Origin of the sequence: Streptomyces chlorus, assembly GCF_042655885.1 — a bacterium.
GTDB lineage: Bacteria > Actinomycetota > Actinomycetes > Streptomycetales > Streptomycetaceae > Streptomyces > Streptomyces chlorus.
In genome coordinates, this window is record NZ_JBHSOA010000075.1 from 1 (window position 1) to 57,671 (window position 57,671).

The 57,671-nt window shown below is 71.8% G+C and carries 45 protein-coding genes and 3 pseudogenes (1 of these 48 running past the window's edge); 27 read left to right on the plus strand and 21 right to left on the minus strand.

Translation table 11 applies throughout. The features are described from left to right. Window positions 1-664: 664 nt before the first annotated feature. Window positions 665-1,792, minus strand: a complete 1,128-nt coding sequence (locus ACFPZI_RS29875) for an IS4 family transposase (RefSeq protein ID WP_381369521.1) — start codon at window positions 1,790-1,792, stop codon at window positions 665-667. Between the two features lie 634 nt (window positions 1,793-2,426). Between ACFPZI_RS29875 and ACFPZI_RS29880 the strand changes: the two genes are divergently transcribed. The 17 genes and pseudogenes from ACFPZI_RS29880 to ACFPZI_RS29960 form a co-directional block, all read left to right on the plus strand. Beyond that, complete coding sequence (locus ACFPZI_RS29880) at window positions 2,427-3,683, plus strand: amidohydrolase (protein ID WP_381369524.1); 1,257 nt, start codon at window positions 2,427-2,429, stop codon at window positions 3,681-3,683. A gap of 870 nt (window positions 3,684-4,553) precedes the next feature. Further along, entirely contained in the window at window positions 4,554-5,441 is an 888-nt protein-coding gene (locus tag ACFPZI_RS29885) for an alkaline phosphatase family protein (RefSeq protein WP_381369527.1), read from the plus strand. 172 nt (window positions 5,442-5,613) lie between these two features. Then, window positions 5,614-5,976 (plus strand): annotated as a pseudogene (locus tag ACFPZI_RS29890) (RNA polymerase subunit sigma-24); the annotation flags it as partial. A 544-nt stretch (window positions 5,977-6,520) separates the two neighbouring features. Then, complete coding sequence (locus ACFPZI_RS29895; RefSeq protein ID WP_381369530.1) at window positions 6,521-7,729, plus strand: MFS transporter; 1,209 nt, start codon at window positions 6,521-6,523, stop codon at window positions 7,727-7,729. 72 nt (window positions 7,730-7,801) lie between these two features. Then, window positions 7,802-7,930: a hypothetical protein gene (locus ACFPZI_RS29900; protein WP_381369533.1), complete on the plus strand. Its 129-nt coding sequence runs from the start codon at window positions 7,802-7,804 to the stop codon at window positions 7,928-7,930. Window positions 7,931-8,017: 87 nt separating this feature from the next. Further along, a complete protein-coding gene (locus ACFPZI_RS29905) occupies window positions 8,018-8,818 on the plus strand; it encodes an ABC transporter ATP-binding protein (protein WP_381369687.1) in 801 nt (266 codons plus the stop codon). Window positions 8,819-9,149: 331 nt separating this feature from the next. Then, a complete protein-coding gene (locus ACFPZI_RS29910; RefSeq protein ID WP_381369536.1) occupies window positions 9,150-10,226 on the plus strand; it encodes a hypothetical protein in 1,077 nt (358 codons plus the stop codon). A gap of 3 nt (window positions 10,227-10,229) precedes the next feature. Beyond that, window positions 10,230-12,497, plus strand: a complete 2,268-nt coding sequence (locus ACFPZI_RS29915; RefSeq protein WP_381369539.1) for a caspase family protein — start codon at window positions 10,230-10,232, stop codon at window positions 12,495-12,497. 96 nt (window positions 12,498-12,593) lie between these two features. Then, a complete protein-coding gene (locus ACFPZI_RS29920) occupies window positions 12,594-13,778 on the plus strand; it encodes a MoxR family ATPase (protein WP_381369542.1) in 1,185 nt (394 codons plus the stop codon). Between the two features lie 4 nt (window positions 13,779-13,782). Beyond that, window positions 13,783-16,809, plus strand: coding sequence for an SAV_2336 N-terminal domain-related protein (locus ACFPZI_RS29925; RefSeq protein ID WP_381369545.1), 3,027 nt, complete (start codon window positions 13,783-13,785; stop codon window positions 16,807-16,809). 1 nt (window position 16,810) lies between these two features. After that, the gene (locus ACFPZI_RS29930; protein WP_381369548.1) at window positions 16,811-17,752 is read left to right on the plus strand and encodes a hypothetical protein; all 942 of its coding nucleotides are present in this window, start codon (window positions 16,811-16,813) and stop codon (window positions 17,750-17,752) included. Between the two features lie 12 nt (window positions 17,753-17,764). After that, the gene (locus tag ACFPZI_RS29935; protein ID WP_381369550.1) at window positions 17,765-19,885 is read left to right on the plus strand and encodes a protein kinase domain-containing protein; all 2,121 of its coding nucleotides are present in this window, start codon (window positions 17,765-17,767) and stop codon (window positions 19,883-19,885) included. Window positions 19,886-20,088: 203 nt separating this feature from the next. Beyond that, window positions 20,089-22,515 (plus strand): hypothetical protein, encoded by a 2,427-nt coding sequence (locus ACFPZI_RS29940; RefSeq protein WP_381369553.1) that lies wholly within the window; start codon window positions 20,089-20,091, stop codon window positions 22,513-22,515. Then, window positions 22,508-23,593, plus strand: coding sequence for a hypothetical protein (locus tag ACFPZI_RS29945; protein WP_381369556.1), 1,086 nt, complete (start codon window positions 22,508-22,510; stop codon window positions 23,591-23,593). The genes ACFPZI_RS29940 and ACFPZI_RS29945 overlap by 8 nt, the downstream gene beginning before the upstream one ends. Further along, window positions 23,590-26,673 carry a hypothetical protein gene (locus ACFPZI_RS29950; protein ID WP_381369559.1) on the plus strand — a complete coding sequence of 1,028 codons (3,084 nt, stop codon included), beginning with the start codon at window positions 23,590-23,592 and terminating at the stop codon, window positions 26,671-26,673. The genes ACFPZI_RS29945 and ACFPZI_RS29950 overlap by 4 nt, the downstream gene beginning before the upstream one ends. Then, the gene (locus ACFPZI_RS29955; RefSeq protein ID WP_381369562.1) at window positions 26,670-28,208 is read left to right on the plus strand and encodes a vWA domain-containing protein; all 1,539 of its coding nucleotides are present in this window, start codon (window positions 26,670-26,672) and stop codon (window positions 28,206-28,208) included. Before ACFPZI_RS29950 ends, ACFPZI_RS29955 begins: the two co-directional genes overlap by 4 nt. A 193-nt stretch (window positions 28,209-28,401) precedes the next feature. Then, window positions 28,402-28,632, plus strand: a pseudogene (locus ACFPZI_RS29960) (methyltransferase); the annotation flags it as partial. A 115-nt stretch (window positions 28,633-28,747) separates the two neighbouring features. On the opposite strand, the gene ACFPZI_RS29965 reads toward ACFPZI_RS29960, so the two are convergent. The 7 genes from ACFPZI_RS29965 to ACFPZI_RS29995 all read right to left on the minus strand — a co-directional run bounded on the left by ACFPZI_RS29965 (window position 28,748) and on the right by ACFPZI_RS29995 (window position 34,084). Continuing rightward, on the minus strand, window positions 28,748-29,083 hold the full coding sequence (locus tag ACFPZI_RS29965; RefSeq protein WP_381369564.1) for a TcmI family type II polyketide cyclase: 336 nt from the start codon (window positions 29,081-29,083) through the stop codon (window positions 28,748-28,750). Between the two features lie 28 nt (window positions 29,084-29,111). After that, on the minus strand, window positions 29,112-29,594 hold the full coding sequence (locus ACFPZI_RS29970; protein WP_381369567.1) for an SRPBCC family protein: 483 nt from the start codon (window positions 29,592-29,594) through the stop codon (window positions 29,112-29,114). Window positions 29,595-29,596: 2 nt separating this feature from the next. Further along, the gene (locus ACFPZI_RS29975; protein WP_381369570.1) at window positions 29,597-29,857 is read right to left on the minus strand and encodes an acyl carrier protein; all 261 of its coding nucleotides are present in this window, start codon (window positions 29,855-29,857) and stop codon (window positions 29,597-29,599) included. Between the two features lie 27 nt (window positions 29,858-29,884). Further along, a complete protein-coding gene (locus tag ACFPZI_RS29980; RefSeq protein ID WP_381369573.1) occupies window positions 29,885-31,132 on the minus strand; it encodes a ketosynthase chain-length factor in 1,248 nt (415 codons plus the stop codon). After that, window positions 31,129-32,397, minus strand: a complete 1,269-nt coding sequence (locus ACFPZI_RS29985) for a beta-ketoacyl-[acyl-carrier-protein] synthase family protein (protein ID WP_381369576.1) — start codon at window positions 32,395-32,397, stop codon at window positions 31,129-31,131. The genes ACFPZI_RS29980 and ACFPZI_RS29985 overlap by 4 nt, the downstream gene beginning before the upstream one ends. After that, window positions 32,394-32,876 (minus strand): cupin domain-containing protein, encoded by a 483-nt coding sequence (locus tag ACFPZI_RS29990; protein ID WP_381369578.1) that lies wholly within the window; start codon window positions 32,874-32,876, stop codon window positions 32,394-32,396. Before ACFPZI_RS29990 ends, ACFPZI_RS29985 begins: the two co-directional genes overlap by 4 nt. 68 nt (window positions 32,877-32,944) lie before the next feature. Continuing rightward, window positions 32,945-34,084 (minus strand): SchA/CurD-like domain-containing protein, encoded by a 1,140-nt coding sequence (locus ACFPZI_RS29995; RefSeq protein WP_381369580.1) that lies wholly within the window; start codon window positions 34,082-34,084, stop codon window positions 32,945-32,947. Between the two features lie 245 nt (window positions 34,085-34,329). Between ACFPZI_RS29995 and ACFPZI_RS30000 the strand changes: the two genes are divergently transcribed. Further along, window positions 34,330-35,991 (plus strand): FAD-dependent oxidoreductase, encoded by a 1,662-nt coding sequence (locus ACFPZI_RS30000; RefSeq protein ID WP_381369583.1) that lies wholly within the window; start codon window positions 34,330-34,332, stop codon window positions 35,989-35,991. Window positions 35,992-36,013: 22 nt separating this feature from the next. On the opposite strand, the gene ACFPZI_RS30005 is transcribed toward ACFPZI_RS30000, so the two are convergent. Both ACFPZI_RS30005 and ACFPZI_RS30010 read right to left on the minus strand, forming a co-directional pair. Continuing rightward, window positions 36,014-36,988 (minus strand): hypothetical protein, encoded by a 975-nt coding sequence (locus tag ACFPZI_RS30005; RefSeq protein WP_381369586.1) that lies wholly within the window; start codon window positions 36,986-36,988, stop codon window positions 36,014-36,016. 251 nt (window positions 36,989-37,239) lie between these two features. Further along, on the minus strand, window positions 37,240-38,685 hold the full coding sequence (locus ACFPZI_RS30010) for a glyceraldehyde-3-phosphate dehydrogenase (RefSeq protein WP_381369589.1): 1,446 nt from the start codon (window positions 38,683-38,685) through the stop codon (window positions 37,240-37,242). Between the two features lie 280 nt (window positions 38,686-38,965). On the opposite strand from ACFPZI_RS30010, the gene ACFPZI_RS30015 reads away from it, so the two are divergent. After that, window positions 38,966-39,367, plus strand: coding sequence for an SseB family protein (locus tag ACFPZI_RS30015; RefSeq protein ID WP_381369592.1), 402 nt, complete (start codon window positions 38,966-38,968; stop codon window positions 39,365-39,367). Between the two features lie 17 nt (window positions 39,368-39,384). On the opposite strand, the gene ACFPZI_RS30020 is transcribed toward ACFPZI_RS30015, so the two are convergent. From ACFPZI_RS30020 to ACFPZI_RS30040, 5 genes are all read right to left on the minus strand, one after another. Continuing rightward, the gene (locus ACFPZI_RS30020; protein ID WP_381369595.1) at window positions 39,385-39,774 is read right to left on the minus strand and encodes a MarR family winged helix-turn-helix transcriptional regulator; all 390 of its coding nucleotides are present in this window, start codon (window positions 39,772-39,774) and stop codon (window positions 39,385-39,387) included. Between the two features lie 102 nt (window positions 39,775-39,876). Beyond that, window positions 39,877-40,908 (minus strand): LacI family DNA-binding transcriptional regulator, encoded by a 1,032-nt coding sequence (locus ACFPZI_RS30025; RefSeq protein WP_381369598.1) that lies wholly within the window; start codon window positions 40,906-40,908, stop codon window positions 39,877-39,879. Beyond that, on the minus strand, window positions 40,905-41,810 hold the full coding sequence (locus ACFPZI_RS30030; protein ID WP_381369601.1) for a carbohydrate ABC transporter permease: 906 nt from the start codon (window positions 41,808-41,810) through the stop codon (window positions 40,905-40,907). The genes ACFPZI_RS30025 and ACFPZI_RS30030 overlap by 4 nt, the downstream gene beginning before the upstream one ends. Next, complete coding sequence (locus ACFPZI_RS30035; protein WP_381369604.1) at window positions 41,807-42,796, minus strand: carbohydrate ABC transporter permease; 990 nt, start codon at window positions 42,794-42,796, stop codon at window positions 41,807-41,809. The genes ACFPZI_RS30030 and ACFPZI_RS30035 overlap by 4 nt, the downstream gene beginning before the upstream one ends. After that, window positions 42,793-44,115 carry an ABC transporter substrate-binding protein gene (locus tag ACFPZI_RS30040; RefSeq protein WP_381369607.1) on the minus strand — a complete coding sequence of 441 codons (1,323 nt, stop codon included), beginning with the start codon at window positions 44,113-44,115 and terminating at the stop codon, window positions 42,793-42,795. The genes ACFPZI_RS30035 and ACFPZI_RS30040 overlap by 4 nt, the downstream gene beginning before the upstream one ends. Before the next feature lie 217 nt (window positions 44,116-44,332). Between ACFPZI_RS30040 and ACFPZI_RS30045 the strand changes: the two genes are divergently transcribed. From ACFPZI_RS30045 to crcB, 5 genes are all read left to right on the plus strand, one after another. Then, a complete protein-coding gene (locus tag ACFPZI_RS30045) occupies window positions 44,333-46,354 on the plus strand; it encodes a beta-galactosidase (RefSeq protein ID WP_381369610.1) in 2,022 nt (673 codons plus the stop codon). Between the two features lie 116 nt (window positions 46,355-46,470). Beyond that, on the plus strand, window positions 46,471-48,048 hold the full coding sequence (locus ACFPZI_RS30050; protein ID WP_381369613.1) for a glycoside hydrolase family 53 protein: 1,578 nt from the start codon (window positions 46,471-46,473) through the stop codon (window positions 48,046-48,048). A gap of 244 nt (window positions 48,049-48,292) precedes the next feature. Then, window positions 48,293-48,550 (plus strand): ArsR family transcriptional regulator, encoded by a 258-nt coding sequence (locus tag ACFPZI_RS30055; protein WP_381369616.1) that lies wholly within the window; start codon window positions 48,293-48,295, stop codon window positions 48,548-48,550. Window positions 48,551-48,733: 183 nt separating this feature from the next. Then, window positions 48,734-49,222 (plus strand): fluoride efflux transporter FluC, encoded by a 489-nt coding sequence (locus ACFPZI_RS30060; protein WP_381369619.1) that lies wholly within the window; start codon window positions 48,734-48,736, stop codon window positions 49,220-49,222. After that, entirely contained in the window at window positions 49,219-49,593 is a 375-nt protein-coding gene (crcB, locus tag ACFPZI_RS30065) for a fluoride efflux transporter CrcB (protein WP_381369622.1), read from the plus strand. The genes ACFPZI_RS30060 and crcB overlap by 4 nt, the downstream gene beginning before the upstream one ends. 40 nt (window positions 49,594-49,633) lie before the next feature. Here the strand turns inward: crcB and ACFPZI_RS30070 are convergent. Further along, window positions 49,634-49,738, minus strand: a pseudogene (locus tag ACFPZI_RS30070) (acyl-CoA desaturase); the annotation flags it as partial. Between the two features lie 214 nt (window positions 49,739-49,952). Between ACFPZI_RS30070 and ACFPZI_RS30075 the strand changes: the two are divergent. Continuing rightward, window positions 49,953-50,741 (plus strand): FadR/GntR family transcriptional regulator, encoded by a 789-nt coding sequence (locus ACFPZI_RS30075; RefSeq protein ID WP_381369625.1) that lies wholly within the window; start codon window positions 49,953-49,955, stop codon window positions 50,739-50,741. Then, window positions 50,738-51,757 carry an asparaginase gene (locus ACFPZI_RS30080; protein ID WP_381369628.1) on the plus strand — a complete coding sequence of 340 codons (1,020 nt, stop codon included), beginning with the start codon at window positions 50,738-50,740 and terminating at the stop codon, window positions 51,755-51,757. The genes ACFPZI_RS30075 and ACFPZI_RS30080 overlap by 4 nt, the downstream gene beginning before the upstream one ends. A gap of 69 nt (window positions 51,758-51,826) precedes the next feature. Here ACFPZI_RS30080 and ACFPZI_RS30085 read toward each other — a convergent pair whose 3' ends face one another. The 3 genes from ACFPZI_RS30085 to ACFPZI_RS30095 form a co-directional block, all read right to left on the minus strand. Next, window positions 51,827-53,041 carry a D-alanyl-D-alanine carboxypeptidase family protein gene (locus tag ACFPZI_RS30085; RefSeq protein ID WP_381369631.1) on the minus strand — a complete coding sequence of 405 codons (1,215 nt, stop codon included), beginning with the start codon at window positions 53,039-53,041 and terminating at the stop codon, window positions 51,827-51,829. 129 nt (window positions 53,042-53,170) lie between these two features. Further along, window positions 53,171-54,310, minus strand: coding sequence for a transcription termination factor Rho (gene rho, locus ACFPZI_RS30090; RefSeq protein WP_381369634.1), 1,140 nt, complete (start codon window positions 54,308-54,310; stop codon window positions 53,171-53,173). A 349-nt stretch (window positions 54,311-54,659) separates the two neighbouring features. Further along, window positions 54,660-55,058 carry a nuclear transport factor 2 family protein gene (locus tag ACFPZI_RS30095; protein WP_381369637.1) on the minus strand — a complete coding sequence of 133 codons (399 nt, stop codon included), beginning with the start codon at window positions 55,056-55,058 and terminating at the stop codon, window positions 54,660-54,662. 115 nt (window positions 55,059-55,173) lie between these two features. Here ACFPZI_RS30095 and ACFPZI_RS30100 point away from each other — a divergent pair, with 115 nt between their 5' ends. After that, window positions 55,174-55,956, plus strand: a complete 783-nt coding sequence (locus ACFPZI_RS30100; protein WP_381369640.1) for a class I SAM-dependent methyltransferase — start codon at window positions 55,174-55,176, stop codon at window positions 55,954-55,956. Here ACFPZI_RS30100 and ACFPZI_RS30105 read toward each other — a convergent pair. Then, window positions 55,934-56,725 carry a GntR family transcriptional regulator gene (locus tag ACFPZI_RS30105; RefSeq protein ID WP_381369643.1) on the minus strand — a complete coding sequence of 264 codons (792 nt, stop codon included), beginning with the start codon at window positions 56,723-56,725 and terminating at the stop codon, window positions 55,934-55,936. The two genes, ACFPZI_RS30100 and ACFPZI_RS30105, sit on opposite strands and share 23 nt — an antisense overlap. 252 nt (window positions 56,726-56,977) lie before the next feature. Further along, window positions 56,978-57,671, minus strand: partial view of an acetylxylan esterase gene (locus tag ACFPZI_RS30110; RefSeq protein WP_381369646.1) — the 3' portion only. The gene runs 275 nt beyond the window's last position; 694 of the gene's 969 nt are visible here — the last part of the coding sequence; its start codon lies off the right edge, out of view; it ends in the stop codon at window positions 56,978-56,980.

Consider the following 57,671-nt stretch of genomic DNA (forward strand, 5'->3'; position numbering starts at 1 on the left):
ATCGCGACAACGGGCGTGGTGGTTATGGCGATCACAACGACCACCGTGACAACGGGCGTGGTGGTTATGGCGATCACAACAACCACGACGACGAGTACTGATAACACACCGACGACAACGCGATGTGCGGCCCCCCCCCCGGGGGGGACCGCACATCGCGCCGCCCTGGCTTGAGTCAGCAGAGAAAGTCGTAACTCACAGGAGGGCTCCGTTCGGTTCGCTGTCTGAGAGTGCGGTAAGTGATGTTTCCTGCCGTTTCACACCGATGTGATGACATGCCATAACGGGGCGATTCCGGCGGTCGAATGATCAACATCGCCGCCCTGGCCGAGCGCACGGCTCCGGCTCCCCGGTTTGGCTCGACAGCCGAGGTCAGGGGCCTGCTACCCACTGGGACGAAGTGGTGCGAAATTAGCTAGACCATCACTTACCGCACTCTGAGACTGGTGTAGTCGCAATGGTCATGAGTTAGGCTGGCTCGGGTGTCAGCTGGTGGAGCACGATGGTGCGGGTGACGCGGCGGGTGCCGGGGTCGGTTGAGCTGCGGGTTTGGTAACTGAGGTGGGGGCGTTTCGTGGTGCGGGGCGCGGGGCGCGTGGGGCGGTCGCGGATCAGCATGTCGGGGAGGTCGGCTATGAGGAAGCGCAGGGCCTGAGCGAGGAGCTCAGGGGGAAAAAGCCGTCCGGACGGAGCTTTTGACGGCGTCCGGGACGGGCGGGAAGCTGATGCGGTCCGGTTCGACGCCCGCGATCACGGCGGTCTTCGTGATCAGCGTGCGCAGGGCCTGGTAGACGCAGAGCAGGGCCCACAACTCCTGGCGTACGCCCTCGGGTTTGCCTGAGCGCAGCACGCCGCCGCTGGTACGCAGGTCGACCTTGACCAGCTTGAACAGAACCTCCACCGACCAGCGCTCCGCGTAGTTGCGGGCCAGTTCCAGGGCAGGGGCCGCATCGGGGTCCAGTAACGTGGTGATCAGGCAGAACACCTCGCTGATCCCGTCGTCGTCGGCCACGCTGTACTCGATCACCCGCACCATCACCCGTTCCGCGCGCTTGTCGCCGCGCAGTTCGGACAGATACGTGCCATCGCTCAGGCGTTTTTTGACCGGCAGGGCGAAGGAGGCCGAGACGCGCCACAGCAACTCGGCTCCGGTCCTGGCGGCGGCCGCATACAGGTCGTACGAGGGGACGCCGCGGTCGGCCAGCAGCAGCATGCCGGGCCCCAGTCGGTCCAGCAGGCGCTCGCACAAGGCCCTCTCGCCGACCGCGATGGAGTCGAAGGCCGCCCCGGCCAGGGCGAGGGTGCCGCACTCGGCCAACACCACCAGGCGGGCCTGCGGACGGCTGCCGCCGGCCGGTACAGCGAAAGCGGTCTCGTTGGGCCGCCCGGAAGGCAGGTCGAAGACCGTGCCGTCCACCGCCATCAGCCGCAGCCCCCGCCAGAACGCATCCGGGCTCCGCTCATCGGCCACCGGGGCCGCGACCTCGTCGAACAGGTTGCGCAGCGGCGCCTCGCCCAGCCGGTAGCGGGCCAGGGAGATCGCCCCGTCACTGGGCGCCCGGTAGCCGTCCCAGCCACCCCGCGACCACCGCAGACCCTCCAACAAGCCCCGCAGCGTGCGCACATACCCCTTGCCCGGCTCCAGCCACAACGCCATCGCGAGGTACACCATCAGCTTCGACGGCAGCGAGCGCGTCCGCTCCTCACGTGCCCCGGCCTCATCCACCGCAGCCTGCACTGCTTCCTCCGGGAACACCGTCGCCAGCAGCCCGATCGACACGTCATCCGTCAACCGCCTCGCGGCCCCACCCTCAACTCGCTCCACCCGAAGATCATCACACACAGATCGTTAACTCATGATCATTGGGTCGCGATGCGAGTCGGCACCCTGCTGCTGTCCGTCACGCTTCGTATTCGTCCGGGTCGCCGGACGTGGGGCCATGGGTAGGCTCGGCCTATGGGCGCTACGTCCGTGATGCCGGCTTCGGCGATTGCGTTCCGAGAGGGTTATCGGGGTGCGTTACCTGGACCTCGCCACGTTTTCTTGTGCGTGCCGTTGGTCGCCGCCGTATTCCGCGCGGCCTGCCTGGACCTGTTCGGGTTCCTGGTGCTCGGCATCACCTCCGGCCTGAGCGGCAGCATGATCAGGGATGTGCTCCGCCGGGTACACCGGTCGCGCTGCCACTGTCGCCGGGGCGGTCGCCGGAGTCACGGGGGTCTGCTCGTACGTCGTGCCGGGGGCGGTGTCGGCCTGGGCATCGTTCCGGTGCCGGGTTTCCGGGCTTACCGCCGCGCACTACGGCTGGAATCCTCCCACGGCCCCACCGGCAGTCCCGGTCCAACGCGGCCTCGGCGGTGCGGCGCCGCACCGATCCCACGGTCCGAAACGGGGACGATGAGCAGCCCCGCCCACGCAAGGAGCCTCCATGACTGATCCTGCCCAAACCGTGCTGGCCGGTCTCGACGCCATCCGTTCCGACCTGGAGGACCTCTACCAGGATCTGCACCGGCATCCCGAACTCGGGCTGCGGGAACAGCGCACGGCGGGGAAGGGTGCCGAGGCCCTGCGCTCGTTCGGCTACGAGGTCACCGAAGGCATCGGCGGCACCGGCGTGATCGGGGTCCTGGCCAACGGGGACGGCCCGACCGTCATGGCCCGGGCGGACATGGACGCCCTGCCGGTACGCGAACGGACCGGCCTGCCCTACGCCTCCACCGCGACCGTGACCGGCCCGGACGGCACCGAGCAGCCTGTCATGCACGCCTGCGGACACGACGTGCACGTGACCTGCCTGATCGGCTGCGCGCGGCTGCTGGCCGGGAGCCGGGACGTCTGGCGGGGCACCTTTGTGGCGCTCCTCCAGCCCTCGGAGGAGAACGGGGAGGGCGCCGAGGCCATGATCGCCGACGGTCTCACCTCCACGTCGCCCCGGCCCGACGTGGTGCTCGCCCAGCACGTCCTGCCCTATCCGGCCGGCTACGTCGGTACCCGCACCGGGCCGTTCCTGTCGGCGGCGGACAGCCTGCGCATCACCGTCCACGGGCGCGGGGCGCACGGTGCCATGCCCCAGGCCGCGGTGGACCCCGTGGTGGCGGCCGCGATGATCGTCGTACGTCTGCAGACCATCGTCTCCCGGGAACTGGCCGCCACGACCCCCGCCGTCGTCACGGTCGGCAGCATCCACGCGGGTTCCGGCCCCAACGTCATCCCCGACAGCGCCGTCATCGAACTCAATGTGCGCACCTACGACGACGCCACCCGCACCCACGTCCTGGACGCGATCGGCCGGATCGTCCGTGCCGAGTGCGAGGCGTCCCGCTCGCCGAAGGAACCCACGATCGAGCGGATCGCGTCCTTCCCGCCCACCGTCAACGACGAGGGGCCGACCCGGCGCGTCGCGGATGCGTTCGCCGCGCACTTCGGCGACGACGCCCACACCGTCGAGCTCCAGACCGCCAGCGAGGACATGAGCGAGATTCCCCAGGCGTTCGGGGCGCCGTTCACGTACTGGGCGATCGGCGGCATCGATCCGGAGCGCTACGCCGAGGCCGCCAGGAACGGGACCGTCTCCCAGGACATCCCGGTCAACCACAGCGCCACATTCGCCCCTGCCATCCAGCCGACCCTGGACACCGGCGTCAGCGCCATGGCGGTGGCCGCCCTCGCCTGGCTCGGCAGCTGAGACAAGTCCGGCATCGCCTCGCCGGTTGCCTGGTCGTGGCCCATACAGCCAGGAACGTCAAGGCATCGGCGGTTGCGCGGGGTTTGGTAGCGTTCGGTGTACTCGGCTCGCTGCTCGGCGCCGCGGCGGACGATGCGGCGCAGGCAGCTTCGAGGAAGGCCAAACCAGTCATCGGTGCAGAGCCGGACGCGGCTTGTCGGCCATGGCGAACCCGCACCTGGTCAAGGGTTCTCTTCCGGGCGGGAGTGCGCGTGCGGGGCGGCGCACTTGGTCAAGGGGCAGGCACCGAGTGGGGCGGATCCTACGCAACCCACGCTCCTACGCTCCGGGCCGGTCCCGGCCCCGTCATGCTTCCGCCGAGATGACGGTAAGGACGATCAGGCTGATAAACGGGACGAGGACGTCGCGGGTCGACTCCCTCTCCAGGTACACCAGGGCGAGTCCCGTGAGGTTCGCCGCCACTCCGGTGGCGATCCGTCCCGCAGGGAGAGGACCGGCGCGGCCGCGAGCATGGGGAACACGTTGACGCTCCCCGGGATGGAGAGGTCGAGGACGAACGCGCCGACAACCACCGCGGCGGGCAGCCGGCGGAGCCACTGACTCGTCTGTGTATCTTCTCTGCGGCCGTTGGGGTCTGCACGAACTCCTGGGCATGCCGACCGACGACCCGGCCCTGAACGTCACCCGAAGCCGGCTCGGACGCCTCACCCGCCAAGGCTTCCTCACCCAACCCGGACGAGGCATCTACCAGAAACGGTCTTAACGACCTCTCGGTGCTGGCTGAGCCGCGGCCTCGGGCGCGAGAACGACCGAAAACATGAAGAATAAAAACTGACATATCTTCCGGCGCTGCTGTGACCGGAGGCCCCCGTGATCGCATCGTCCCGAACACGAACCCGGAGTGCCGTCCGTCTGCTCGCTTACGCCCTCGGCCTCGCCGCAGCGGCGGCCGCGCCGTGGACGGGAGCCGCAGGAACCGAGCACAGGGCCGGACATGGCCCCACGCCCGACCACGTGGTCGTCGTCGTCATGGAGAACCACGCGTACGACCAGATCATCGGCAGCCCCAACGCTCCATACATCAACTCATTGGGCAGCCGCGGCGCCGTCCTGACCAGCTCATACGCCATCGCCCACCCCAGCCAGCCCAACTACTTCGCACTCTTCTCCGGCGCGACGCAGGGCATCACTGACGACAGCTGTTACATCCCCGGCTTCAGCTCCGCCGCCAACCTCGCCTCCGAACTGACCGCCGTCGGAAAGACCTGGGCCAGCTACAGTGAGTCGCTGCCCAGCCAAGGTTCGACCACCTGCGACAGCGGACGCTACACGCGCACGCACAACCCGTGGTTCGGGTTCGGCAACGTACCCCGATCCAGCGCCAAGACGTTCGCGCAGTTCCCGACCGTCTACGCCAGGCTGCCCACGGTCTCCTTCGTCATTCCGAATCTGTGCAGTGACATGCATGACTGCCCGGTCTCCACCGGTGACACCTGGCTGGAGACGCACCTCGGCGCCTATGCGGCCTGGGCCAAGACCCACAACAGCCTCCTCGCCGTGACCTTCGACGAGGACGACAAGCACAGCAAGAACAAGATTGCCACGGTGCTGTACGGTCAGCCGGTGGCTGCAGGCAGCAGGTCAGCGACCAGGTACGACCATGACGACGTGCTGCGCACCATCGAGGACATGTACGGCACATCGCACGCCGGGCACGCCGCCACCGCGTCGGACATCACCGGCGTCTGGGCGAGCTGAGCGCGGGTACGTCTGCGGACCGCCGCAGCGCCGGCACCCCGCAGCATGCCCTCCGGGCTCGGGCCTGTGAGACACCTCCTGGGCGCGTTCAACCGGTGTCCGGTCACGCTATCGATCTACTTTGGCAGAGAGGGGTGCGCACGGGGGTCGTACCGAACTGGTCAGTGACGGCGCCCAGGCCGCCATCGCGGCACTCCACGCCGACGCGGCCACGGCCGGGGAGACCGACCGGGTGCAGATCGTCGAGTGGTACGACGAGCTCGCGCGCCTGACCGACAGCCCGGTCGTCCGGCTCAACCGCGCGGTGGCCGTCGGCGAGGCCGACGGACCGCGCGCCGGCCTGGCGGCGCTCGCGGTACTGGACGACTCACTGCTCCGCCACACCGCGGTGGCGGCGTACCTCCACGAACGCGACGGCGACCTGGCGACGGCGGCACGCCTGTACGCCGAGGCGGCCCGGAAGGCGCCCAACCTAGCCGAACGCGACCACCTGACACGCCAGGCCGCCCGGCTCGACGCCCGTCGGGGACACTGACGGGTCACGCTCGGACGAGGGGGGGACCGCACGCGGGGTTCTTCTCCCCCTCCCCATCGAATCGATAGATAGATCGAATCGATGTTACGGTCCTGGGTGGCCGCCTCACCGTCGAGGCCCGCGCCTCCTCAGCTCGTCCCCGCAGGTTCGCCCCGTCTCGGGCGGTCGCCGCACTCTCCGAGAGTCACGAACCATGGAACTCCGTACGTCCTCCGCCGCGTCCTTGTCAGCTTCGGCTGTCTCGCGCGACGAGACGGTGCCGGCACGGCGCGGCCCGGCCGGGAGACGCTGCGTCGGTCACCGGAACAGAACCCCGTAGCGGGGCTCGTACGGCCGTGTCCCTCACGCTTCCCACTCCGCGCGGTCACGCCGACCGTCCGCGAAGCCGGTCCAGCCGGCCGTCCAGAGACGCACGGCCGGCGCTCGACGCAACCGGCCCGCCGCTGTTCGGTCCACCGGGCCGGCGACACCACTCGTGGTCGGGCCCGACATCGTCCCCCCTCCCCGGCTCCCGGACCGTTGTCTTCGAAAGGTTTCTTGCACCATGCCGCTGGCTCTGCTGGCCCTGGCTGTCGTCGCGTTCGGCATCGGCACGACCGAGTTCGCCACGATGGGGCTGCTGCCCCAGATCGCCGACGGGGTCGGCGTGTCCGTGCCGCACGCCGGCCACCTCGTCTCCGCCTACGCGCTCGGTGTCGTCGTCGGTGCGCCCCTGCTGACGGGCATCGGCGCGCGCATACCCCACAAGCGGCTGCTCCTGCTCCTGTCGGGGCTGTTCGTGGTCGGCAACGCCGCGTCCGCGCTCGCGCCCGACTTCGGCCTGCTCTTCGCCGCGCGGTTCCTGGCGGGTCTGCCGCACGGGGCGCTGTTCGGCGTGGGCGCCGTCGTCGCCTCACGACTGGTCGCCCCGGGGCGCGCGGCACGTGCCGTTTCGAAGGTGTTCCTCGGCCTCACCGTCGCCAACATCGTCGGAGTCCCGGCCAGCACGGCCCTCGGGCAGCAGTTGGGCTGGCGGTCCGCCTACTGGGCGGTCACCGCCATCGGACTCGTCGCCCTCCTCATGCTGGCCTGCTTCGTCCCCCACCAGCCACGGGGCCGGCAGTCCGGCGTCCGGACCGAGCTGCGGGCCATGGGCAACAGGCAGGTCGCGATCGGCATGGCCGTCGCCGTGGTCGGGTTCGGCGGGTTCTTCGCCGTCTACAGCTACCTGGTGCCCATGCTGACGAATCTGACGGGCATATCCGACTCCTCGACCACTCTCGTCCTCGCGCTCTACGGCGTCGGCATGACGCTCGGCACGCTGATCGCCGGCCCGCTCACGGACCGTGCCCTGCGGCCGACGCTGTATGCGGGCCTGGCTGTGCTCGCCGCGGCACTGGTGACGTTCTACTTCACCGTCCACAGCATCGTGCCCGCCCTGGTGACGATCACCGTCATCGGTGCGATGGGCTCTCTCATCACCACGCCCGTCCAGATGCTGCTCATGGCCAAGGCCAAGAACGCTCCGACGATGGCGGCGGCCTCCAACCACTCCGCGTTCAACCTGGCCAACGCGGGCGGGGCCTGGATCGGCGGCCTGGTCATCTCGGCAGGCTGGGGCTGGGCCGCGCCCAGCCTGGCCGGTGCGGCTCTTGCTCTGGCCGGCCTCGGCCTGGCCTTCACGGGCGGCCTGATGGACCGGGGCGGCCGACACTCAGAGGTGATCATGGAAGGCTCGGCCGTGGCCGATCAGGAGACGCGTACGGTCACGTGACGACCGGCATCAGCCCTGAAGGATGAGTGCCTCACCGCCCGAGCGGCCCTCACCCTCGGCGACCGGGACAGCATGCGACGCGCCCACACCGCGCTCAATCCCGCAGCCGGCGAACTGGCTGGCGCGGGCAGCGGGCTCCTCACCCTCGGCCCGGTGTCGGAGCACCTGGCCGACCTCGCGGCCGCCCTCGGCCAGGCCTGACAGTTCTCCACCGGCGGGCAGACGGCCGAGCCGGTTCGGGAGCTTGCCCGCGGATGCCGGTGAGGGAGGCGAGGCGGTACTCACCCCATCGGCGTGGCCGTCGCGCCCGCCGCCGCCCGGCATCGGCACCGTCCACGACCTCAAGCGGCCCACTCCCTGGGCATCCGCTCCGTCGGGAAGTCGACGCTGCTGCGCCTGCTGGCCGGCGTCCTCGCCCCCTCCGCCGGCGTCGTCCTCGCCCCCTCCGTCGGCGTCGTCCGGCTCGACGGACGGCCCCTGCCCGAGGTCGGCCGCCGGGCCGTCGCGCGCCGCGTCGCCACCGTCGAACAGCACGCGCACACGCAGACCGACCTGACCGTCCGCGACGTCGTCGCTCTCGGCCGCATCCCGCACCGCCGCGCCTGGAGCCCGGCGTCCGTCGCCGACGAACGGGCCGTCACCGCCGCCCTGGAACGCACCGGCCTGACCGACCGGGCCACCCAGTCGTGGCACACCCTCTCCGGCGGCGAACGCCAACGGGCCCAGATCGCCCGCGCCCTCGCCCAGGAACCGCGCGAACTGCTGTTGGACGAGCCGACCAACCACCTCGACATCCAGCACCAGCTGGACCTGCTCGACCTGATCGCCGGCCTGCCGGTCACCACGGTGATCGCGCTGCACGACCTCAACCTCGCCGCGATGTACTGCGACCGGCCCCTCGTCCTGCGCGACGGCCGCGCCTTCGCCGAGGGCCATCCCGCCGACGTGCTCACCCCCGCCCTCATCAAGGAGGGCTACGGTGTCCGCGCCGAGGTGACGCGGCATCCCGGCCACCCGGTCATCCGCTTCCTGCGCGGGCCCGGAACCACGACGGCTGCCCGGCCCGGCCGGCCATCGGCTCAGGCCTGACCGAGCCCTGGCAACACCCTTCCTCTGCGGAACCGACACCGAGAGCGCCACCCTGTCTGTTCCTGATCGATTGAGCTCCATCGTCTTTCCGAAAAAGTGAATCATCGCTCGGGTGAGGCGAATTCAAGGAATGTGCGGAGATGATTCCTTGTGTCGCGCTACCGTTGGCGGCCGTCGCGGTGTTCATGGTCGCGGCATCGGGGCGGGGGGACATGTGCGAAGAAGTATGAAGACGGTTCTGTTCGTTCACGGAACGGGCGTTCGGTCGAAGCGTGAGCGGGAAGCGCTCGACAGAATCGGGGACGGTTTCCGGAAAGTACTGCCGGACACCATGGTGGAGACATGCTCCTGGGGCGACGTCCTCGGTGCGACTCCGGCGGACGAGACCGACGTTCCGGACGGCACGGGACCCACCTGGGCTCCCGACGGGCACGGAGTGGCCTGGTCGGATGCGGAGCGGGCGGTGTGGGCCCGGCTGTACGACGACCCGCTCTACGAGATCCGGACGGCGGTCCTGGCGGCACCCGGCGACGCGTCCGCCACCTCGCCGAGAGCGCTGAACCTGCTGAGGACGCGTATCGGTGCCATGCCGGACGATCCCGACGTCGGAGAATTGATTCCGGCAGGCGAACCCGACGAGCAATTCCGTTCAGCCGTCACGGAATTGCTGCGTGCCCAGGAATTCGTCGCGGCCCTTCCCTTTCTCGCCACAAGGGCGTCGCACGACCTGGTCGCACGGTCCGTCACCGCCACGTACATCAGGTTCCGGGAACGGGACGGAGGCCCCGTTCTCGTGTCCGCCGCGGAACGCGACACGCTGTGGCGTGTCATGGAGAAGCGTCTGGGCGGGGCCGCCCTCGGCGTGGGCGACAGGGCCCGGGCCGTCGCCTGGTCCACGGCGCAGCACATGGCCCGTCCGGTGGTCCGGCGGCACCGGGACGCCCTGCTGACCCGCGCCACACCGGCGCTCGGCGACATCCTGCTCTACCAGGCGAGGGGCAAGCCCCTGCGGACCTACCTGGCCGAGCGGGTGCGGGAGATCGACGGGCCCGTGGTCCTGCTCGGGCACAGCCTCGGCGGAATCGCCTGCTTCGAGAGCCTGGTCGCCCACGCACTGCCCAACGTACGGCTGCTGGTGACCGTGGGCAGCCAAGTTCCGTACCTGTACGGCCTGGACGCGCTGGCGACGCACCGTCTCGGCGCCCCCCTGCCGGATCATTTCCGGGCCCGCTGGGTGAACGTCGTCGACAAGGAGGACCTCCTGGCCTTCCCCGCGGACGACCACTTCGCCGGCCGCGTCACGGATGTCGAGGTCGACACCCGTGAGCCGTTCCCCCGGGCGCACGGCGCCTACTGGACCACACCGCGCGTCTACGACGCGGTCCGTACCGCCGTCGAGGAGTGCTGATCGATGGTCGTACGCGCTCTGGTGGTGTGCCCGGAGACGTACGAGGGCTCGTCGCTGCGGCCCATGCCCGGCTCCCTGGCCTCCGGCGTCCGCTTCGCGTCCTGGCTGGTGAACCACGTCGACGAGCCGTGCTCCCTCACCTTCCTGACCAACACCGACCACCTGTCCGGTCCGCCGTCCGAGCCCTCGTCCGATGCGCAGTCCGCCCCGCCGTCCGAGCCCCTGCCCGCCCCGCCGTCCGGCCAACTGCCCGCCGAACGGCTGACCGAGTTGTTGCCGGCGCGGCTGCGGGCGGCCTGGGCGGGCACCGGACGGACCGACGTGCGAACCGACCTGGCATCGGCCGACCTTCTTCCGATCGGCGAGTTCTTCGGCCCGGCCGACTCCAGCCCCGTCGGGGAACTCGGGGAGGACGACGCCTTTGTCCTCTACTGGATCGGGCACGGCGGGATCAACCGGGAGAACGGCAACCACCTGCTGTACCTTCCGCACAACGGGCGCATCGCACTCGAAGACCTGACGCGCGGGATGGCAGGTCCGCGCAGACCCGGGCGTCAGCTGTTCGTGATCGACGCCTGCCGGGAGGCGGACACCGCCCGGCCCGGCGACGGCGGTGGCGGCCGGACCCTGACCATCGCCACCGGCGCCGTCCCGCACCCGGACTGGCTGGGCCTGGTGCTCTACGGTGCCCGCCACGGCGAGCAGGCCCTCTTCGACGAGGGCCGGGGCGGAGTGTTCACCGACCGGCTCCTGGACGCGCTGGAGGCGCTGCCGTTTGCCGGCCGGCTGGATCTGGAACGGATCGAGCAGACCGCCGTCGCCCTCGAGGCCCGCTTCCGCGCGGCCTACGGACAAGGGGAACCCGAGTACGGCCAGATTCCCACCCACTACTGGCTCAGCCACCGGGGCGACCTGCTCGTGGACCGCGACTTCCTACCGGGCGTGGCGGTCACCGTCACCCAGGCCGAGACGCTGCGCCGGACAGTGAGCCGGGCCTGCCTGACTCCGGAGGAGGAGGGCGAGGTGTGGGAGTGGCTGCACCGCTACGGCCCGCGTCTCGCCGACGACGACCTGACCCTGCCGCAGACGGCCGTGCGGGTGACGGAACTGCCCCACCGCGCGGACGGTAGCCACTGCATCACCGACCTCTGTGTCGTCCTCGCCCGCATCGGGCGTCTGCGGGACGGCATCCACCGGTGGTACGCCTCCTGGGCCACGGACAAAGGCCTTCCGCCGCTGGCCGACGTGTCCGTCGCGCCCACGCCCGTGCGGCGGCGCGGGCACTTGGTCATAGATCTGGAACGGGAGGACGAGCTCGGCCACGGCGAGGCGTCCGCCGGGCGAGGCGCGCCGCAGAGCACCGCGGGACCGCGCTACCGCGCCAAGGCGTGGTTCTACACAGGACACAAGCACCAGCCGATCAGGCTGCCGAGGCAGAGTTGGCGCAAGGAGGAGTTCCCCGGCCTCGTCAAGCTGATCTACGGCAAGGCCCACACCAAGGTGCAGTCCGCGCTCGACGGAGCCTGGGTGGAGTTCATCGTCGACCGGGACCTGTTCGGTCACCGCTTCGACACACTGCCGAGGTTCTCGGTGCCCAGCGGGAAGGCACCGCTGCTGGGGGACGGCGGACCGGTGGTGCTGCGCGACGGCTGGCGCCACCACGGAGGCCCGCAGACGCTGAGCTGGCAGCGGGGGGCCTCCCTCCTGGACTCCGTCCCCGCGGCACGACTGCAGTGGACCGACTGTGCCTCTTCCTGCCGAACCGGGGAAGCCGAGTTCGAACGGCACGCCCGCACCGTGGAGACCGCCTTCACCCTGAACGCGGTCATCGGCACCAACGCGGGCACCACGGGCAAGGGGGCCGACGGCGCCAGGAGCAGGTCGGCTTCGGCGGGAGCCAACGGCGGCGCGAACGGTGCAGCGGACCCGTACGCCGGCATCGTGCTCTCCCGTTCCTTGGCCGACCAGGCGCACGCCGATCTCGTCGGCACGGCCCTCAACAACGGCGCCCTGCTGGCCATATGGCCGGCCCGGTCCCCGGCCGACGACTGCCGGCGCGGCGGTGACGACGGCGCGGTCTGCGACGGCGCGCTGGTACGGGAGAGCCTGCTGCGCAGACTCGACGGCCGTCCCCTGCACGACCTGCCCGAGATCGTCTTCGACCTGCGCAGAACGGGCGGCGCCGAGGCCGAAGTGTTCCGGGACATGGTCGTGCTCTTCGACGACCCGCGTCGTTCTCCTCTGGTCCGTGGGCCCCTGAACCTGCCCTGACCAAAGGAGCGGTCCCCACGGAAGGGGGACCGCAAGGACCGCGAGCACCACATGGACAGGCGTTCACAAGGACAGGACGTACGGAAGGGACGAGCAATGACGGAAGGGCCGGTCGCCGCCTCGGCGGTTCCCGACTGGTGGGTCTACCGCGGACACTGGGGCGAGCCCCGTACCCGGGAGAGCGCGCTCCCGGGCATTCCCGAGCCCCCGCCCTGGCGCTCCTTCGGGCTGCATGCGCTGGTGTCCCCCCAGGAGGAGGCCGCGCTGCGCGCGCGGGACCCCCTGCACAGCAGTCTCCCGGTGCCGCCGCCCGGGACCGGGGGAGCGGAGTCATGGGACGAGCAGGCGGCGGTCGCCTATCGCGGCGACCGGGACGCGCACGACCTCGTGAACGCCGCGATCCAGCTCCGCCGGCCCCTGCTGGTCACCGGCCCGCCCGGAACCGGAAAGACGACCCTGGCCGCCTCCATCGCCCGGGAGCTGGCCCTGGGCCCCGTCCTGCGGTGGGGCATCACCAGCAGGTCCACCCTGCGCGAAGGGCTCTACAACTACGACGTACTGGGCCGCCTGCACGACATGAACCTGCGCAAGGACGTGCCACCGGAGCAGCGGAGGCACCGGGCGGGGGAGGACCACCGGGACAGCGGACCCCACAAGGACGCCGGAACTCACCAGGAGGCCGGGCGGTACGAGGGCGTCGGCCGGCACGAGGACATCGGAAAGTACGTCAGGCTCGGCGCGCTGGGCGACGCGCTGCTGCCCAGGCGCAGGCCCCGCGTGCTGCTGATCGACGAGATCGACAAGAGCGACGTGGACCTGCCCAACGACCTGCTGCACGTCTTCGAGACCGGCGGCTACGAGATCCCCGAGCTGCGCCGGGTCGCCGAGTCACCGGTCCGTGTGCTCAGTTGGGACGGCAACGACCGGGTGCCCGTGCACGACGGCCGGGTCCGGTGCGCGCAATTCCCCCTCGTGATCCTCACCAGCAACGGCGACCGGGAGTTTCCGCCGGCCTTCCGCCGCCGGTGTCTCTTCCTGACCCTCAAACCCCCTGAGGGAGAGCGTCTCCACGACATCCTCCGCGCGCATGTCCCCGAGATGAAGGACCTCTCCCAGGTCGCGGACGTTCTGAAGGAGTACAAAGGGCTGACCGCCGAGGGCCGCCGGCTCTCACCGGACCAGCTGATCAACGCCGTACGCCTCAGGCTCACGGCCCAGTTGGGGCCGGACGACCTGGAGACGATCACGAACGCGGTGTTCCACTCGCTCTCCGGGGCGTGACGCGGTGCATCCGGAGGTCGCGCAGGCGCTGCTGAACTGCGACGGTGTCGGACTGAGCGAAGTGCTCGACACCGCCTGGCTGGCCGCACGCCTGCCCGTGGACGGTCAGGCGGCCGCGACGCGCCGTCCGGGGCCCGGCCCGCGATCCGTGGACCAGGCACCGGGCGATCCGGGCTCGCCGGCGGGCGGTCCGCCGTCGGCACCGGGCCGTACGTCCCCGGAGCCCGGTGGCCGGGCCGTAGACATGGCGCTGTGGCTGCCGGGCGCCGAACCCCTGCTCACCGGAGCGGGAGAGGTCACCGCCCTGGTCGACGCGCCCCTCCCACCGCGGATGCTGCCCGGCCGCCTGGAGTTGGGCAACGCCCTTCGGCCGCTGCGCCGTACCAGTCCCTCACCCGTACGGACCGCGGTGGACGAGGAGGCCACCGCCGAATGGGCGGCGGCCACCGGCATGGTCGTGCCGATGGTCGAGCCCGCCGAGGAGCCGCACTTCGACCTCGCCCTCGTGCGGGACACCGGCTCGTCGATGCGGCTGTGGACGCCGATGCTGCGCGAACTCGCCCGAGCCGTAGCCCAGTACGGCGTCTTCCGGTCGATCACCGTGAGCCGGCTGGACTCGCGGACCGCCCGCACCGTCCCGACAACCGCCGGCGGCGGGTCCAGCAGCCTGCGCACGCTGCTGGAGCCCGCTGGCAGACGTCTGATCGCCCTGGTCACCGACGGCGTCGGCCCCGGTTGGCACGACGGGCGGATGGCTGAGCAGGTCCACCTGCTGTCCCACTACGGACCCGTGGTGATCGTCCATCTGCTGCCCCGCTACCTGTGGGGGCGTACCGGGATCGACCCGCTGCCGGTGACCTTTCATCCGGAGACCCAGGGGGCCCGGTCCAGGAGGTTCACCGGCCTCGCCCGGCGGTTCACGCCGGCCGGCTGGTCCCCGGCGGACCTCTGGCCCGGGGGCCGCCCCCCGTCGGGTGGCCGTCCGCACGCGGTCCCCGTCGTGCCCCTCGCGCCCGGGCCCCTGAACCGCTGGGCCGCGCTGATCACCGGTGCGCACGACCGCAGCGTGTCCGCCTCGGCCTGGATCGTCACCGCCGGGCCGGGAGAGAAGCGGAACGATCCTTTCTCCGCCTCTGCCGCCGACCTCGCGCCCCACACCACGTCCACGTCCACGGCCGGCGCCGGCTCGGAGTACAGGTCCGACACCCTCCCGGAGCCCGCCTCCGACGACACCGCGCTCGCGGACCCGGCCGACGCCGGTGAACTGCTCGACGACTTCGACGCCGTCGCCGGCCGACGCGCGCGCAGGCTGCTGCGCAGCCTCGCCGTGGTGCCGCTGAGCCTGTCCACCATGTGGCTGACGCACATGGTCACCAGCAACTGGCGTCAGGAGCCCTACGACCCCGCCCCGCTGGCGGAGGTCTTCTTCAGCGGTCTGCTGCGCCCCCGCCCCGCGAGGGAGGGCTCCGGAGCGCCGGCGGACGACCCCGCCTACGAGTTCACCGGGAACACCCGGCAGATCCTGCTGGAGAGCATGGACCGGGTCGAGGCGGTACGGGTCTTCGAGACCGTGTCCGCGTACGTGGCGAGGATGCGGGGCCGCACCGCGCTCGCCTTCCCCGCGCTGCTGGCCTCGCCGCGCGACGGCCGGCTGATCGGCCAGATCGACCTGGAGACCCGTCCGTTCGCGGAGATCGCGGTCCGCATCCTGAAAGGGATGGGGCCGGCATACGGAGACGCGGTACGGCGTATCGAGACGGCCGTGGACGGGCTCGCCCACCCTGCGGACGAAACCGCTGCCACCCCGCCCCCGACGGTCCTGGGCGCCCCCGCCCGGCCGCCGCACGGGAGCGCGGTGGCCGAGCCGCAGGCGGCCGACTCCCCGGCCCCGCACGGTCGCCCGGCTTCTGTCCAGCCCTCGCCCTCGCCCTCGCCCTCGCCCTCGCCCTCGCCCTCGCCTCCGTCCCCAGTGCGGTTCCCGTTGCCCGCCCCCGGGCAACCTGCCCCGGAGCCCGCCCCCGACCCCGTGCCCGAAGCCGCCCCGGTCCCCGTCGCGCCCGACCGCATGCCCCTCCCCGCACCGGTGTCCGTCGGCCCCGAGCCGGCCGAGGAGCCCACGGCTCACAGCTCGGGAGGGGGCACCGCGCGGCAGACGAGACACACGATCGCGGTCCTCGGGGCCGAACACAGCGGCAAGACGACCTTCCTCGCGGCCGCGGGACTCGCCGCCTCGGGCGCGCCCCCGGATCTGGGCCGGTGGAACGTCATCGCCGAGAGCGAGCGGGCCGAACACTTCCTCGTGCAGCAGACCTACGCGCTGGCGGTGGCACGCCGGTTCCCCGAGGCGACGATTGCGCCGAGCTCGTTCTCGTACGTCTTCCGCGCCGAACTCACCAGCGGGCGGCGGCCGGAGCGGATCGACTTCGCACTGAACTTCTGCGATGCCGGCGGGCGCGAGTACTGGCGGGAGAACTACGGCCACCACCATGTCCTCGACGCGCACCTGGGCCGTGCCGGGCACCTGGTGATCCTGGTCGACCCCACCGGCCGCGGCCCCCGGGCCGAGTTCCTCGCCCCCCATCTGGAGCGGCTGCTGCAGGAGTTCCACGAACAGGACCGGCTGGTGCGGGGACGCCTGCCGCACCGCGTCGCCTTCTGCGTCACGAAGTTCGACGAGCCCTCGGTCTTCCAGAACGCCCGGCGCGGCAACTGGGTCGGTCAGAACGCGCAGGGCGATCCGTGCGTGCCCGCCGCCGACGCGGAGGACTACATCGACTGGCTGGCGGACGACTCCGGCTACGTGGCACGCGCACGGGCGCTGACGAAGACGTACTTCCTCCCGGACCGCGTCCTCTGGTACGCGGTGTCGGCGATCGGCTTCCACCGCCCTCCCGGCGGCGTCCTGAACCTGGACGACTGCTCGAACCGGACCCACGACGAACACGGCCTGCCCGTGCTGCGTGGTTCCGCCCGGCCGGTGAACGTGCTGGAACCGCTGATCGATCTGGGACGAGCGCCGGGAGGCACCTGAAATGACCCCCACTCTCAGCCTGCGCGCGCGCTGGGCAGTGCTGTCGAAACCCCCGGCGGACAGCAGTGACTACCGTGTCCTGCGGTGCAGTGACGGCCCCTCGGAGGCGGCCTGGTTCGAGCACGTGATCAGAGCCACGCTGTTCGGCACCCCGCCCCCCTGGTCCACCGCGGGACGTCCCGGCGAGGTCCTGCCCTGGATCTCCTTCGGCGTCTGCGGCGCCGGAGCGGAGGACACCGGCAGCAGGTGGATCACCGTCTCGGTGACCGACTGGAACAGCTTCGCGGAGGCCACCTGGGACTCCTCGGGACGGCGGTCCGCCACCACCCGCTGCTTCCTGGTGCCCTACGAGGAGCTGGCCCGGTACGGGCTGGGACTGGTCTCCCTATGGAACGCGGTGCGGCCGGTACCGCTGCCCGGTGAGGTTGAGGAGAGCGGGACACCGCAGCCCGTGCTGCTCACGGCGCAGGCCGACCCCGTCGAGCCGACCGCGCGGCGGGTGGAGGCGGCCGGCTTCGGCTGGGCGGCCGCCACCGCCGCCGTCGCGCTCGAGGCGCCACTCGCCCTGCGGGCACAGGGCGACCGGTTCGCCCTCGACCGGATCGGCGTCATCGACGCCGTCGTCTCCCTGCTGCCCTACGGCTACCGGGCCACGCTGACCGCGTCGACCTGGGCCCCGGACGCCACCACGGACGCCCCCTGGATCTGCTACACCAAGGCGTCCTCGCCACGGCGGCGCGTCGTGGACGAGGACACCCCGCCCGAACCCGTCTCCCCGCCGGCCCGCGCCCATCTGGCCCGGCTGCGGATGCTGCGGGAGGAACTGGGCACCGACGGCCTGCTGCGCGCGCTCGCCCGGCGCACCGCACCCGCCTCGTTCCCCGGCGACGACGGGTCGCGCCACCGGAGTGGCCGGCGGGCCGACACGCACGGGGAGGCCTGACCGGTGCCCTTGATGGAGACCCTGAGAAGCGAGGACCCCCGGCGGCTGGGGCGGTTCCGGCTGCTGTCCCGCATCGGCGCGGGCGGATTCGGCGAGGTGTTCCTCGGGCAGGAGGAGCCGGGCGGCCGGGAGCGGTTCGCCGCGGTCAAACTCATCCGTACCGATGTCGCCGAGTCCGAGCGGCTCAGGCCCCGGTTCCACAGCGAGATCGAGGCCGTCGACCGGGCCGGCGGCGAAGGCATCCCCGAACTCCTGGACGCCGACCCGGCCGCCCGCCGCCCCTGGCTGGCCACCCGGTACGTTCCGGGCCCCTCGCTGCAACGGCTGGTCGACGACGCCGGCCCGCTGCCGGAGCCCACAGTGCTCGCCCTCGGCCGCCGCCTGGCCGCCACGCTGGCCGCCCTGCACGGCTCCGGGCTCTATCACCGGGACCTGAAACCGAGCAATGTGCTCGTCACCTCGGCCCGCCCCTGGATCATCGACTTCAGCCTCGTACGCCTCGCCGCCAACCCCAGCCTGACCGTCACCGCGGACGCCATGGGCAGCTTCCAGTACGCCGCCCCCGAGCAGGCGAGCGGCCTCGGCCGCGCCCAGGGGCCCGCCGACGTCTTCGCCTTCGCCGCGACCCTGCTCTTCGCCGCGACGGGACATCCCCCCTACAGCGGGCGCAACCAGTTCGACATCCGGCTGCGCGCCCTGACGGAGCCACCGGACATCACCGGCCTGCGCGACGGCCCGCTGCGTGAACTCGTCACCGCGTGCCTCCGGTTCACCGACACCGAGCGCCCTTCGATGGACGACGTACGCGCCGGGCTGGCCCGCGCGACGGACACGGACCGCATCCCCTACCCGCCCGCGGCGCTCCATGTGTTCGGGCGCCATATGGACGCGCTGCGCGCCCTCATCGGGCCGCGCGCCGACCAACTGGCGCGGGAGGAGACGGAGGAGCGGGAGACCGGGTGGGCCCGAGGCCGGGAAGCGGGCCGGGAACAGTGGAGCCCCGGGAATCGGACGGACGACGGCCTCGCGCCGACCGTGCCCGCATTCGCGCCAACCCCCGTGCCAGTAACGGTGCCCGCACCCGCATCGGAGTCGGCGCCGGCATCCGCGCCGGAACACGCACCCGCACCGGCCACCGCCGAGCGTTGGGTCTGGTACTGCCACGACTGGTTGTGCGTACCCCCCTGGCTGATGGGGGACATGGTGCTGATCGTCACGGCGGGCGGAGTCCTGTACGGCGTCGAGTACCGGAGCGGGCGGCCTCTGTGGCGCCTGGACCTCGGCGCACCGGTGCGGGGCGGACTGGTCCCGGCGCGGGACGCGGTGGTCCTGGGAGCCGCCGACGGAGCGGTGCACCATGTCCGGCTGGCCGCGGCCGGTCCAGAGCACGCACGGCACCGGTTCTCCGCGGGAGTGCACGCGGTGGGCTGGTCCGGCGCCCCCGGCGACGATCCGGACCGGCTCTTCGTCGCCGAGGGAGGGAGCGTGCGCGTCCTCGACCTTCGTTCCGGGGACTGCGGCTGGGCCGTCGAGGACGCGGGAGTCGTGACGGGACGAGCGGTGGTCGCCGTCGGCACGGTGGTCTACCGCACCGATCGCGGCCAGGTGGTGTGCCGGCGGATGGACGACGGGAGCCTGCTGTGGGGCGTGCATCCGGGTGCCGCCGGTCCGGCGGGGGTGACGGCGCTGGAGGACGCCGTCGTCGCGCCGGGGGCGGACGGCACGGTGGCCGCCCTGTGCCGTGCCACGGGAGAGACGGTGTGGGTGGCGTCGGTCGGCGGCACCGTGCACCTCGCCGCCGTCGGCTGCGACGGGGCTGTCGTGGTCGCGACCACGGAGGGCTCGGTCACCGCGCTGGGCGCCGGCGACGGGCGCCCGCTGTGGACGGCGCCGGCGACCGGCGGGGCGGCGCCACGTGCCCTGGACGTCCTGGTGGACGGCTCCGCGGTGTGTGTCGCCGACCAGTACGGGATCCGGCTGCTCGCCGTCGATGACGGCCGCCTGCTGAGGCGCTGGGAACTGTCTTCCGCCTCGGGACTGCGTCCGGCCGAGGACGGGCTGATCGCGGTCGGACTCGACGGCGCGGTACGCCGGCTGGCCCTCGGAGGGGTACCCCGTCCGGTCACGGACTGAATCAAGCCATATCACTACATCACCTGATGTGACTGCATTTCAGGAAAGAGAATGAAAGATTCTGCCTTTTCCTCGGACAACAGGGCAAGTGCCCCGCTACGATCGCTGACGCGTTCTCAGTTCGCAGCCCATGACCGGGGGTTCCGCGATCCGGGGCGGCGGCGGGGACTGCGGTCCGAGGGGGGAACCGTGAACAGTGACAGGTGGCCGGACGCAGGGCCGGCACCCATGAACGACGGCCCTTCCACGACCCGTGGGCGCCGCCGGTGACGCGCGTCCGCCGCGACGGACCCGAGCACGGCCGGCCGCGGTCCACGGATGCCGGGTACACCGCCGCCGGGCCACCCGGACACTGCCCCGTCTGCTGGTCGGGCGGTGCCGGACGACGGTGCGGAGCCTGCGGCTGGGAACCGGAGGCGACGGCCGCCGGTCCGGCCGCACGGGACGCGGAGATCGCCGCCTGCTGGTCCTGGGACATGTCCGCGGCCGTCCTCGCGACCCGGTACCTGGCGGCCGGCAGCCGTTCCCGCGGAGTGACGCCGGGCGGCACCGTCGACCTCCGGCTGAGCTCTCTGATCCGCCGCGCCCCCGCGACGGCGGCCGTACACGGTCCACGCCCCTTCGGCCCCCTCGACCCGTTCGACCCGTTCGGCTTCCTCGACCCGCTCGGCGCGGGGGAGCGGAGGGACGCCGCCGCGGACAGCCCCGCCGGTGCGGTGTCCCTGCTCACCGCGCTCACGGCCGGCGAGTACGACGCCGTCTGTGTGCTCGGGATCTCCACCGCCGGACTGGCCCTGCGGGAGCTGGGCCGCTGTCCGCAGGGGACCGGATGGACGCACAACTCCCCGGGCGGCGACGTGCGGTGGCCTGATCTCGCGCCCTGGCTGCCCGCGTCGACGGCGGAACGCGCCTTCCTGCTGGCCGGCGGCATCGGTGTCACGCCCCCCTACGGAACGCAGGGGGCGCCCCGGGCCACCGACGAGGCGTGGGAGCCCGTGGTCCGCCGCGCCCTCGCCACCACGCTGGCCCCCCTCGACGCCGCACGCGCACAGGGCCGCGCGGTGCCGCTGGTCCTCGTCGGCCAGGCCCATGGATGGCGCTGGCCGGGCTACGCGGCGCAGGCCCTGACGACCAGGGCGCCGGCGGCGGCCCGGATGCTCCTTGACGCCTCCGACCCGCGCACCCTGGACGACATCGTTCGGAGTGTCTGCCGCCAGGTTCCGCTGCGGCACGGCTACGCCCTGCTCACCAGGCCCGCCCCGGGAGGCTCACCGGACCAGCGGGCGGACACCGGCGCCCGCATCCTCTTCCCGGGCGGTACGACGCTGCCCGAGGAAGGCGAACTGTTCGCCTCCGTCGAGCTGTTGGCGGAGGCGGACGCGGACGCGGGCGGAGGCGGAATCGGGGACGCGAGCACGTATGCGGATACGGATGCGCATCCCGGCGCCGATCCCCGTTCGTATCCCGACGCCGACGCCGACGCCGACGCCGACGCCGACGCCGACGCCGACGCCGACGCCGACGCCGACGCCGACGCCGACGCCGACGCCCGCACGCGGGACGGCGTGTTCGCCCTTCCGCTGGTGACGGCCAGGGGTGCCCGGACCGAGGACTGGCCGGTGCTGCACACGGGGCGTGCGCGGGTGCGGCCCGGACGCCGGACCATCGTCACCGTCGCCCTCGACAGCCACGGGCGACTCCGGTTCACAGAACCGGAGTTGTTCACCGAAAGCCGAAGCGGGCGGACGCTGCCGCACTCCACCGACGCGGACGCGGACGTGCCCCGCCCCCGAGCCACCGCCGCCGATGTGCTGCTCCTGCTCGAACTCGGCGGCGGCCGGGCCGAGTCCGAGCGCCGTGTCCACTTCCTGCGGTCGGTGCTCTGTCAACTCGGCGCCGTCGGCCCGCCGGACCCCGAGGCAGGCCGCCACGTCGGGGAGATCCCCAAGCCCCCGACGAGCCTGCGGATCGGACTCGTCGGGTACGAGGACCACAAGGTCCTGCCCGTGCGCGCCGGACCGGAAGGCGACTCCGTGCTGAGCGTCTGGGGCCCCGGCTCCGCCGAAGCCGCCGCCGAGGCCGTCCGCCGGTTTCCCGTACGGCCCGTACGGCACGACTACGGCGCGCCGCTGGAGGATGCCCTGCACGCGGCCGCCCACTGGGGCCACTGGCGCGACGGAGCCCGGCACCTGTTGCTCGTGCTGGCCAGCAGGCCGCCCCACCCGGCCCGCCAGCAGTCCGACCTCAGCCTGCCCTGCCCCGACCGGTACGACTACGAGGAAGCCCTGTGCCGGCTGCGTACGGTGGTCTGTCCCGATCTGACCGTCATCGGCGTACGCGACGCGGTGGCCGGGGACACCTCCGGACGCTGGCGTCCCCAGACCCGCGAGCGGCTCCGCCACATCTGGCGCGACCTCGGCCGCGACCACCTGTTCACGCTCGGTACACACACGCCCGAAGACGTCGCCTCGTGCGTCAACCGCGCCCTGGGACGCCCCGCCGAGGCCCCCGGGCTGCTGACCGACCCCGCCACCGCACCGGCGGCCCTCGGAACCGCCCGCCGCCACGGCGCGCGTATCGACTCGTCGGCGGTACCACCCAGTCAGAAGGACAGTGAGCACCATGATTGAGAACAAGCCGGACGAGCCCCGGTTCCCACCGCCGGAAATGATGAGCAAGACGTACGAGCGGAACGCGGCGGACGGGGAGGCCGAGTACGTCGGCAGCGAGCCGGTGTACGTCGCTCCGGTCGAGTTCACCCCAGGACAGCAGGTGGGGGAGGGGGAGACCCGGATCGGCGTCTGGGGTTCTCCGGCCTCCGGCAAGACCACGTTCCTGGGCGCCCTGCGCCTCGCCGCCCTCGACCCGTCCGGTCCCTTCGGCCGGTGGCAGGTGGTGCCGTCCGACGACGTGTCGGAGAGGTTCATGGTGGAGACGGCCCAGAAGCTGGCGATCGACAAGGTCTTTCCCCCGGCCACCCAGGCCGTGCGCCCGTACGCCTGGCGCTTTCGCGGGGACCTGAGCGGCACCGCCTTCGGCAGGCGCCGCCTGCTGCGCAAACGGCCGTCGAACCGGCTGGAGTTCGAGCTGAACGTGCTCGACGTGCCCGGCGGTGTCTACGAAGATCTCAGGAGCGACACCCTCGCCGTCCGGAGCGTCGATCACCTGGCCCGGGCCCAGGGACTCGTCTACCTCTTCGATCCGGTGCGCGAGGCGAGGGACAGCGACTCGTTCGCCTTCCTCAACGGCACCTTGACCCGGATCACCCGTCTCTCCATGCAGGAGAACCGGCTGGACGGCCCCTATCTCCCGCACCATCTCGCCGTCTGCCTCACCAAGTTCGACGACCCGGAGATCTTCCACCGGGCCCGCCGCGGCGGCTGGACCGACCTCGGGCCGAACGGCGTGCCCGTGGTGTCCGACCCCGCCGGATTCTTCGACTGGCTCGCCGACGACCTGCACGGCAGCACCATGCGCCTGGTGGGGCAGACCCTGCGCGCCAACTTCCATCCCTCGCGCCTCCACTTCTTCACCTCCTCGGCGATCGGGTTCGGCACGATGCCCGGCGGTTCCGTCGACCTGCGACGCTTCGGGAACGTCAACGTCGTCGACGGGGCGGAGCGCATCGTGGGCCCGCTCAGCCCGTACAACGTCATGGAACCGCTGGTGGCCCTGCTGCTCGGCATGCGGAACGGAGGCCGTCCGTGAACGACGCGTTCACCGTGGAGGCGCTGTGGGCCTGGTACGGCAAGAAAGCGGGCTCGCTGGCCGAGTACGACGTGATGCACTGCACCGGAGGAGCGCCCCGCCGCACGATCTTCTCCGACTACATCGTCGCGGCGAGCCTCGGCAACCCGCCCTCCGCGGCGGCCGGGCAGGACCGGCTGCCCTGGATCTCCGTGACGGGTCTGCCCTTCACCGACCAGCTGTGGACCGGAATCTCCGTGATGGAGACCTCCACCCTGCGCGACGGTGCGAACCGGGCCGTCACACCCACGCGCTACCTGCTCATCGACTCCGCCGAACTGGTGCGTCGGCGGGTGGAATACACCACCCTGTGGGACGCCGTCGCCCCCGTACGGCTGCCGCCGGAGCACGACGAGAGCCTCCTGCTGGAGGTGCCCCCACCGGCCGGCGAGGGGCTGGCGGAAGGTCTGGACAGCATCGCCGACCACGTGCACGGCACCGCCGGCACCGGGCGGCGGCGGGCGGCGGCCGTGGACTGGGCCGCGTCCGTGGCCGCGCTCCTGCTGCACGGCAGCCCCGTCGTCATCACCGGCGGCGGCCGGCTCGACGCGCGGGCCCGGCTGGCCGTGTTCGACGCCGTCGTCGGCCTCCTGCCGTACGGGGTACGCAGCGGGCTGCGCGTGGGCAGTTGCGTCGACGGGGGTGACAAACCGCCCACCCAGCTGGCCTTCGGACCGGAGCGCACGCCGTCCGCCCGGTGCGTCCGGCTCGGCACTCCGCCGCAGGTGCCGGCCGGCCCTCCCGAGGACTACCGGCGTCACCTCTCCCGCCTGATCGAGGTCGTGGGCTTCGACGCGGTCACCGCCGGACTGCGCGGGCTCGACGCGCCCGTCGCGCCGGCCGACCACGGGGCGCTGCTCGGCGCCCTCGGCCGGCTGGACCCGTTCCGCGCGGCGGTGAGCGCCGTCGAGGCCGGAAAGCAGTCCGTCCAGGTGGTGGCCGAAGGGCTGAACAGCCTGACGGGCGGCGAGGACACGGACTCCGACGGCTTCCTGCGGCTCGTCGAGTGCGGGATCGCGTACGCGGTCGAACCCGGGGGGCGGGAGCTGCACGAGGCGCTGCACCGCCACTGGATACACGAGAGGACCGGACCGCGAGTGTCCGCGCTCATGGCGGAAGCCCTCCTCAACGTGGTGCTGAGCGGTTCCTCGCACACGATGGACAGCACCTCGTGCCGTGCCAGGCTGGACGCACTGTGGCGGCTGGTCGAACAGTGCCGTAAAGAAGCCGAGGTCCTGCGGCTGCTGCCCGGCCGCGAACAGCCGGCCGACGACCGGCGCCTGCGGTACGCGGTCGAGTGCCTGTGCCTGCTGGGTCCGGACAGGGTGGCGGACGGCCGGGCCGACGCCGTGCGCGCGCTCCGGGACACGCGCCGGCTCACCCTGGAGGTGCTCGCGCGGGAATCGGCCGACCCCGCGCGGCTCGTGGACTGGCTGACCCCGCTCGCGCCGGCCGCGCACGAGGCCCCCGCCTGGCTGCGCGCCTGGGCGGTGCTGTCGGTGCGCGAGGCGAGACAGGCGTCCCAGGCCGAGCCTCGTCCCACCGCCGAGGACGCTGTCCATGTGCTCACCGCCACCGTCCGCGCACGGCGGCCCGACTGGGCGGCGGAGGCCGTCGGGTGGCTGTGGCCGCAACTGTATGCCGTCGCCGTCGAGCCGGGGGACGGCGGACGCCCGGACGAGGACGGAGCCACCTTCAGGCTTCCCTTCCTGAACCTGAACCGGAACCGGAACCGGAACCGGAACCGGAACCGGGGCGGATCGCGGAAACCCTCCTCGGCCGGGACATCGGACACCCCGGACACGCCGGATGTCCCGCAGGCTCCGAAGCACCCGCCGGTCTCCCCGAATCCGGCCGCCCCCGCCGCCCTCATCGACCGCGCGGCGGACCCGGCGGCCCTGTCGGCCCCGTTCGGTCCTCCGGACGCGCGTACGTTGAGGGACCTGCTCACCGCGGACCCGGACGTGTGGCAGCACTGCAGGGCGCTGGCCGACGTCCTGAGCTGTCTGGTGGGCATTCCTTCCGTCGGGCCCCCGTGGCGCGAGGCGGCGTGCCTCGCCTACGCCCGGAGCCTGCACCAGATCTTCCGGGACAGGAACCTGGAACCCTTCCTGGACCTGCTTGTGGACGAACTCGCCGGGCCGGTGCTCGACGAACCCTGGGGCCAGGAGGGCGAGTCCGTCGTACTGACGGCCCTCCTCCAGGTGCCGCACCAGGCGGCCGCCGCGGACCTGCGCCGGCGCATCGCCGCCCGGGACGAGGAATGGCGGCGACGGCAGGCGGCCTGGGAGCGGGAGCGTGCCGTCCAGGCGCAGCGGCTCTCCGAGCGCGAAGCCGCCCACAACGCCCACCTGCGCGCCGCCCGCCGGCCGCAGGAGAGCCAGGCCGTGCAGCAGACCGCCCTGGAACGGCACCCCGGCACCGGCCTCGCGACCGGGACCGGGACCGGCACTGGTCCCGGCCCCGGAACCCGCCCCGGTTCCCGTCCCGCTACGGCGGCCACCGGACCCCGCGCAGGCCACGGACGCCCACCCGTCGTCGGCGGCGCCGGCCGGACGGGCGACGGGCCCGACCCACTGGAATGCCTTGTCCGAGCCGCCCAGCATGTCGGCTCCTCCCGGGACATCGCGGCGATGTGGGCGCCGTTCACCCTCGATCTGAAATCCGCCGCGGGCCGTCAGGCCCTCGAAGCGGCCGGCCGCTGGTGGGAGAAGGCCCAGGACGGGGAACGCGCCGCGCTCTTCGGCCATCTGGAACGCGCGCTGCTCACCGAGCACCAGTGCGGCATCGACGTGACCGCGGACATCCTGCACGAAATCAGGCGCCTGGTCATGGCCGGCCGGGCCTCCGGCCACAGCGGCGGCGGATGGCAGGCGGGACCGGTGCTCCGGGAGGCGAAGCGGGACCTGCGCGCACGCCGCTCGCGGGTGCGTGAACTGCGGTGGATACGGCTGATGGCCCACATCAACCTGGTACCGGGAACGCCGCGCAAGCCCAAGAACAAGCCCAAGAAGTGGAACAGAGGGAGCACCGCCCGATGAGCAACAACCGTTCCCGGCCGGCCCGGCGCGCACTCGCCGCGGGGCTGGCCACCGCCTTCCTCACCCTGGGGCCCGCGCTGAGCCCCTTCACTCCCGCCCGTGCCGCGGACTCCGGCGACCTGGAGCGGTTCCTGGACTCGGTGGTGGGCACCCGCGGCGCCGGCTACGCGATCGTCGTCGACACCTCGCAGTCCATGGCGAACAACGGCTCGTACGACAAGGTCCGTTCGGTGCTTCCCGCGTTCCTCAAGTCCCTGCACCCCGAGGACCTGGTCTGCCTGATCCCCTTCAGCGAGAGCGCGCGCGCCTGCGACATGGTCTCCCGCGACGAGGCGCTCGCGGAACTCGACGAGGCGCTGCCCGCCACCCCCGACGGTCCCGCGTCCAACTTCGGGCGCGCCTTCGAACAGGCGCTGGACGGACTGCAGCGGGCCGGCACCGACGTCGGCGGCGTGCTGCTGCTGTCCGACGCGCAGATGCACGCGCCCGACGACGTCAAGTACCGGGACTTCACCGCGAGCGGCTGGCCCGCCCTGCGCAAACAGGCCTCGGGCCTGCCCGCCGACCGCACCCTGACCGGCTACGGCATAGCCCTGGCCCCTGGCGCCGAGGTCGAGCAGGTCCTGGCCAAGGTGTTCCCCAGCTACCGCATGCTCGACGCGTCGGGATCCCGGACCCGGGAGGCGATGACGGCGGCTCAGGACGACACCCGTCTGCTCCAGGCCGCCCAGGCCGTGACCGGGGACAAGGGCAAAGGCGTGGCCGTCTCCTGGCCGGACAGGCCCGGGAACGGGCCGGTGCCGGCCGGATCGGACCTCCGCCTGCGGCTGACGGCCACCACCGAAGCGCTGCCCGTGCGCGTCACCGGCCTGCGGATCGAAGGGCTCCCCGAGGGCGTCGAGCCGACCGGCGGACTGCCCCGCTCGGTCGACCTCGGGCCGGGGGAGAGCCGGGACATCGACGTCACGCTCAGCTCCACCACCGCGCAGCGCAAGGGGTGGAGGAGCGGTCCCCGCACCGAGACCTGGCAGCTGTCCGTCGACGGCCGGGTGAGCACCCCGGTGGCGCGGGCCTCGGAGCGGTTCGTAGACCGGCGGGCCCGGCTGGCCACTGCCCCGGCCGGAGAGTCCCTGGCGGTGCGGGGGACGGCGCGGGTCACCGTCGACCCGGTGCGCTGGGCCGCCGCGCTGGGCGTCCTCCTGCTCGTCCTCGTCCTGGCGGGCGTTGTGCTGCTGCGCCGGTACCGCCCGGTCCGGGGCACACTGTCCGCCGAAGGAGTCGACACCAGGGAGCCTGTGCGGATCCCCCTGCAAGGACGCGGCGAGGTCACCGTGGACCTCTCCCCGCTCCTCGAGGGCGACGGATCGGTCAGGGTCCGGAGCGTCCCCGGCCCGCTCCGCGAGCAGCCGCCCATCCGGCTGCGCTGCCGCACCGCCGACCGGCCGGAACGGGAGATCGTCTGCTCGCCCGGCCAGACCGTGCTGCTGTGCGGTATCGAGTTCCACTACGCGACGCTGCCCGCGCAGCGGAGATGACCGGTGCCCGCCGCCCGGCAGCGGCCGCCCGCGACGTTCCCCGGAGGTTCCGGCGAGGCCCGCCGCCGGGCGGCGCATTGCCACTGCTCACCTGGGGGATCAGTGGTGGCGGGCCGTCACACTTCCTCTTGGCTTCGGCACATGGCCCAACGCCACCTCACGTATCTCACCTGCACCGTGGTCGTCCTGGCCTCGGGCCGCGCGGCCCGGAGCACGCGTCGTCGTCATCGAGAACCGCATCGACGACACCCCGTCGATGCGGTTCACCACGGCCATGGACCTGCTGCTGCCCCTCAACATCGGCGGCGCCAAGCACACCCGGAAGAGCATGACCGACCGGCTGGCCGGCGCGGGCCCGGTCCTCGGCGAGGTCCAGCCGGTCAACGCCTACCCGCACGCCTTCGAGTGCACCGTCCCCGGCTGATCCGCACCGGCCCGTACCGTCCGGCCGGCATGCTCCGTCCGTAGTCCGACCCCGAGGCCGCCGGCTCCGTGACGTACACGGGACCGGCGGCCTCGGGGTTCTTCCGGCTGTCCGCTCAGGAGCCGGCGCCGCGCTCCCAGTGGTAGAAGCACTGCGCCATGGCGTCCTTGGGGCTGCGCCAGGTCCGGGGGTCGTACGGGCTGACGTACGCCTCCAGCTGTTCGCTGATGCCGCGGAACTCGGGGTGCCCGGCCACCTTCGCGATGGCGGGCGCCGGGTCCCGCTCGGACTCGATGAGGTGCAGATACACGTCGTCGCCGAACTGGAAGAGCCGGCGCCTGTTCACCCCGATCAGATGGGGGAGTTCACCCCGGTCGGAGGCGGCGAACACATCGGAGATCTGCGACGCCGAACCGGGCGCCATACGGGCCACGATGAGTGCGTGGTGCATCGACGGTCCTTTCCGGATCGGTCGGCGGTCAGTGGGAGGTGACGGAGGCGGTGCTCCTGCGCTCGCCGGCTGCCTGCTCGATCCGGTCCCGGATGAGCGCCAGCTGCGTACGCGAGTTGCGGTTGATGTTGTCCGTCATCCAGGCGTCGTCGACCGGGGCGTCGGGTTTCATCGCGAAGTCCTGCGTCCATTTCATCCGGACGCCGCCCGGCAGCTGCTCGTACTCCCACAGGATGTCCATGTGGGCGAAGGGACCCGTCTCGACGCGGCGGGCGCGCACGGTCCGGCGGGCCCGGTCGGGGGTGCGCTCGGAGACCCAGCTCCACACCTTTCCTTTGTCGTCCGGGTGCATGGTCAGCCGGAACGTGGTGGTGTCGCCCTCGCGGGAGAGGATTTCGACCGACGCGTACTCGCTGAACAGGCCCGGCCAGTTCTCGAGGTCGTTGGTCATCTCCCACACGAGGTCGAAGGGAGCGTCGACGGTGATGCTGTTCTCTGTGTGTCCTGCCACTTTCAGGCTCCAGCCTTGAGGGTGCTGTTGACGAGGTCCAGAAACTCCCGGGGCGTCCTGCAACGCTCCGAGTCGGGGGGAAGCGAGAGGCTGTACCGGTTCTCCAGCTCGCCGACGATGCCGAGCAGGCCCAGCGAGTCGAGGCCGAAGGAGTCGAAGGGGGACTCCGCGGCCTGCTTCAGCTCCTGCGGGTCGACGGTGATGCCGGCTGCCTTCTTCATCAGGGCGGCCAGTTCGCCGACGGTCACTTCGGTGGTGATCATGAGTGTTTGCTCCTTCCCCGCCCGGACCTACCGGGCGGATTCGCCACCGCGGCGCACGACCAGCGCCGCGTTGGAGCCCATGAGTCCCCTGCTGAGGACGAGGGCCGTGCGCAACTCGGCGGGCCGAGCACGCGACATCACCAGGTCGAGGTCGTGGCAGATGTCGAACACGTTGGGTGTGGGGGGCACCTGACCGTGTTCCATGGCGAGCACCGCGGCCACCGTGTCCAGCACGGGTGCCGCGCAGTGGGCCCGCCCGAAACCCGTCTTGGGCGCCGTGACGGGGACCCGCCTGCCGTGCGCGCCCAGCGCGTCGGCGATGGCCAGCGCCTCGGCGCGGTCCGCCTCCGGTACGCCCATCGCGTCGGCGAACACCACGTCGATGTCCTCCGGCGCGGCGCCCGCCTCGTCGAGGGCGCCGCGGATCGCTCGGGCCAGACCCTCCCGCGACTCCTCCCAGCGGGAGGCGCCGGTGAAGGTGGCGGCATGGCCGGCGAGGGTGGCCCGCACCGGCACCCCGCGCTCGCGGGCGCGGTCCTCGTCCTCGACGACGAGCAGCGCACCGCCCTCGGCGGGCACGAACCCGCAGGCCTTCGCGGTGAAGGGACGGTAAGCGAGGTCCGGGTCCTCAACGGTGCTGATCTCGGGATAACCGAGCTGGCAGACCATCGAGTACGGGGCCAGCGGGGCCTCCGCGGCCCCGACGACCATCGTGTCGGTGCCGCGCCGGACCGCCCCGGCGGCGTGCGCGAGGGAGTCGAGGCCGCCTGCCTCGTCGCTCGCCACCACCCCGCACGGGCCCTTGAAACCGCTGCGGATGGAGATCTGGCCGGTGCTCGCGGCGTAGAACCAGGCGATGGACTGGTACGGGCCGACGAACCGGGGACCCTGCCCCCAGAGTTTCTGCAGCTCACGCTGCCCGAACTCACCGCCGCCGGAACCGGCCGCGGTGACCACGCCGATGGAGAACGGTTCCGCGGGATCACCGTTGCCGAGCCCGGCGTCGTCGAGGGCGAGGGCGGCCGCCGCCATCGCGAAATGGCTGAACCGGTCGGTCTGGACCAGGAACCGGTCCTCGATGAGGGCCGTCGCGTCGAAGGAACGGACCTCACCCGCCACGCGCAGCGGCAGCTGCCCGCAGCCCTCGCGGGTGATCCGGTCCAGCACGCAGATGCCTTCGCTGACGGACTTCCAGTAGGCGTCGGTCCGCTGTCCGTTGGGCGCGATCACACCGATGCCGGTGACGGCCGCGCGGCGGGGGCGCTGAGTACTCATCGGTTCCTCCCGCCCGGCCCGGTCAGCAGCACCGCGGACTGGAAGCCGCCGAACCCGCTGCCGACGGAGAGCACGTTCCTCAGCTTCCGGGGGCGGGCTGTGCGCGGCACGTAGTCCAGGTCGCACTCGGGGTCGGGGGTCTCGTAGTTCGCCGTCGGCGGTACGGCCTGGTGCTTCAGGGCGAGCACGCAGGCCACCACCTCGATCGCGCCGATCGCGCCCAGCGAGTGCCCCACCATCGACTTGATGGAACTCATGGGTGTGTCGTAGGCGTGGGCGCCGAGGGACCGCTTCACCGCGGCCGTCTCGTGCCGGTCGTTCTGCCGGGTGCCGGAGCCGTGCGCGTTGACGTAGTCGATCAGGGTGGGGTCGAGACGGGCCTGGTCGAGCGTGCTGTCGATGGCCCGCGCCATCTCCAGGCCCTCGGTGGTCAGACCGGTCATGTGGTAGGCGTTGCCGAAGGTGGCGTACCCGCTGATCTCGCAGTGGATCTGTGCCCCGCGGGCCCGTGCGTGCTCGTACTCCTCGAGGACCAGCACCGCCGCGCCCTCGCCCATCACGAAACCGTCGCGGTGCGCGTCGAAGGGACGGGAGGCGTGCTCCGGGTCGTCGTTGTTCGGCGACGTCGCCTTGATGGCGTCGAAGCACGCCATCGTGATCGGCGAGATCGGCGAGTCGGACGCCCCGGCGATGCAGACGTCGGCCCGGCCCTCGGCGATGGTGTGGAAGCCGTATCCGACCGCGTCGAGTCCCGAGGTGCAGCCGGTGGAGACGGTCTGCACCGGGCCCCGCGCACCGAACCGCTCGGCGACGACCGAGGCGAGCGTGCTCGGCTGGAACGCCAGGTGCAGCTTCGGGTCGGCGGCCCGGTGGTCCACGTCCCAGCGCGAGCCGTGCTCACTGACCTGGACGTAGTCGTGCTCCAGCCGGGTGGTGCCGCCGACCGCGCTGCCCAGCGACACCGCGGTGCGCCAGCCGTCGTCGCCCCCCGGATCGAGCCCGGAGTCGCGGACCGCCTCGCCGGCGGCGACCACGGCGAACTGGATGTACCGGTCGGCGTGCTGGCACAGATCCGGCTCGAGACCGTGGCCGAACGGGTCGAAGTCGCACTCGGCCGCTATCCGCGAGCGCAGCCCGCTCGGGTCGAACAGGGTGATGCCGCGGGTCGCGGTGCGGCCGGCCGACAGAAGGTCCCAGAACGCCGTCGCCCCGGCGCCGCCCGGAGCGACCACCCCAATACCGGTGACGGCCACCCGCCGGGTCATTTTATGGCCTCACTGCGTCCGGCCGGCTGGCCCTGCCCGGTCCCGGACGTGACCGGCCCGCCCACGGTCAGCTGAGGGCCGGCCTCGGAACCGGCGTTCTCCTCGGTGTCGACGTGCCCGAGGCTCGGATGCGGGGCGAGCGGGCCCAGGTGGAAGACCATGCGGGCCTCGGCATCGGAGACGTTGCGGAAGCGGTGCCGCATGTCGATCGGGATCATCAGACCCTGCTCGGCCCGCAGCGCGAACGGCTCCCCGTCCAGGTCGACTTCGAGCGCACCGCTGACGACGTACACGAACTCCTCGGAGTACGGGTGGTAGTGCTCGCCGATGCGCTCACCGGGCTGGATGACGGCCAGACCCATGAAGCCGCTGGTGGAACCCACCGTGGCCGGGGTGAGAAGAGTCCTGAGATCGCCTCCGCGCCTTCTGTTGGGTTCCGTCTCGCTCAGGTCCACGATGCGTGGATGCTGTTGGGACATGGTTGGTACCTCCGGGTGGGGCGGGGACGTCCGGGCGGGGCGGCCGCGGACGTCACCACGGTTTGCCGTCAGGAATCCACCGCGCTGCTGTCGGTGACGGACAGCATGTCGGCGTGCGACAGCAGCCGGTTGAGGTTGCGCTCCGAGTTCAGCGGGGCGTCGACGCCGACCGCCGCGCCGTCCAGGAGCCGTTCCAGCTCCGCCGCCTTCCCCGGGCCCTTGATGCCCAGGGCCCCTTCGGAGTCGACGCCGAGGTCGCCGGTGACGTCGATCATGCGGACCACGATGTTGTCGCGCTGGAAGACGGTGCTCGCGAAGACCGGGCTGTCCGGGTCGCCGGCCGCGGCCTCGTCCTGATGGGAGAGGAACCGGGCCAGCTCCGTGCCCTGTCCCTCGACGGCCGGGTAGTACAGCGCGTGCCGCCGCAGACCCGCGGGCTCGGGGCCGTCCGCACGGACGTGGTGCACGGAGGGGAGCGCGGCCCGTGTGAAGAACACCCGCGCGGAGCCGGGGTCGGACAGATCCCGCTCCTGTTCCAGATAGGGGTCCATGGCCTCCTCGACCGCCCGAATCTCGGGCTGAGCGGCCACGTGGCGCAGTGCCGCGGGCAGATCGCCCTCGACCTCCACGGCCCGCACCACGCGGTTGCCGTGCATGAACACGGAGGTGCGGCGCAGCCGCGTGTTCCCGTCCAGCGGGACCTGGGGGGAGGAGTACCCGATCAGGTGCTCCGCGACCTTGGACTCGCTGCCCGGCTTGACGGTGAAAGTGAGCGCGTGGCGGGCCACCCCGTCGCCCACGCGGACCTGCGCCTGCAGACCGGACCGCGCCTTCAGCCCGGTGCACGGCTCCGTCTCGCGCAGGACGCTGTAACGCATGGAGCGGGTGTCGCGGACACAGCTGTGCATCGGGCGGACGATCTCGATGTGCTCCTCGCTGTTCACCCAGGCGAGGAAGGGAAGTGCGCTCTCCCACTCACTGGTGATGAGCCACTGCGAGGGGTTCTCGATCGACTGGCAGAGCTGGTCCTGGATGTGACCGGGAATGGACGCGACCTTGCTGCTCATGTGCTCGTAAGCCTCGAGGAACCGCTCCTGCGCCCCGTCGTACAGGTCGAGCAGCAGAATCACCCGCAGCCTGGAGCCGTCGAACGCCGACTGCGCTATGCGTCCCGCCATGGGTCCCGTCGTGCGTTCCGTCGTGGTCATCCGGCGCACCTCTCCTCTTCTTCACGAAAGGCTCTTCAGTGGAGGTCGGGAACGGCCCCGTCGCCGAAACGGTCGGGCTCGCCCTGAACCGATCGTCGACGCGCCCCGCGAGGTGCGCGAGACACACGGGGCAGGTGGGTGAACCGCGCGTCAACCGGGTGCCACCGGGACACGAAACGACCCGTACCGGGAATGAATGCGGCGTCCTTTCCCCGCCCGTCCAGGGCGACGCTGGAGGCAGTTCAATGAACCGATTGCAAGAGGCCGGCGAGACCGGTCACCGCACGCCCGTCCTCATCGTCGGCGGCTCCCTCGTGGGCCTGTCGATGTCCGTGTTCCTGGGGCGTCTGGGCGTGCCGTACACGCTCGTCGAACGTCACACGGGCACGTCGATCCACCCGCGCGGGCGCGGCAACAACGTGCGCACCATGGAGCTGTTCCGGGTGGCCGGAGTGGAGCAGCAGATCAAGGAGGTCGCGTCGGTCCTGGCGGACAACCACGGCATCATGCAGATGCCGAGTCTGGTGGACGGCGACGACGAGTGGCTGTTCAAGGAGATCGACCCCGGGGGCGGGCTGGCCCGGTTCAGCCCCGGCGGGTGGTGCCAGTGCAGCCAGAACGACCTCGAGCCGGTGCTGCTGGCCCGCGCCCGCGAACTCGGCGGCGATCTGCGCTTCGGGACCGAGCTGATGTCGTTCGACCAGGACGACGAGGGGGTGACGGCGCGGCTCAAGAGCCGGGAGACCGGCGAGCACACCACCGTCCGCGCCGACTACCTGGTCGCCGCGGACGGCCCGCGCAGCCCCGTGCGGGAGCGGCTCGGCATCGGTCAGAGGGGTCCGGGGGACCTGTTCCACAACGTGAGCCTCACCTTCTCCTCACGCGACCTCGCGGGCGTCGTCGGCGACCGCCGGTTCATCGTCTGCTACCTGACGAACCCGGAGGCCGACGGGGCGCTGCTGCCCGTCGACAACGCCGAGAACTGGGTGTTCCACGCCCCCTGGCACCCCGAACACGGCGAGACGATCGAGGAGTTCACCGACGAGCGGTGCGTCGCCCACATCCGGCGGGCGGTCGGCGTGCCGGACCTCGACGTCAAGATCACCGGCCGGGCCGCCTGGCACGCCGCCGAGCGGGTCGCCGAGAGGTACACCGACCGCCGGGTGTTCCTCGCCGGCGACTCGGCCCACGAGATGTCGCCCACCGGGGCGTTCGGCTCCAACACCGGCATCCAGGACGCGCACAACCTCGCCTGGAAGCTGGCCGCCGTCCACGGCGGCTGGGCGGGCCCCGGACTGCTGGAGTCCTACGACGCCGAGCGGCGGCCGGTCGCCGAGGCGACCAGCGCCCGCGCATCGAACCGCTCGGTCGAGCACAGCCACCCCGGCTACACGCCCGCGGCGGGCGCCGGCAGCAAGGGCCCGAAGGGCGGAATCCTCAACGTGGCGCTGGGCTACCGCTATCCGCAGGGCGCGGTCGTCGGCGGCGATCCGGCGGCGCCGGTCGTCCCGGAGGGCCTGCAGCTGACGGGGGAGCCGGGCACCCGGGCCCCCCACCTGTGGCTGGACCGCGACGGCGTCCGCATCTCCACCCTCGACCTGTACGAACGGTCCCTGGTGCTGCTGACCGGCGAGTCCGGCGACGGCGCCTGGCACACCGCCGCGACGCGGGCGGCGCAGCACCTGCGGGTGCCCCTCGACGCCTACCGGATCGGCACCGGCCCCGCCGCGGACCTGACGCCGGACGACGGCGTGGACTGGGCACAGGCCCACGGCGTCACCGGGGACGGAGCGGTCCTGGTCCGCCCCGACGGATTCGTGGCGTGGCGCTCCGAAGGGGCCGCGGCGGACCCCGCGACGGTGATGCGGAAGGCCGTCACGGACATCCTGGCCCGGGAACGGGACTGACGGCGCGTGCGGCGAGGCGGCGTCAGGCTCCTCCGACGCCGCCCTGCCGTCCCCGCTCGGCCTTGGCCCTGTGCTGTTCGAACCGCTGGACCGCGGGTCCGTCGTCGTTCCACGGCCACGGGGTCACCGTGCCCTGGAGCGCCTCGAACACATGGTTGGCGTCGACGGCCCGGCCGGCCGCGCACAGCGCGTACGCCAGGACGTTCAGGTCCGCCTGGGCCGCCGCGTGCTGGAAGAATCCCGGCTTCGCCCAGAGGGAGGCGGCCTGCTCCAGCGAGGCCGCGATCTGTCCGCCGTCCCACAGCTGACCGGCCGTCATGGCCCGGACGCCGCCCTGCGCCACCAGCCCCTGGTACTGCCGGACGGCCGCGGTCAGCTCGATCGCGGCGCACGGCGCGTTGGCCGGTATCCGGGTGCGCACCACGTCGATGAAGTCGAGGACGGCCGCGCTCGAGCCCCCTTCCTCCGGCGACAGATGGGCGAGCATCTGCAGATAGGCCTCGCGGTGCCAGCGGTCGCGTCCGGTGGCCTCCCGCCAGATGGCGTTGACCTCGCTCTGCGGATACCGCTCGATGCGGGCCATGCCGAGCAGGGCCACCCAGGGCAGCGGATCCGCCGGACTCAGCTCCGCGGCCCGATGGCACTGGGTCACCAACTGTCCCGCGTCCTCCAGATGTCTGTCCCGCAGGCCGCGCATCAGACCGACCCAGGAGTGGAACACCAGCGCGTCGGGGTTCTTCGGCGACCTGGTCAGCCAGGCCGAGGCCAGGTCGGACCCCGATTCGGCCGTCTCCCCGGCCAGCACGGACACCCGATGGCTGCGCCGGTCCCAGTTGTCCCCGGTTTCCTCCAGGAAGGCCGCGACGAGAGTCACCTCCGTCGACTTGACGCCCCCACCGCGTTTGCCCACCTGTCGGAGGATGCGCCCGAGGGCGACATCGTCGAGGGCGGGGGCGAGGCGGGGACGTTTACCGGTACGACTACTGAAGAGCGCCATGCCCGCAGACTAGGAACTGTTTTGGGTCCGGCAACCGATACGAGCAGATCGTTACCGATCCGGACCTCGGCGTGACCGCGGTGTGGCCCCCTCGTCGGCACCTGGGGCCTGAGCAGGCCTTTACTTTTACCGGTAGGGGGAGGAAATCGACGCGGTACGGCGGGGCGGGGCCGGCGAACTCGTTCGCCGGCCCCGCCCCGCCGTATCTTCCGTCGGTGTGTCCTTCTGCCCGCTCGGCCGTGCCCGGCCGGTCAGGAAGCCGGCGCCGGGAAGGTCGGGTACTCCACACCGGAGACGTACTGGACGACCCGGACGACCTGGCAGGAGTAGCCGAACTCGTTGTCGTACCAGAGGTACAGGATCGCGTTGTCGCCCTCGACCCTGAGGGCGCCGGCGTCGACGATCGAGGCGTGCCGCGAGCCGATGAAGTCGCTGGAGACCGCGTCGGGGGCGCTGATGAAGTCGATCTGACGCTTCAGCGGCGAGGTGAGCGACACCTCGCGGAGGTACTCGAGCACCTCGGCGCGGTCGGTCGCGCGGCCCAGCTGGAGGTTGAGGATCGCGATGGAGACGTTCGGCACCGGGACCCGGATCGAGCTGCCGGTGATCGTCGCGTCGAGGTCGGGCAGCGCCTTGGCGACGGCGGAGGCGGCACCCGTCTCGGTGATCACCATGTTCAGCGGCGCGGAGCGGCCGCGGCGCTCGGACTTGTGGTAGTTGTCCAGCAGATTCTGGTCGTTGGTGAACGAGTGGACGGTCTCCACATGGCCGCGCAGCACACCGTACTCGTCCGCCATCGCCTTGAGCGGCGGGACGATCGCGTTGGTGGTGCAGGAGGCGCAGGAAAGGATCTGCTCGTCCGGCTTGAGGGTGTCGTGGTTGACGCCGTGCACGATGTTGGGCACGTCACCCTTGCCGGGCGCGGTCAGCACGACCTTGTCGACACCGGGGCGCAGGTGCTGCGAGAGGCCCTCGCGGTCGCGCCACTTGCCGGTGTTGTCGATGAGGATGGCGTTCTTGATGCCGTACGCCGTGTAGTCCAGCTGTGACGGGTCGTCGGCGTAGATCACCTTGATGGTGTTGCCGTTGGCGACGATCGTGCTGTTCGCCTCGTCCACGGTGATGGTGCCCTGGAACTGACCGTGCACGGAGTCGCGGCGCAGCAGGGAGGCGCGCTTGACGATGTCCTGCTCACCGCCCCGGCGGACCACGACGGCGCGCAGCCGCAGGCCGTTGCCGGAGCCGGACTTCTCGATGAGTAGGCGGGCGAGGAGCCGGCCGATGCGGCCGAAGCCGTAGAGGACGACGTCGCGCGGCTCACGACGGTCGGCCCTGTCGGCGCCCGTGGCACCGGCCACGGCCTCGGCGGTGAACTCCGCCACCGACAGTCCGCGGTCGTCGGTCCGGTAGGTCGCGGCGAGCAGACCGAGGTCGATCTGGGACGGACCGAGGTCGAGCGCGGTGAGTGCCTGGAGGAAGGGCAGCGTCTCGGTGACCGACAGCTCCTGGCCGGAGATCTGACGGGCGAAGCGGTGGGTCTTGAGGATCGAGACCACCGACTTGTTCACCAAGGAGCGGCTGTGCAGCAGGACGGTGACGTCCCGCTCGCGGTGCAGCTTCCCGATGATCGGGATCATCGACTCCGCGATCTCCTCACGGTGCTTCCAGCTGGTGAACGAGTCTTCGTTGACAGTCACAGGATTATCTTTCGAGCTAGGCGGCGCTCATATGATAACCATGCCGGTCAGAGGGCTCCGATGGGGTGTCCCTTCCTGTCCCTTCCGGTGCCGGGAGGATTGCGGGCCGCGCGACCGGGTACGCGGACAGGACCGTGCCCGGAGCGGATCCTGGTCCGATCAGCTGATCCGCCGTTGGGCCGGTCCGCCGCGTGCGGATCGCTCGTCGCGGATCGCCGATGGTCGTCGCCGATTCCGTCCGGGGCGGGTCCGTACGACCGCCGCTACGAGGGAAGCTGCCATGGAGACACCCGCGCACGAGAACAACGACCCCACGTCCGCCCAGCGGGCTCTGGACGCTCTCGCCGACAACACCCAGGACACGGCGGCGCTGGACGCCCTCGCCAACAGTGACGTACTGATCCCCGTGCCCGACGACGCGGGTGACGAGGCCGCCGACCCCGGCGCGGTCGCGCTGCCGGTGATGGAGCAGCCGGACGGCATCCAGGTGGTGCCGGTGTTCACCTCGGAACTGGAGATGTCGGGGCTGCTGCCGTTCGTCTCCCGCTACCGGCTGGTGCCGCTCGGGGCGCTGGCCGCGCAGTGGCCGGCCGACGAGCTGTCCCTCACCATCGACGGCAGCTCGGAGCACCGCCTGACACTGACGTCCGAGGGGGTGCGCACCCTGCTGAGCCGCCCCTAGGCATCATGTCCGGCGGACTACTCGCCCAGCGCGCGGGCCAGGGCCGCGCGCTGGAGCGGCAGTATCTCGGCGTGCAGGTCGCGGCCCTTGCGGGTGAGCGTGACGTGGACGCCCCGCCGGTCCTCCGCGCAGAGGCTGCGGGTGACCAGGCCGTCCTTCTCCAGCCGGGCGATGAGGCGGGACAGTGCGCTCTGGCTGAGGTGGACCCGCCCGCCCAGGTTCTGCACCCTGCAGTGCTCGCCCTCCTCGGGCGACGCGGTCGCGAGCAGGTCGAGCACCTCGAAGTCGGAGGCGCCCACGCCGTGCGGATGCAGCGCACGGTCGATCTCGCCGAGGGCGCGCGCGTGTACCGACAGAATCTCCCGCCACCGCTCCTCGAGCCGGATGCCGGCCGTCTCCGCTGCCATGAGTGAACGGTAACATTTGTTCGAAGTTCAACTAATGGCTGGGCGGTGTACGGGCCATGCGCGCGCGACACGCGCGTCACGCCCGGGGGCCGGCGCGCGCCCCTACGCCGACTCGCGCTTCACCAGTTCCGTGGGGAGGATCACCGTGGCCGGGTCCTCGCCGCCCACCTGGGCGAGCAGGACCCGTACCATCTCGGAGCTGATGCGGTCCCACGGCTGGCGGATCGTGGTCAGGCCGGGGCTGGTGGAGACGGCGGCCGGGGAGTCGTCGAAGCCGCCGACTGCCACGTCCTGGGGCACCCGGCGTCCCGCGCGGTGCAGTGCCGTCAGCACACCCTGCGCCATCAGGTCCGAGGCGACGAACACGGCGTCCATGTCGGGTGCCCCGGCCAGCAGGCGCTCCGCGCCCGCCTCGCCGCTGGCCCTGCTGTAGTCGCCGGAGACGATGAGCCGCTCGTCGATCCCGATGCCGGCCTCGGCGAGCACCTCCTTGTACCCCGCGAGGCGCTCCACGCCGCCCGGGGTGTCGAGCGGGCCGGTCACCACGCCCACCCTGCGCCGGCCGAGCGACAACAGATGGCGCACCATGTCACGGGCACCGTCCCGGTCGTCCGCGGCCACGTAACTCGTCTTGGAACCCAGCCCGATCGGCTTGCCGCACGCGACCAGCGGCACGCCCGCGGCCCGCAGCTCCTCGGCCACCGGATCGCCCGAGTGGCTGGAGACCAGCAGCACCCCGTCGACGTGCCCGGCGGCGATGTACCGGACTATGCGCCGCCGTTCGGCCTGCGTGCCGGCGATCATCAGCAGCAGCGGAATGTCGTGCGCGGCCAGCGCCTGCGTGCAACCACGCAGCAGGACATTGAAGTTGGGATCCTCGAAGAACCGCTCCTGGGGCTCCGTCAGCAGGAAGCCCACCGAGTCGGACCGGCCGGTGATCAGCGAGCGGGCGTGCCGGTTCACCACGTAACCCGTCCTGTGGATCGCGGCGTTGACCGCCTCCGCCGCGGAAGGGCTGACGTAGTGGCCGCCGTTGAGCACGCGTGAGACGGTGCCGCGCGAGACACCGGCCTCACGCGCCACGTCGTGGATCGTCGGCGGCCTGCGCCTGCCTCCCGTGTTGCTCATGGTCATGACTTTACGGCTCCGGACAGCAGATCCAGGCTCCAGAACCGCTGGATGACCAGGAAGAGCGCGACCAGCGGAAACACCGCGAGGAACGCACCGGTGATCACCAGGGTGTACAACGCCGGGGTGTTGGCGCCCTGTTCGAGGAGCGTGTACAGACCGAGCGTGATCGGGAACTTCTCGTCGTCGCTGAGCATGATGTACGGCAGCAGGAAGTTGTTCCAGATCGCGACGAACTGGAACAGGAAGACCGTCACCAGTCCGGGCAGCATCATCGGCAGCGCGACCCGGGTGAAGATCCGCCACTCGCCCGCCCCGTCCATCCGCCCGGCCTCCACCACGTCGGACGGCACCGACGCCGCGGCGTAGATCCGCGCGAGGTAGACGCCGTACGGGGAGAGGATCTGCGGGAGCAGCACGGACAGGTAGGAGTCCGTGAGGTCCGCCTGGGCCAGCAGCAGGTACTGCGGGACGGCGAGGATCACCGGCGGCATCAGCACGCCCGCGAGCAGCACGTTGAACAGCGTCTCGCGGCCCCGGAAGCGGTAGACCGCCAGCGCGTAGCCGCTGACCGCCGACACGCACGTGGACAGCAGGGCGCCGAGTCCGGCGTACAGGGCGGAGTTGCCCATCCACTGCCAGTAGACGCCGTCGCGGTACGCGTTCAGGTCGGAGAGGTTCTCGGTGAGACCGGTGCCGGGCCAGAACGTGAACGTGGAGAACAGCTCACTGCCGGACTTGGTCGACGCGATGACCACCCAGGCCACCGGCAGCAGGCAGTACAGCGCGCCGAGCAGCAGCGTCAGGGTGGGGACCAGGGCGATGCGGCGGGGCCGCGCCGGACCCCGGCCGGTGCCCGGGGCGGTGCCGGCCACGGGCTCGGCCTTGTTCAGGGCCACGGAACTCATCGGGCGGCTCCTTGACTGTCGTCCCGCTTGTTGCGTCGGTTCGCGGCCCGCAGGAAGCCGAAGGAGAGCCCCAGGGTGGCGAGCGCGATGAGGGCGGCCTGGGCGGCGGCCGAGTAGATATCGCCGTTGCCGAAGGCGTCCTGGTACACCTTCATCAGCGGACTCCAGGTGGTGGAGACGGAGTTGGTGAGCGGCTTCAGCGTGGTCGGTTCGTTGAACACCTGGAGGGTCGCGATGATCGAGAAGAAGAAGGTGAGCACCAGCGACGGCGCGACCATCGGGATCTTGATCTTCAGCGCGATCTGCAGGGGGGTGGCGCCGTCCAGCTTCGCCGCCTCGTACACCTCGACCGGAATGGCCCGCAGCGCGGTGTAGATGACGATCATGTTGAAGCCGGTGCCGCCCCACACCGCGATGTTCGACAGGGCGAGGAACAGCGGACCGCCGTCCAGCAGGTCCGGCTGCGGCAGGCCGAACGTGTCGAGCACGAAGTGGAACGGGCTCACGTCGGGCAGGTACAGGAAGCCCCACAGCAGCGCCGCGATCACGCCGGGGATGGCGTACGGCAGGAAGATCGCGAGCCGGGTGAAGGGCGCGAGCCGCACCCGCTCGGAGTCCAGCATCAGCGCGAACACCAGGGCGAGCCCCAGCATCACCGGCACCACGATGCAGCCGTAGCCGAGCACGCGCAGCGCGCCGTCCAGCAGCTCGCTGTCGGAGAGGGCGGCGGTGTAGTTCTCCAGGCCGGCCCAGACCTCCTTCCGGGCGCCGGCGCCCAGGCCGAGCCCGGACACCTGCACCTTGCGGAAGCTGAGCCAGATCGCGTACCCGATGGGCAGCGCGAAGAAGAGCAGGAAGAGGACCGTCGCGGGGATCAGGAAGAGGAAGGGGGCGCTTCGGGTGCGCCTCGGCGCGGAGGGGCGGGACGGGCGGGCGTACGGGGCCCCTTCGCCCCCGTACGCCTTCCCACGTGCCGGGGATGTCACGGAGCGACCTCGAAGCCCTGCTTCTTCAGGTCGGCGACCGTGTCCTGCTGCATGGTGTCCACGGCCGCGACGAAGTCGGACTTGTTCTTCGCCGCGGCACCGAAGGCGTCCTTGAACGTCGTGTACGCCACGTTGACGTTCGGGCCCCAGGCGGACGGCGCGGTGGTCTGCGCGATCTCGGCGGCGTTCTTGTAGAAGTCCGGCTGGTTGGAGAAGTACTCCGGCGGGGTGGTGAAGGCGCCACTGAGCTGGGCCGAGGTGGAGGCCGGGTAGATGCCGCTCTCCTTCGCCAGCGCGTTCAGGGCCTCGCCGTCGGTGTTCAGCCAGGCGGCGAACTTCGCGGCGGCCTCCTTGTTCCCGGAGTCCGTGGTGACGCCGGTGGACGAGCCGCCCCAGCTGCCGGTGCGGTTCTCCTCGTCGGTCCACTGGGGGAGCGGGGCCATGGCCCACTTGCCCTGGGTGTCCGGCGCGGCCGTGCTCAGCGTGCCCGGCGCCCACACGGCGCTGACCCACGCGATCTGCTTGCCGGTGTTGAGCGCCTTGTTCCAGGCGGGGGTGTACATCGGCTGGTTGTCGATCGCACCCTCCTTGACCAGGCCGCCCCAGAACTCGGCGACCTTCTTGGTCGCGTCGTCGGAGATCCCGACCTTCCACTTGTCGCCCGACGTGGTCCACCACTGCGCGCCGGCCTGCTGGGCCAGGCCCGCGAACAGGCCCGAGTCGTTGGCGGAGAACGTGGTCAGGTCCGTCTTCGGCGACTTCTTCTTGAGCGTGCGCGCGGTGTCCGCGAACTCGTCCCAGGTCGTCGGCACCGTCAGGCCGTACTCCTTGAACAGGTCCTCGCGGTAGTAGAACATCATCGGCCCGATGTCCTGCGGGACCGCGTACACCGCGTCCGTGCCGAGCGTGGTCTGCTGCCAGACGCCGTCCGCGAACTTGCTCTTCGCGTCGCCCACGTCCTTCGAGATGTCGGCGAGCGCGTCATTGCTGACCAGCGTGGGCAGCGCCTGGTACTCCGCCTGCACCAGGTCCGGGGCCTTGCCCGCCTTGTGCGCGGTGAGGATCTTGGTGACCAGCGTGTCGCCGGACGCCTGCTTCTTCACCGTGACCTTGATCTGCTCCTTCTTGCCCGGACCCTCGTTCCACAGGTCCACGACCTTGTCCATGCCGGGGGCCCAGGTCCAGTATGTCAGTGAGACCGGACCGGACCGGGCCCCGCTGTCGTCGTCCGACGACGAGCCGCACGCGGCCAGCATGGTGGCGCCGAGCGTGACCGCTATGGCGGAACTCACGAGGCGACGGTGGATCGTGTATCGCATGGAACTCTCCCCTGACCTGGGCCCCCGCCTTTAGCGAAGGCCTGCTGCCCCAGCTGCGCGCGGCTCGTACCCTGGCTCGCGCTGCTCTGTGAGCGTTCACAGTAGAGAAACATCCAGGACACTTGTCAATGGTTGTTGCTGTGCGGTTATGTTGGCTTCGTGTCACCGAAAAAGTGTGTGCACGTTCCCAGCAGTTCGACATTTCTGGAGAAGATCCATGCCGGAGACCACCCCCAAGGGCCTGACCGGGCTCGCCTTCGGTGGGGACTACAACCCCGAGCAGTGGCCGGAAAGCGTCTGGACCGAGGACGTCCGGCTGATGCGTGAGGCCGGCGTCACCATGGTGAGCGTCGGCATCTTCTCCTGGGCCCTGCTGGAGCCCGGGCCCGGCGTCCACGACTTCGGCTGGCTCGACCGGGTCCTGGACCTGCTGCACGAGAACGGCATCCGCGTCGACCTCGGCACGCCCACCGTGGTGCCGCCCGTCTGGTTCTACCGCGCCCACCCGGACGCGCTGCCGGTGACCGCGGAGGGGATGCGCTACGAGTTCGGCTCCCGCGGCGCCATCTGCCACAGCAATCCCGACTACCGCGCCGCCGCCGCGGACATCACCACCAGGCTCGCCGAGCGCTACGGCGACCACCCCGCGCTCGCGATGTGGCACGTCCACAACGAGTACGGCGTCCCCGTCTCCGCCTGCTACTGCGACGGGTGCGCCGCCCACTTCCGCCGCTGGCTCGCCCGCACCTACGGCACCGTCGACGCCGTCAACGAGGCCTGGGGCACCGCCTTCTGGGGCCAGCGCTACGCGGACTTCGAGCAGATCAACCCGCCGCGGGCCACCCCGACGGTCGGCAACCCCGCCCAGGCGCTGGACTACCGGCGGTTCGCCGACGCGACCGTGCGGGAGAACTTCGTCGCCGAGCGGGACATCCTGCACCGCCTCTCACCCGGCATCCCGGTCACCACCAACTTCATGACGGCCCTCAGCCAGTGCGACTCCATGGACTACTGGGCCTGGGGCCGCGAGGTCGACTTCGTCACCAACGACCACTACCTGATCACCGACGGCCGCCGCACCCACGTGAACCTGGCGATGTCCGCCGACCTCACCCGCTCCGTCGCCGGCGGCGCCCCCTGGCTGCTGCTCGAGCACTCCACCTCGGGCGTCAACTGGCAGCCCCGCAACCCCGCCAAGGCGCCCGGACAGATGGCACGCAACTCCCTCGCCCATGTGGCCCGCGGCTCCGAGGGCGCCCTGTTCTTCCAGTGGCGCCAGTCCAGGCGGGGCGCCGAGAAGTTCCACTCGGCGATGCTCCCGCACGGCGGCACGGACACCCGCGTCTGGCGCGAGGTCGTCGAACTCGGCGCGGACATCGATGCGTTGACGCCTCTGCGTGGCACCCGCACCGAGGCTGACGTCGCCGTGCTGTGGGACTGGCACTCCTGGTGGGCGCAGAACCTCGACTGGCGCCCCACCGAGGACCACGACGCCCGCGAACGCGCCGACGCCTTCTACGAGGCGCTCTACGACCGCCACCTCACCGTCGACTTCGCCCACCCGGAAGCCGACCTGTCGCGCTACCCCCTGGTCGTCGTCCCCGCCCTGTACCTGATGACCGAGGCGGCGGGGAGCAACCTCAAGGAGTACGTCGAGAACGGCGGCACTCTGGTCGTCTCGTACTTCTCCGGCATCGTCGACGAACACGACGCCGTGTACGACGGCGCCCACCCGGGGGCCCTGCGGGACGTCCTCGGCCTGACCGTCGAGGAGTTCTCACCGCTCGATGCCGGCGCCCAGGTGCGCCTGACCGGCCCCGACGGCTCCGAACTCGGCGCCGACGTATGGTCCGAGTTCGTGGTGCCGCGCGGCGCCGAGACCGTATGGACCTACGCCGACGGCCTCACCGCCGGCCACCCCGCCGTCACCCGCCACCGCTTCGGTGAGGGCAGCGCCTGGTACGTCTCCACCCGCCTGGGCGCCGAAGGCCTGGACACGCTGCTCGGCTGGGCCGTCGAGGACACCGGGATCACTCCGCGCGCCGACCTGCCCCGCGACGTCGAAGTGGTGCGCCGCACCGGGGAGTCCGGCACCTTCCTGTTCGTGATCAACCACACCGCCGGCGACACCAAGGTGCCGCTGGACACCCCCGGCACCGAGCTGCTGACGGGTGAACGCGCCATGGGCCGCTTGGCGGTCCCGGCCGGAGCCGTCCGGGTCGTCCGATTCGACGGCTGAGCCACGACTCCCCTCCGCCCGCGTGAGCAGCGCACGCCGCGGGCGGAGGGAGGCCCCCGCCCCGCCGCGGGCGGGGGCGCTCCTCTTCCTCCACGTCGAAGGGACGACGAACACCGATGTTCCATCCCAGACACACACGCACACGCTTACGGGTACTCCGGGCCCTGCTGCTGCCGTTCGCCGCAGGGCTGGCCCTCACCGCACTGCCCGCCCAGACCGCGACGGCGGCGAGCACCCTCACCAACGGCGGCTTCGAAGCCGATGGTTCGGGGGCCGCAACCCCGGGCGGCTGGTCGGAGTACGGCGCCACCGGCGCCTCGTACGCCGAGTCCGGTGGCCGCAGCGGAAGTTACCGCCTGTCCCACTGGTCGTCCTCGGCCTACCGGGTGGAGACGTACCAGTACCTGTCCGGTCTGACCAACGGCGACTACAAGCTGGCCGCCTGGGTCCGCTCCGGCGGTGGCCAGAACGCCGCATACCTCGCCCTCAAGAACTGCGGCGGCACCGAACAGCGCACCGACCTGCCGGTGTCCGCCGGCGACTGGATACGGATCGTCGTGCCCGTCAGGGTGACGAACAACCAGTGCACGATCAGCGTCCACAGCGACGCCAACGCGGGCAACTGGCTCAACGTCGACGACCTGACCTTCGCGCCGGGCACCTCCGGCCTGGCGGTCAAGGGCGCCGACATCTCGTCCCTGCCCAAGAGCGAGGCCAAGGGCGGTGTCTACCGGACCGCCTCCGGCAGCGCCGGCGACGGCGTCGCCGTCCTGCGGTCCGCCGGCATGAACTACGCCCGCCTGAAGGTCTGGGTGAACCCGGCCGACGGCTACAACAACAAGGCACGCGTCCTCGCCATGGCCCAGCGCGTCAAGGCCCAGGGGATGAAGCTGCTGGTCGACTTCCACTACTCGGACACCTGGGCCGACCCCGGCAAGCAGCACAAGCCCGCCGCCTGGGCAGGTCACTCCTACAGCCAGTTGAAGACGGACGTGTACCAGCACACGTACGACGTCCTGGGTGCCCTCAAGGCGCAGGGCACCACTGCGGACATGGTCCAGGTCGGCAACGAGATCAACGGCGGCATGCTCTGGAACGAGGGGTCCACCAGCAACTGGACGCAACTCGCCGGACTGCTCAACTCCGGCTACGACGCAGTCAAGGCGGTCGCCCCGTCCACGACCGTCGCGCTGCACCTCGCCGAGGGAGGTGACCTCGACGGCACCCGCTGGTGGTTCGACAACGCGGTGTCCCGGGGCGTGAGGTTCGACGCCATCGGCCTGTCGTACTACGGCTACTGGCACGGTACGCTCCACGACTTCCAGACCACCCTGGACGACGCCGCCGCCCGCTACGGCAAGCCGGTCTTCCTCGCCGAGACGGCCTACCCGTTCCGCCTCGACAGTGAGGACGGGCTCGAGAACATCATCGACCTCACCGGGGAACTGGTCCCCGGCTACCCGGCGACCACGGCGGGCCAGACCCGGTGGATGAACGACGTGGCGAGCATCGTGGAGGCCGTCCCGAACGGGCGGGGCCTCGGCGTCTTCTACTGGGAGGCGACCTGGACCGCCCGCACCGGCAACGGCTGGGACCCGGCCGACCCGGCCTCCGGCAACGGCTGGGAGAACCAGGCGCTGTTCGGCTACGACGACCGGGCGCTGCCCGCGATGTCATGGTTCAGCCACCGGTGAGCGTGTGAGTTCCTGACGTACGTACGCCGGGGCCCGGCCGCACGCACGACGGTACGGGTGCGGCCGGGCCGCCCGCCGTTGTGCCGTGAAGCGGTTGTGCCGTCGAGTCGCTGCATCGTTCAACTGCCCTGCGGCCGAGGCGGGTTGGCTGTCCCGGCAAGGGTGCCGGAGCGCCTGACACAGGGGCGCCGGCTGCGGGACAGTGGAAGAACCCGGAGAGGACGCCGGGGCGGAGGTGGACGACATGAGCGGGACTCCCGACGGCGGGACACGGCTGCAGATCCTCGCCTGGCTGAGGGAACCCGGCCGCGCCGAACACGGCGCCACCGCGGAGGCCGTCGCCGGCCGGTTCGGCATGGCCCACCCGGTCGCCCTCACCCACCTCCGGCTGCTCACGGCCGTCGGCCTGCTGCGCACCGGCGGTGCCGCCGGGCGCCCGTACTACCGGCGCGACGAGGTGCGGATCGCCGAGGTCGCGCGGATGTTCGCGAAGGGCTGGTAGCGCATACGGTCGAGGGACTTCCCGCCCGCGGGCGTTAAGCTGGCCCTCGGCCGCGAACACGTCTCGCGGCGCGGCGGTGGGGCCCGCCGTATCCGAACCGCGGCACCGCCGCCAACGGTCCCTACTTGTGAAGACGCGCGCCCGCACGTCCTGGGCCGTTCGACGAGTAGGAGACGTACGCCCGTGACACCCCCGCCCACCGAGGCCCTCCGCGCACGCCCCTCCTTGCGCGCGCACGCTCCCGTCGTCGCCGTGGTGGCGCTCGGCGGGGGAGCGGGCGCCGCCGCCCGCCACGCGGCCGCGCTGCGGTGGCCGACACCGGCGGACGGCTTCCCCTGGACGACCCTGGGGGTCAACATCACCGGCTGCGCCATCATCGGCGTGTTCATGGTGATCATCACCGAAGCCCGTGCCGCCCACCCCCTCGTCCGCCCGTTCTTCGGCACCGGAGTCCTCGGCGGTTTCACCACCTTCTCGGCCTACGCCGTCGACGGCCACCACCTGTTCGCCGACGGCAGCAGGGGCCTCGCGCTCGTCCATCTCGTCCTCACCCCGCTCGCGGCGCTCACCACCGTATGGCTGGCCGCGTCCGCGACCCGCCGCGTGCTGGGAAGGAGAGCCGCGGCCACCACGGAGCCGACGGGCAGTGCCCTGCGAGGAGGTACGCCGTGACCTGGCTGCTGGTCGTACTGGGTGCCATGGTCGGCGCGCCCCTGCGCCATCTCACCGACCGCGCGGTGCGGGCCCGGCACGACGCGGTCTTCCCCTGGGGGACCTTCACGGTGAACGTCGCCGGCTGCCTGATGCTCGGCCTGCTCACCGGCGCGGTGGCCGCGGGCGCCGCGGGCCCCCGGCTCCAGCTGCTGCTCGGCACCGGCCTGTGCGGCGCCCTGACCACGTACTCCACCTTTTCCTACGAGACCCTCCGCCTCGCCGAGACGGGGGCCGTCCGCCATGCCGCCGTGAATGTCGTGGCGAGCGTCACGGCCGGCCTGGGCGCGGCCTTCGCCGGCGCGGCCCTGGCCGACGCGCTGTGGTCGTAAGGGCCGCCCGTCCTCCCGCCGGAGGGTGTGCCGCCGTCCGTCAGCGGGCCTCGCGCAGCGGTTCCCCCACGCTCCTGAGGTGGCGCAGCGCCGTGGCGTACGAGGCGAACAGACCCGTCCGGCAGTACGGGATGCCCAGTTCGGCGAAGTCGCTCCCCTTTTCCCGTGTACGTGCGGCGGGGGTTTCCGTGAACATCGTCGGATTGAGCACCGTTGGATTGGCCATGTACGTGAGTATGTGAACGGACGCCTCGCCGCAGAATGATGTTGGCCCCCGGAACGAGAGTGTGGGTAGCCCCAGCGCGGGCGCGGTCCGTCCGGCTTGACACCCCTCGCGTCCGCCCCGCACCATCACTCCCGTGAACCTGTCGGACAGCCAGACAGGTGGGGTCGGGGCGCGGCGCGTCAGCGCGATGGAAGCGGTCCTCTCCCACCTGCGCGACGCCATCGAGCGCGGCGAGTACGCCATCGGCGACAAGCTTCCCTCGGAGGCGGAGCTGTGCCGCACCCTCGAGGTCTCCCGGCCCGTACTGCGCGAGGCGCTGCGGGCGCTGCAGACCATGGGCCTGACCGCGTCCAGGACCGGCAAGGGCACCTTCGTCGTCGCCGACGCCGTCGGGGACCCCACCTTCGGCGACTACGCGGCCGGCGACCTGCTGGAGGTGCGCCGCCACGTCGAGATCCCGGTCGCCCGGTACGCGGCCCGGCGGCGTACCCCCGAGCACCTCGAGCTCCTGCAGCATCTGCTGGACCGGATGGACCGGGAGACCGACACCACCGCCTGGGCCGCCATGGACACCCACTTCCACCTCGCAGTGGCCGAGGCCACCCAGAACCCCGTGTTCCGCAGGGTCATCGAGGAGATCCGGGACGCGCTGGCGCGTCAGTCCGCCTTCCTCAACCAGCTCGGGGACCGGCGCGAGCGGTCCAACCGCGAGCACCGGGCGATCGTCGAGGCGCTGGCCGACGGCTCGGAGGACGACGCCGCCGAGGCGATGTCGCACCATCTCGAGCGGGTCGGGACGACCCTCACGTCCCTCGTGCGCCCGGCGCGCGCCGCCCCCCGGACGGCCACCCGCGCGGTCCCGCACACGCCTGCCCCCCTGGCCCCCCACGGGCCCGCCCCCACGGAAGACCGATCCCGATGAACAGCACGTTCCCCGTGGCCGCGCCCCCGGTCCGCGAACCCCTCCACGCCCCTGTCGCCCACCTCGTCCGCGGCGGGGTCGTGGAAGGTGTCCACTACGGTTCCGTCGTCGTCCTCGGCGCCGACGGCGAGGTCCGGCTCGGGCTCGGTGACATCGAGGCCGCCTGCTACCCGCGCTCCGCGCTCAAGCCCGTCCAGGCCGTCGCCATGGTGCGGGCCGGTCTCCCGCTCGGCGGCGAGCTGCTCTCCCTCGCCGCCGCCAGCCACTCCGGCGAGGAACGGCACCTCGCCGGAACCCGGCGCGTCCTCGCGGGCGCCGGACTCACCGAGGACCACCTGCGCAACACCCCGGACCTGCCGTTCGGCCGGGCCGTACGCGAGACCTGGGTGCGCGAGGGCCGCCCGCCCTCCCGGCTCGCCCAGAACTGCTCCGGCAAGCACGCCGCCATGCTCCTCACCGCACGGCTCAACGGCTGGTCCCTCGGCGACTACCTCGACCCCGGCCACCCTCTCCAGCGGGCGATCGCCGAGACCGTCGAGGACCTCACCGGGCAGCGCGTCGCCCGGGTGACCGTCGACGGCTGCGGCGCACCCCTGTTCGCCGTCTCCCTGTACGGCCTCGCCCGCGCCGCCGCCCGGATCACCACCGCCCTGCCCGGCACCCCTGAGGCCCGGGTCGCCGACGCGATGCGCGACCACCCCGGGATGGCATCGGGCTCCGGCCGGGACGTCGCCGCACTGATGGGGGCCGTACCCGGGCTGCTCGCCAAGGACGGATTCGAGGGCGTACAGGTCGCCGCCCTGCCCGACGGCAGCGCCGTCGCCGTGAAGATCTCCGACGGTGCCGACCGGGCACGCGTCCCGGTGACCGCGGCCGCCCTCGCCCACGCCGGGGTCGACCCGGCCGCGCTCACCGCGTTCGCCGGTGAACCGCTGCTCGGCGGCGGCCTGCCGGTCGGCGGCATCCGCCCCGTACACGCGCTGGAACCGCTGCCCGGAACCGCCGTACGACGCTGACGGCCTCTCGGAGCGCTGAGCGGTGGGCGGCGGTGTGCTGCGGCGGCGGGTGACGTTGGTCGCGGCCGTTCAGTCCGGCACCACCGGCCCCCACCTGAGCCGCAGGAACAGGGCCACGCCCATCGCGCCCAGCAGCGCGGCGCCCACGACCGTCCAGGGCACCGGCCGCTCGGGCCCGTGGCCCCGCGCCGCCGGAACCGCGGCGGGGTCCGGGGCGGTCGCGGGCTGCGCCTGGGATCCCGGCAGAGGTTTGACCCGCAGAGCGTCCAGCGACCCCACCGCGTCGACCCGGCCGGACGCGTCGAACCCCCAGTCCAGCAGCGTGCGCGCCTCCTCGTACACAGCGTGCCCGCCGCCCCAGCGGGGGTTCAGCACCGTCACCACGAGGGTGCGTCCGTCCCTGCGGGCGGCAGCCACGAGCGTGTTGCCGGCGCTGCTGGTGTAGCCGTTCTTGATCCCGACGATCCCCGGATACCGCTCCACCCCGTCCGATCCGGTGAGCAGCCGGTTGGTGTTGCGGATTCCGTACGATCCGCCGTCGCGGCCCGGGAACATCGCCTCCTCGCGGGAGCAGTACCGGACGAAGTCGGGGCGGTGCAGCCCGGCCCGGCCGAACACCGCCAGGTCGAACGCCGACGACACCTGGCCCGGGGCGTCGTAGCCGTCGGGGGACTTCACCCGCGTGTCGTGGGCGCCGAGGGCGTGGGCCTTGTCCTGCATCCGCTCGGCGGTGACCTCCCAGCCGCCGTTGAGCGCGGCCAGCACATGCACGGCGTCGTTTCCCGAGCTGAGGAAGACTCCGTTCCACAGGTCGGAGATCCGGTACGTGAGGTCCTCCGCGACCCCGACACGGCTGCTGCCGGGGCCGATACCCGTCAGTTCCTCCTCGCTGACGGTGTGCCGGATACCGGCGGGCAGGACGGGCAGCACGGTGAGCGCGAACAGGGTCTTGAGGGTGCTGGCGGGCGGCAGCCTGCGGTGCGCGTCGTGCGCGGCGAGCACCTCACCGGAGTCGGCGTCGGCCACCAGCCACGACCGGGCGGACGGCTCCGGGACCTCGGGCGCCCCGGCGCGCGGGCGGACCTGGGTGCCCGAGCGGTACAGCAGCGAATCCGGCGCGGCCGCGGCCCGTGGTCCCGCGGCGGCTCGTGCTCCGGAGCCGGGCGCCGGCGCGGGGCCCGCGCGCGTGCCGGCGGTCGCCGCGGCGGGGGAGAGCGCCAGCAGGCTCGCTGTGCAGAGGGCACAACTGGACACGGCAGCCCGCGAAATAAGTCCGATAGTCATACCGCAAACGTAGAAAGGGGACCCCGGGCGGCCGCGGTGACCGGGCCGGAGGCCCTCCGCAAGCACCCGGATGCCGCACGGCGGTACGGCGGCTCTTCGTGGTCGGGGAGGGGTGACTGCCGGGCACCGTCAGCTGCCGGGCAGGGTGGGCCGGACGCGCCGGAGGAAGGTCGCGTTGTCGGGGGCCTCGCGCATCCGCTCCAGCAGCGTCCCCAGGCCGTACTGCCCCTCCCGGGACTGCAGCACTCGCCTCAGACCGCGTGCGGCCGACAACTCCGCGGGGGTGAGCAGCAGTTCCTCACGGCGGGTGCCGGACAGGACGATGTCGACGGCCGGGAACAGCCGGCGGGACGCCGCTTCACGGCTCAGCCGGAGCTCCATGTTGCCGGTGCTCTTGAGCTCCTCGAAGTAGAACTCGTCGGCACGGGAGCCGGTCTCCACCAGGGCCGAGGCGAGAATCGTGAGCGAACCGCCCTCCTCGGCCCTGCGCGCGGCACCGAAGAACCGCTTCGGCCCGATCAGCGCCGCGGTGTCGACCCCGCCGCTCATGGTGCGGCCACCGGAGGCGGCGGCGTTGTTGTACGCCCGGCAGAGCCGGGTCAGCGAGTCGAGCAGGATGACGACGTCCTCGCCCGCCTCGACCAGCCGCTTGGCCCGCTCGATCACCAGCTCGGCCAGGGCGATGTGCTGCTTGGCGGGCCGGTCGAAGGTCGAGGCGTACACCTCGCCGCGCACCGAGCGCCGCATGTCGGTGACCTCCTCGGGACGCTCGTCGAGCAGTACGACCATCAGCCGGCACTCGGGGTGGTTGCCCGCGACGGCCGCCGCGAGCTGCTGGATCAGCACGGTCTTGCCGGTCTTCGGCGGGGCCACGAGCAGGCCTCGCTGCCCCTTGCCGACAGGGGCGAGCAGATCGACGACGCGCCCGGCCAGACCGGACGCGGGGTGCTCCAGGCGCAGTCGCTCCTGCGGGTGAAGCGGCGTCAGATCCCCGAAGTGGGGCCGGCCGCGCAGCGCGTCGGGCGTACGGCCGTTGATCCGGGTGACCTCGGTCAGACCGCTCCGGTCGCCGCGCAGGCCCTCGGCCAGGTCGCCCTTGCGCAGGCCGTACCTGCGGAGCGTGGCGGGGGAGACGGCGAGGTCGGAGGAGGAGGGCAGGCAGGTGCCGGCCCGCAGGTGCCCCTTCCCGGCCGCATCGATGTCGAGGACGCCGCTGACGGGCTGGGGCTGCTGCTGGACAAAGGGGCGGTCGAGTGTGGTGGTGGTCATGGGGCCGGTCCTTTCGTGGACGACTGGGGTGGAAGGAACACACGCGGGGAAGGGGAGAACCGCGCAGGGGACGCGTCCAGCGCCCGGGGCGGTGGGAACAGCACCTCGGCCATGGCGGTGAAGTCCCGCTCACGAGGTGGTGTGGAAAGCCGGACGGCCGGCCCGAAAGAACGGGCGGAACGGCGTGCCGATGAGGATCTGAGGAAGAGCTGGCACCGACGCCCGTATCAGGGCGTTAAACGAGTGCTGCTCGCACTGTATCACGGGGTACGTACGTGCGAGGGCGTGAAGCCGGAAAGGGCCCGCCGGAGGTGACCGGCGGACCCAGGGGCAGGACTGGGGGAGCCGTTCAGGCCGAACGGTCCTGTGCAGCACGTGCGATCTGGTCGAACTTCGCGCCCATGGCCGCCTGGAGCGCCTGAGCGCCCGACAAGGGACGCACCATCACGGTGAGTTGGTCGATGCGGCCGTCTTCGTCGACATGGATGATGTCGCAGCCCTCGACTTCGCGGTCGCCCACGCGAGCGGTGAACACGAGGACATGGTCACGGCCGTTCGCGTCATTGACCTCCCGCACATAGCGGAAGTCCTCGAAGACCTCCGCCACCGCGTGCAGGATCGCCGCGGTGACCGGCCTGCCGGTGTAGGGCTTGAAGACGACCGGACTGGAGAAGACGACATCCTCCGCCAGCAGCGCTTCGGCGGCGTCCATGTCGTGCGCCTCCACAGCCTCACGGAATGCCCGCATCACAGCTCCTCACAGTCAACGGATCGCACAGTGCGCACGAGGTCAGCCCCACGGCCGGCTCCTGGGTCCAGGGCCTGTCCGGCGGATCATGCCGGACAGGCCCTAGGCTGATCAGATGTTCAGCCCCGAAGGCCCCCGCCTGCGCGAACTCGCCGTCCAGGTGCTGTCGTCCGTGGAGCGCGGATACGATCTCCTCGCACCGACATTCGACCACACCCCCTTCCGTACGCCCGACTCGGTGCTCGACGCCACCGCCGTGGCACTGCGGAGGCTGGGGCCGTTCGACTCCGGGCTCGATCTGTGCTGCGGCACCGGGGCGGGTATGGACGTCCTGGCGAGGGTGTGCCGCCGGAGCGTCACCGGCGTCGACTTCAGCGCGGGCATGCTCGGCGTCGCGCGCGAGCGGACCCGGCCCGAGGGGCCGACGGCCGGCTGGGTGCGGGCGGACGCACGGGCGCTGCCGTTCGGGCCGGCCTTCGACCTGGTGGTGAGTTTCGGGGCGTTCGGCCACTTCCTGCCGCGTGAGCTGCCAGGGCTGTTCACCCAGGTCCACCGCGTGCTGCGGCCCGGGGGACGGTTCGCCTTTCCGGTGGTCGCCCCGCCCCGGCCGGGCTCGCTCGCGTACGGGATGCTCCTGGGCTTCGACGTGGTGATGCGGGTGCGCAACGCGCTGTGGCGCCCGCCGTTCGTCATGTACTACCGCGCCCTCCGCTTCGGTGCTCTCCTGCGCGAGCTGGACCGGACCGGATTCCGGGTCGAACTCCACCCGCTGCCCGAGTTCGGGCAGCGGCCGGACGGCAGCCCCCGGGTCCGCCTGGTCGTCGCCGAACGGACAGCGGAGCAGCGGGTCGGCCGCGGGCCGTCCGCCGTGCCGGTCAGACCGCGGCGGGCAGGGTGAACTCGTAGACCAGCGCGTCCTGCTGGGCGTCCACGATCAGCTCGGTGATCTCCAGCGGCCGGGCGTACTGGTCGTGCACCCGGCGGGTGACCCGAACGGACGGCGTGCCCGCGATCCGGGTGATCGTGTCGCGGTGGTGCAGTGTCAGCCCGGCCCTGCGCAGCCAGTCGTAGGCGCGCCGCAGCTCCGCGGCGGTGGTGCCGTCGGCCCGGTCGCGGTAGCGCGCCAACTCCTCGACCTCGGCGAGCGCGATGGTGGAGAACGAGGTCACAGCCGTCCGCAGTTCGCACCCGTCGGCCGACGCGGACCAGTAGCGGTGCACCAGGGTCGGCCGGGAGGGGGACAGGGCCAGCGCCTCGGCGTGCCCGGGTGGTGGAGACTCCCAGGACACGGTGGCCCGTGCCATCGCGCCCCGGCCGGCGTATCGCGCGCCGACCGGGAAGGCGAGCGCTGCGGGCGTCTCCACCGGCGGACCCTTCAGCGTGGCATGGCTGCCCCGCCGGTCGGTGGTGACCAGGCCGTCGCGGCGCAGCACCTCCAGCGCCTGTCGTACGGTCTCCCGGCTCACCCCGAAGTGCTCGGCCAACTGCCGCTCACCCGGGAGCCGTTCGCCGGGCGGAATGGCTCCGTCGCGCAGCTCGCCGAGCAACTCCGTCGCGATCCGCCGGTAGAGCGGCTCGTCTTCGGGGTGCGCAGGGTCGTGCGGTGCGGTGGATGGGGCGGTGTGGGGAGAGGCATGCGGAGGGTCGTGCGGGGTGGTGCGGGCCATGCCGCTCCTCCTGTTGATGACGTTCCGTAGTGGAGTGGGCTCGTTGCGCCACCACATCTACCATTGGTCTAAACCAGCAGGGAAGAGTGGCCCGTGAGTTCGGCCGAAACGGGACCGGGACGATGCCCGCCGCGCGGTGCCGTGCGGGAGGGTGCGTGCGGTGCGGCGGCAGCCTGGTCCCCTTGTCCGGGAGCCGAATGGAATGCGGGAGCCGCCGAAGCCGTCCTGTCCGAAAGTCCGCAGTTCGGTCCCTCAGATGTACGAGCGCATCCAGCGGAGCTGGGCCGCCTCCTGGAAGGGGCCGCCGCCCTCGTGGTCGTTGAAGTCGTACACCTCGATCGACTTGTCGTCGTGCGTCCAGGCGTTGAACGCCGCGAAGACCGTCGAGGGCGGGCAGGTCTGGTCCTCGAGGCCCGTCGAGAACAGCGCGGGTGCCGAGCCGCGGGCGGCGAAGTGCACGCCGTCGAAGTAGGACAGGGTGCGCAGGGCGTCCCCGGTGCGGCCCCGGTGCGTCCTGAGGTAGAGGCCTATCTCCCGGTACGGATGCCGGTCTGTGAGCGTCGCCGCCCGCGGGAAGTCGCACAGGAAGGGCACGTCCGGGGCCACCGCCGCGAGGTCCGGGACCAGGCCGCCCACCGCGAGGGTGATGCCGCCGCCCTGACTCGAGCCGAGTATCGCGGTGCGCGCCGCATCGGTCAGGGGGTGGGAACGGGCGGCCTCCACCGCGCGCACCGCGTCCGTGAACACCCGGCGGTAGTAGTAGTTCTCGGGCGCGTCGATACCGCGCGTCATGAACCCGGGGTACGCGGGCGCGCCGCCCACCGGGTCCGCCGTGCCGCCACCGCCGCCCCAGGCGCTGCCCTGGCCGCGGGTGTCCATCACGAAGTGCGCCCGGCCCGTCGAGGCCCACAGCAGATGCTCGTGGGGCAGCCCGCGGCCACCGCCG

Bases quoted from the DNA above. Each gene is read 5' to 3' on its own strand.
- ACFPZI_RS29880 (WP_381369524.1), top strand. From the start codon at position 2,427: ATGACTGATCCTGCCCAAACCGTGCTGGCCGGTCTCGACGCCATCCGT.
- ACFPZI_RS29895 (WP_381369530.1), top strand. From the start codon at position 6,521: ATGCCGCTGGCTCTGCTGGCCCTGGCTGTCGTCGCGTTCGGCATCGGC.
- ACFPZI_RS29900 (WP_381369533.1), top strand. From the start codon at position 7,802: ATGCGACGCGCCCACACCGCGCTCAATCCCGCAGCCGGCGAACTGGCT.
- ACFPZI_RS29910 (WP_381369536.1), top strand. From the start codon at position 9,150: ATGGTGGAGACATGCTCCTGGGGCGACGTCCTCGGTGCGACTCCGGCG.
- ACFPZI_RS29915 (WP_381369539.1), top strand. From the start codon at position 10,230: ATGGTCGTACGCGCTCTGGTGGTGTGCCCGGAGACGTACGAGGGCTCG.
- ACFPZI_RS29920 (WP_381369542.1), top strand. From the start codon at position 12,594: ATGACGGAAGGGCCGGTCGCCGCCTCGGCGGTTCCCGACTGGTGGGTC.
- ACFPZI_RS29930 (WP_381369548.1), top strand. From the start codon at position 16,811: ATGACCCCCACTCTCAGCCTGCGCGCGCGCTGGGCAGTGCTGTCGAAA.
- ACFPZI_RS29935 (WP_381369550.1), top strand. From the start codon at position 17,765: ATGGAGACCCTGAGAAGCGAGGACCCCCGGCGGCTGGGGCGGTTCCGG.
- ACFPZI_RS29945 (WP_381369556.1), top strand. From the start codon at position 22,508: ATGATTGAGAACAAGCCGGACGAGCCCCGGTTCCCACCGCCGGAAATG.
- ACFPZI_RS29955 (WP_381369562.1), top strand. From the start codon at position 26,670: ATGAGCAACAACCGTTCCCGGCCGGCCCGGCGCGCACTCGCCGCGGGG.
- ACFPZI_RS29965 (WP_381369564.1), bottom strand. From the start codon at position 29,083: ATGCACCACGCACTCATCGTGGCCCGTATGGCGCCCGGTTCGGCGTCG.
- ACFPZI_RS29975 (WP_381369570.1), bottom strand. From the start codon at position 29,857: ATGATCACCACCGAAGTGACCGTCGGCGAACTGGCCGCCCTGATGAAG.
- ACFPZI_RS29980 (WP_381369573.1), bottom strand. From the start codon at position 31,132: ATGAGTACTCAGCGCCCCCGCCGCGCGGCCGTCACCGGCATCGGTGTG.
- ACFPZI_RS29985 (WP_381369576.1), bottom strand. From the start codon at position 32,397: ATGACCCGGCGGGTGGCCGTCACCGGTATTGGGGTGGTCGCTCCGGGC.
- ACFPZI_RS29990 (WP_381369578.1), bottom strand. From the start codon at position 32,876: ATGTCCCAACAGCATCCACGCATCGTGGACCTGAGCGAGACGGAACCC.
- ACFPZI_RS29995 (WP_381369580.1), bottom strand. From the start codon at position 34,084: ATGACCACGACGGAACGCACGACGGGACCCATGGCGGGACGCATAGCG.
- ACFPZI_RS30000 (WP_381369583.1), top strand. From the start codon at position 34,330: ATGAACCGATTGCAAGAGGCCGGCGAGACCGGTCACCGCACGCCCGTC.
- ACFPZI_RS30005 (WP_381369586.1), bottom strand. From the start codon at position 36,988: ATGGCGCTCTTCAGTAGTCGTACCGGTAAACGTCCCCGCCTCGCCCCC.
- ACFPZI_RS30015 (WP_381369592.1), top strand. From the start codon at position 38,966: ATGGAGACACCCGCGCACGAGAACAACGACCCCACGTCCGCCCAGCGG.
- ACFPZI_RS30020 (WP_381369595.1), bottom strand. From the start codon at position 39,774: ATGGCAGCGGAGACGGCCGGCATCCGGCTCGAGGAGCGGTGGCGGGAG.
- ACFPZI_RS30025 (WP_381369598.1), bottom strand. From the start codon at position 40,908: ATGACCATGAGCAACACGGGAGGCAGGCGCAGGCCGCCGACGATCCAC.
- ACFPZI_RS30030 (WP_381369601.1), bottom strand. From the start codon at position 41,810: ATGAGTTCCGTGGCCCTGAACAAGGCCGAGCCCGTGGCCGGCACCGCC.
- ACFPZI_RS30040 (WP_381369607.1), bottom strand. From the start codon at position 44,115: ATGCGATACACGATCCACCGTCGCCTCGTGAGTTCCGCCATAGCGGTC.
- ACFPZI_RS30045 (WP_381369610.1), top strand. From the start codon at position 44,333: ATGCCGGAGACCACCCCCAAGGGCCTGACCGGGCTCGCCTTCGGTGGG.
- ACFPZI_RS30050 (WP_381369613.1), top strand. From the start codon at position 46,471: ATGTTCCATCCCAGACACACACGCACACGCTTACGGGTACTCCGGGCC.
- ACFPZI_RS30055 (WP_381369616.1), top strand. From the start codon at position 48,293: ATGAGCGGGACTCCCGACGGCGGGACACGGCTGCAGATCCTCGCCTGG.
- ACFPZI_RS30080 (WP_381369628.1), top strand. From the start codon at position 50,738: ATGAACAGCACGTTCCCCGTGGCCGCGCCCCCGGTCCGCGAACCCCTC.
- ACFPZI_RS30085 (WP_381369631.1), bottom strand. From the start codon at position 53,041: ATGACTATCGGACTTATTTCGCGGGCTGCCGTGTCCAGTTGTGCCCTC.
- rho (WP_381369634.1), bottom strand. From the start codon at position 54,310: ATGACCACCACCACACTCGACCGCCCCTTTGTCCAGCAGCAGCCCCAG.
- ACFPZI_RS30095 (WP_381369637.1), bottom strand. From the start codon at position 55,058: ATGCGGGCATTCCGTGAGGCTGTGGAGGCGCACGACATGGACGCCGCC.
- ACFPZI_RS30100 (WP_381369640.1), top strand. From the start codon at position 55,174: ATGTTCAGCCCCGAAGGCCCCCGCCTGCGCGAACTCGCCGTCCAGGTG.
- ACFPZI_RS30105 (WP_381369643.1), bottom strand. From the start codon at position 56,725: ATGGCCCGCACCACCCCGCACGACCCTCCGCATGCCTCTCCCCACACC.